This window comes from Pseudomonas fluorescens (assembly GCF_902497625.1).
In the GTDB taxonomy this organism is placed as follows: Bacteria; Pseudomonadota; Gammaproteobacteria; order Pseudomonadales; family Pseudomonadaceae; genus Aquipseudomonas; species Aquipseudomonas fluorescens_BQ.
In genome coordinates this window covers 56,423-111,293 of sequence record NZ_CABVGX010000009.1, presented here as the reverse complement: position 1 = coordinate 111,293, position 54,871 = coordinate 56,423, and the positions used below count along the sequence as shown (strand labels likewise).

At 59.2% G+C, this 54,871-nt stretch carries 55 protein-coding genes and 1 pseudogene (1 of these 56 only partly in view); 24 read left to right on the top strand and 32 right to left on the bottom strand.

All coding sequences use genetic code 11. The annotated features are described in order from the left end of the window. Nucleotides 1–273: the 3' portion of a 5-formyltetrahydrofolate cyclo-ligase gene (locus F8N12_RS08250; protein ID WP_150580012.1), read on the top strand. The gene continues 333 nt to the left of window position 1, outside the view; only the last 273 of its 606 coding nucleotides appear in the window; its start codon lies off the left edge, out of view; it ends in the stop codon at nt 271–273. Between the two features lie 34 nt (nt 274–307). On the opposite strand, the gene F8N12_RS08245 is transcribed toward F8N12_RS08250, so the two are convergent. Further along, nucleotides 308–460, bottom strand: a complete 153-nt coding sequence (locus F8N12_RS08245; RefSeq protein WP_150580011.1) for a hypothetical protein — start codon at nt 458–460, stop codon at nt 308–310. Between the two features lie 195 nt (nt 461–655). On the opposite strand from F8N12_RS08245, the gene F8N12_RS08240 reads away from it, so the two are divergent. Beyond that, nucleotides 656–1,108: an EVE domain-containing protein gene (locus F8N12_RS08240; RefSeq protein ID WP_150580010.1), complete on the top strand. Its 453-nt coding sequence runs from the start codon at nt 656–658 to the stop codon at nt 1,106–1,108. Between the two features lie 145 nt (nt 1,109–1,253). On the opposite strand, the gene F8N12_RS08235 is transcribed toward F8N12_RS08240, so the two are convergent. Next, on the bottom strand, nt 1,254–1,661 hold the full coding sequence (locus F8N12_RS08235) for a flagellar basal body-associated protein FliL (protein ID WP_150580009.1): 408 nt from the start codon (nt 1,659–1,661) through the stop codon (nt 1,254–1,256). A gap of 150 nt (nt 1,662–1,811) precedes the next feature. On the opposite strand from F8N12_RS08235, the gene F8N12_RS08230 reads away from it, so the two are divergent. After that, on the top strand, nt 1,812–2,789 hold the full coding sequence (locus F8N12_RS08230; RefSeq protein ID WP_150580008.1) for an NADPH:quinone oxidoreductase family protein: 978 nt from the start codon (nt 1,812–1,814) through the stop codon (nt 2,787–2,789). 377 nt (nt 2,790–3,166) lie between these two features. Then, nucleotides 3,167–4,516: a glycerol-3-phosphate transporter gene (gene glpT / locus F8N12_RS08225; protein ID WP_150580007.1), complete on the top strand. Its 1,350-nt coding sequence runs from the start codon at nt 3,167–3,169 to the stop codon at nt 4,514–4,516. Here the strand turns inward: glpT and F8N12_RS08220 are convergent. From F8N12_RS08220 to trxA, 6 genes are all read right to left on the bottom strand, one after another. Continuing rightward, nucleotides 4,492–5,160, bottom strand: a complete 669-nt coding sequence (locus tag F8N12_RS08220; protein WP_150580006.1) for a gamma-glutamylcyclotransferase — start codon at nt 5,158–5,160, stop codon at nt 4,492–4,494. The genes glpT and F8N12_RS08220 overlap by 25 nt on opposite strands. Before the next feature lie 332 nt (nt 5,161–5,492). Then, complete coding sequence (locus tag F8N12_RS08215) at nt 5,493–6,461, bottom strand: CDP-6-deoxy-delta-3,4-glucoseen reductase (RefSeq protein WP_150580005.1); 969 nt, start codon at nt 6,459–6,461, stop codon at nt 5,493–5,495. Continuing rightward, a complete protein-coding gene (gene ubiD, locus F8N12_RS08210; RefSeq protein ID WP_150580004.1) occupies nt 6,461–7,927 on the bottom strand; it encodes a 4-hydroxy-3-polyprenylbenzoate decarboxylase in 1,467 nt (488 codons plus the stop codon). Before ubiD ends, F8N12_RS08215 begins: the two co-directional genes overlap by 1 nt. 80 nt (nt 7,928–8,007) lie before the next feature. Next, the gene (locus F8N12_RS08205) at nt 8,008–9,963 is read right to left on the bottom strand and encodes an acyltransferase family protein (protein WP_150580003.1); all 1,956 of its coding nucleotides are present in this window, start codon (nt 9,961–9,963) and stop codon (nt 8,008–8,010) included. 204 nt (nt 9,964–10,167) lie between these two features. Continuing rightward, nucleotides 10,168–11,427 (bottom strand): transcription termination factor Rho, encoded by a 1,260-nt coding sequence (gene rho / locus F8N12_RS08200; protein ID WP_007942421.1) that lies wholly within the window; start codon nt 11,425–11,427, stop codon nt 10,168–10,170. 248 nt (nt 11,428–11,675) lie between these two features. Then, nucleotides 11,676–12,005 (bottom strand): thioredoxin TrxA, encoded by a 330-nt coding sequence (trxA, locus tag F8N12_RS08195; protein WP_003206727.1) that lies wholly within the window; start codon nt 12,003–12,005, stop codon nt 11,676–11,678. A 309-nt stretch (nt 12,006–12,314) separates the two neighbouring features. Between trxA and F8N12_RS08190 the strand changes: the two genes are divergently transcribed. The 5 genes from F8N12_RS08190 (at nt 12,315) to ppx (ending at nt 16,897) form a co-directional block, all read left to right on the top strand. Beyond that, nucleotides 12,315–13,100: a transporter substrate-binding domain-containing protein gene (locus tag F8N12_RS08190; protein ID WP_150580002.1), complete on the top strand. Its 786-nt coding sequence runs from the start codon at nt 12,315–12,317 to the stop codon at nt 13,098–13,100. A 21-nt stretch (nt 13,101–13,121) separates the two neighbouring features. Further along, a complete protein-coding gene (locus F8N12_RS08185; RefSeq protein WP_150580001.1) occupies nt 13,122–13,790 on the top strand; it encodes an amino acid ABC transporter permease in 669 nt (222 codons plus the stop codon). Further along, the gene (locus F8N12_RS08180) at nt 13,787–14,437 is read left to right on the top strand and encodes an amino acid ABC transporter permease (protein ID WP_150580000.1); all 651 of its coding nucleotides are present in this window, start codon (nt 13,787–13,789) and stop codon (nt 14,435–14,437) included. Before F8N12_RS08185 ends, F8N12_RS08180 begins: the two co-directional genes overlap by 4 nt. Continuing rightward, nucleotides 14,424–15,161, top strand: a complete 738-nt coding sequence (locus tag F8N12_RS08175) for an amino acid ABC transporter ATP-binding protein (RefSeq protein ID WP_150579999.1) — start codon at nt 14,424–14,426, stop codon at nt 15,159–15,161. The genes F8N12_RS08180 and F8N12_RS08175 overlap by 14 nt, the downstream gene beginning before the upstream one ends. 233 nt (nt 15,162–15,394) lie before the next feature. After that, nucleotides 15,395–16,897 (top strand): exopolyphosphatase, encoded by a 1,503-nt coding sequence (gene ppx, locus F8N12_RS08165; protein ID WP_150579998.1) that lies wholly within the window; start codon nt 15,395–15,397, stop codon nt 16,895–16,897. 257 nt (nt 16,898–17,154) lie between these two features. On the opposite strand, the gene ppk1 is transcribed toward ppx, so the two are convergent. Together ppk1 and hemB are read right to left on the bottom strand one after the other, a co-directional pair. Further along, nucleotides 17,155–19,374, bottom strand: coding sequence for a polyphosphate kinase 1 (gene ppk1 / locus F8N12_RS08155; RefSeq protein ID WP_150579997.1), 2,220 nt, complete (start codon nt 19,372–19,374; stop codon nt 17,155–17,157). A gap of 18 nt (nt 19,375–19,392) precedes the next feature. Beyond that, the gene (gene hemB / locus F8N12_RS08150) at nt 19,393–20,406 is read right to left on the bottom strand and encodes a porphobilinogen synthase (RefSeq protein WP_150579996.1); all 1,014 of its coding nucleotides are present in this window, start codon (nt 20,404–20,406) and stop codon (nt 19,393–19,395) included. A gap of 208 nt (nt 20,407–20,614) precedes the next feature. Here hemB and F8N12_RS08145 point away from each other — a divergent pair, with 208 nt between their 5' ends. Next, nucleotides 20,615–21,247, top strand: a complete 633-nt coding sequence (locus F8N12_RS08145; RefSeq protein WP_150579995.1) for a DedA family protein — start codon at nt 20,615–20,617, stop codon at nt 21,245–21,247. On the opposite strand, the gene F8N12_RS08140 is transcribed toward F8N12_RS08145, so the two are convergent. After that, complete coding sequence (locus tag F8N12_RS08140; protein ID WP_150579994.1) at nt 21,228–22,463, bottom strand: sterol desaturase family protein; 1,236 nt, start codon at nt 22,461–22,463, stop codon at nt 21,228–21,230. The two genes, F8N12_RS08145 and F8N12_RS08140, sit on opposite strands and share 20 nt — an antisense overlap. Before the next feature lie 115 nt (nt 22,464–22,578). Here F8N12_RS08140 and elbB point away from each other — a divergent pair, with 115 nt between their 5' ends. Beyond that, nucleotides 22,579–23,247: an isoprenoid biosynthesis glyoxalase ElbB gene (elbB, locus tag F8N12_RS08135; protein WP_150579993.1), complete on the top strand. Its 669-nt coding sequence runs from the start codon at nt 22,579–22,581 to the stop codon at nt 23,245–23,247. A 112-nt stretch (nt 23,248–23,359) separates the two neighbouring features. Here the strand turns inward: elbB and F8N12_RS08130 are convergent, their stop codons facing one another. The 5 genes from F8N12_RS08130 to F8N12_RS08110 form a co-directional block, all read right to left on the bottom strand. Next, complete coding sequence (locus F8N12_RS08130; RefSeq protein WP_150579992.1) at nt 23,360–23,815, bottom strand: YaiI/YqxD family protein; 456 nt, start codon at nt 23,813–23,815, stop codon at nt 23,360–23,362. Nucleotides 23,816–23,918: 103 nt separating this feature from the next. Continuing rightward, nucleotides 23,919–25,817 carry an FTR1 family protein gene (locus tag F8N12_RS08125; protein ID WP_150579991.1) on the bottom strand — a complete coding sequence of 633 codons (1,899 nt, stop codon included), beginning with the start codon at nt 25,815–25,817 and terminating at the stop codon, nt 23,919–23,921. Nucleotides 25,818–26,044: 227 nt separating this feature from the next. Further along, on the bottom strand, nt 26,045–26,677 hold the full coding sequence (locus F8N12_RS08120) for a LysE family transporter (RefSeq protein WP_150579990.1): 633 nt from the start codon (nt 26,675–26,677) through the stop codon (nt 26,045–26,047). Nucleotides 26,678–26,854: 177 nt separating this feature from the next. Next, nucleotides 26,855–27,415, bottom strand: a complete 561-nt coding sequence (locus F8N12_RS08115) for a mechanosensitive ion channel family protein (RefSeq protein WP_150580050.1) — start codon at nt 27,413–27,415, stop codon at nt 26,855–26,857. Between the two features lie 23 nt (nt 27,416–27,438). Beyond that, nucleotides 27,439–29,349, bottom strand: coding sequence for an ATP-binding cassette domain-containing protein (locus F8N12_RS08110; RefSeq protein ID WP_150579989.1), 1,911 nt, complete (start codon nt 29,347–29,349; stop codon nt 27,439–27,441). A gap of 50 nt (nt 29,350–29,399) precedes the next feature. On the opposite strand from F8N12_RS08110, the gene F8N12_RS08105 reads away from it, so the two are divergent. Then, the gene (locus F8N12_RS08105; protein WP_150579988.1) at nt 29,400–29,864 is read left to right on the top strand and encodes a TIGR02444 family protein; all 465 of its coding nucleotides are present in this window, start codon (nt 29,400–29,402) and stop codon (nt 29,862–29,864) included. Here F8N12_RS08105 and F8N12_RS08100 read toward each other — a convergent pair. Beyond that, on the bottom strand, nt 29,861–30,973 hold the full coding sequence (locus tag F8N12_RS08100) for an AlgP family protein (RefSeq protein ID WP_150579987.1): 1,113 nt from the start codon (nt 30,971–30,973) through the stop codon (nt 29,861–29,863). The two genes, F8N12_RS08105 and F8N12_RS08100, sit on opposite strands and share 4 nt — an antisense overlap. A 192-nt stretch (nt 30,974–31,165) precedes the next feature. On the opposite strand from F8N12_RS08100, the gene F8N12_RS08095 reads away from it, so the two are divergent. Continuing rightward, nucleotides 31,166–31,831 (top strand): FKBP-type peptidyl-prolyl cis-trans isomerase, encoded by a 666-nt coding sequence (locus F8N12_RS08095; protein WP_150579986.1) that lies wholly within the window; start codon nt 31,166–31,168, stop codon nt 31,829–31,831. A 60-nt stretch (nt 31,832–31,891) separates the two neighbouring features. On the opposite strand, the gene rsd is transcribed toward F8N12_RS08095, so the two are convergent. From rsd to F8N12_RS08065, 7 genes and pseudogenes are all read right to left on the bottom strand, one after another. Then, nucleotides 31,892–32,350, bottom strand: a complete 459-nt coding sequence (rsd, locus tag F8N12_RS08090) for a sigma D regulator (protein WP_150579985.1) — start codon at nt 32,348–32,350, stop codon at nt 31,892–31,894. A 177-nt stretch (nt 32,351–32,527) separates the two neighbouring features. Continuing rightward, nucleotides 32,528–33,079 (bottom strand): disulfide bond formation protein B, encoded by a 552-nt coding sequence (locus F8N12_RS08085; RefSeq protein ID WP_150579984.1) that lies wholly within the window; start codon nt 33,077–33,079, stop codon nt 32,528–32,530. 265 nt (nt 33,080–33,344) lie between these two features. Then, entirely contained in the window at nt 33,345–34,583 is a 1,239-nt protein-coding gene (locus F8N12_RS08080; RefSeq protein ID WP_150579983.1) for a heme biosynthesis protein HemY, read from the bottom strand. Further along, nucleotides 34,580–35,734 (bottom strand): uroporphyrinogen-III C-methyltransferase, encoded by a 1,155-nt coding sequence (locus F8N12_RS27790; RefSeq protein ID WP_224787681.1) that lies wholly within the window; start codon nt 35,732–35,734, stop codon nt 34,580–34,582. Before F8N12_RS27790 ends, F8N12_RS08080 begins: the two co-directional genes overlap by 4 nt. Nucleotides 35,735–35,770: 36 nt before the next feature. Beyond that, nucleotides 35,771–36,517, bottom strand: a pseudogene (locus F8N12_RS27785) (uroporphyrinogen-III synthase); the annotation flags it as partial. Then, nucleotides 36,514–37,455, bottom strand: coding sequence for a hydroxymethylbilane synthase (hemC, locus tag F8N12_RS08070; protein WP_150579981.1), 942 nt, complete (start codon nt 37,453–37,455; stop codon nt 36,514–36,516). The pseudogene F8N12_RS27785 and the gene hemC, both read right to left, overlap by 4 nt. Nucleotides 37,456–37,593: 138 nt before the next feature. Beyond that, nucleotides 37,594–38,340 (bottom strand): LytR/AlgR family response regulator transcription factor, encoded by a 747-nt coding sequence (locus F8N12_RS08065; protein ID WP_008024350.1) that lies wholly within the window; start codon nt 38,338–38,340, stop codon nt 37,594–37,596. A gap of 457 nt (nt 38,341–38,797) precedes the next feature. Between F8N12_RS08065 and argH the strand changes: the two genes are divergently transcribed. Next, nucleotides 38,798–40,192 (top strand): argininosuccinate lyase, encoded by a 1,395-nt coding sequence (gene argH, locus F8N12_RS08060; RefSeq protein WP_150579980.1) that lies wholly within the window; start codon nt 38,798–38,800, stop codon nt 40,190–40,192. Nucleotides 40,193–40,312: 120 nt separating this feature from the next. Here argH and F8N12_RS08055 read toward each other — a convergent pair whose 3' ends face one another. Beyond that, nucleotides 40,313–40,972, bottom strand: coding sequence for a glutathione S-transferase family protein (locus F8N12_RS08055; protein WP_150579979.1), 660 nt, complete (start codon nt 40,970–40,972; stop codon nt 40,313–40,315). Between the two features lie 124 nt (nt 40,973–41,096). Here F8N12_RS08055 and F8N12_RS08050 point away from each other — a divergent pair, with 124 nt between their 5' ends. The 3 genes from F8N12_RS08050 (at nt 41,097) to F8N12_RS08040 (ending at nt 44,885) form a co-directional block, all read left to right on the top strand. Continuing rightward, complete coding sequence (locus F8N12_RS08050) at nt 41,097–41,381, top strand: hypothetical protein (RefSeq protein WP_150579978.1); 285 nt, start codon at nt 41,097–41,099, stop codon at nt 41,379–41,381. 220 nt (nt 41,382–41,601) lie between these two features. After that, the gene (locus F8N12_RS08045; RefSeq protein ID WP_150579977.1) at nt 41,602–41,847 is read left to right on the top strand and encodes a TIGR02647 family protein; all 246 of its coding nucleotides are present in this window, start codon (nt 41,602–41,604) and stop codon (nt 41,845–41,847) included. Nucleotides 41,848–42,041: 194 nt separating this feature from the next. Continuing rightward, nucleotides 42,042–44,885 (top strand): class I adenylate cyclase, encoded by a 2,844-nt coding sequence (locus F8N12_RS08040; RefSeq protein WP_150579976.1) that lies wholly within the window; start codon nt 42,042–42,044, stop codon nt 44,883–44,885. A gap of 5 nt (nt 44,886–44,890) precedes the next feature. On the opposite strand, the gene rnk is transcribed toward F8N12_RS08040, so the two are convergent. From rnk to cyaY, 3 genes are all read right to left on the bottom strand, one after another. After that, entirely contained in the window at nt 44,891–45,301 is a 411-nt protein-coding gene (gene rnk / locus F8N12_RS08035; RefSeq protein ID WP_150579975.1) for a nucleoside diphosphate kinase regulator, read from the bottom strand. A gap of 262 nt (nt 45,302–45,563) precedes the next feature. Then, nucleotides 45,564–45,782 carry a DUF1289 domain-containing protein gene (locus F8N12_RS08025; RefSeq protein ID WP_150580049.1) on the bottom strand — a complete coding sequence of 73 codons (219 nt, stop codon included), beginning with the start codon at nt 45,780–45,782 and terminating at the stop codon, nt 45,564–45,566. Between the two features lie 8 nt (nt 45,783–45,790). Next, on the bottom strand, nt 45,791–46,123 hold the full coding sequence (gene cyaY, locus F8N12_RS08020) for an iron donor protein CyaY (RefSeq protein WP_150579973.1): 333 nt from the start codon (nt 46,121–46,123) through the stop codon (nt 45,791–45,793). A gap of 321 nt (nt 46,124–46,444) precedes the next feature. On the opposite strand from cyaY, the gene lptM reads away from it, so the two are divergent. Genes lptM through F8N12_RS07990 form a run of 6 tightly spaced genes read left to right on the top strand, consistent with a single transcriptional unit; the run spans nt 46,445 to nt 51,052 of the window. Further along, on the top strand, nt 46,445–46,618 hold the full coding sequence (gene lptM, locus F8N12_RS08015; protein WP_033050391.1) for an LPS translocon maturation chaperone LptM: 174 nt from the start codon (nt 46,445–46,447) through the stop codon (nt 46,616–46,618). 9 nt (nt 46,619–46,627) lie between these two features. Then, entirely contained in the window at nt 46,628–47,875 is a 1,248-nt protein-coding gene (gene lysA, locus F8N12_RS08010) for a diaminopimelate decarboxylase (RefSeq protein ID WP_150579972.1), read from the top strand. Nucleotides 47,876–47,879: 4 nt separating this feature from the next. Then, entirely contained in the window at nt 47,880–48,710 is an 831-nt protein-coding gene (gene dapF, locus F8N12_RS08005) for a diaminopimelate epimerase (RefSeq protein WP_150579971.1), read from the top strand. A gap of 13 nt (nt 48,711–48,723) precedes the next feature. Further along, the gene (locus F8N12_RS08000; RefSeq protein ID WP_150579970.1) at nt 48,724–49,449 is read left to right on the top strand and encodes a DUF484 family protein; all 726 of its coding nucleotides are present in this window, start codon (nt 48,724–48,726) and stop codon (nt 49,447–49,449) included. Between the two features lie 2 nt (nt 49,450–49,451). Further along, nucleotides 49,452–50,348 (top strand): tyrosine recombinase XerC, encoded by an 897-nt coding sequence (gene xerC, locus F8N12_RS07995; RefSeq protein WP_150579969.1) that lies wholly within the window; start codon nt 49,452–49,454, stop codon nt 50,346–50,348. Next, nucleotides 50,348–51,052, top strand: coding sequence for an HAD family hydrolase (locus F8N12_RS07990; protein ID WP_150579968.1), 705 nt, complete (start codon nt 50,348–50,350; stop codon nt 51,050–51,052). Before xerC ends, F8N12_RS07990 begins: the two co-directional genes overlap by 1 nt. 198 nt (nt 51,053–51,250) lie before the next feature. On the opposite strand, the gene sutA is transcribed toward F8N12_RS07990, so the two are convergent. From sutA to glnK, 4 genes are all read right to left on the bottom strand, one after another. Next, entirely contained in the window at nt 51,251–51,571 is a 321-nt protein-coding gene (gene sutA, locus F8N12_RS07985; protein ID WP_150579967.1) for a transcriptional regulator SutA, read from the bottom strand. A gap of 102 nt (nt 51,572–51,673) precedes the next feature. Beyond that, complete coding sequence (locus F8N12_RS07980; protein ID WP_150579966.1) at nt 51,674–52,099, bottom strand: secondary thiamine-phosphate synthase enzyme YjbQ; 426 nt, start codon at nt 52,097–52,099, stop codon at nt 51,674–51,676. Between the two features lie 213 nt (nt 52,100–52,312). Next, nucleotides 52,313–53,650, bottom strand: coding sequence for an ammonium transporter (locus tag F8N12_RS07975; RefSeq protein ID WP_150579965.1), 1,338 nt, complete (start codon nt 53,648–53,650; stop codon nt 52,313–52,315). A gap of 36 nt (nt 53,651–53,686) precedes the next feature. Beyond that, nucleotides 53,687–54,025 (bottom strand): P-II family nitrogen regulator, encoded by a 339-nt coding sequence (gene glnK / locus F8N12_RS07970; protein WP_002555808.1) that lies wholly within the window; start codon nt 54,023–54,025, stop codon nt 53,687–53,689. A gap of 419 nt (nt 54,026–54,444) precedes the next feature. Here glnK and F8N12_RS07965 point away from each other — a divergent pair, with 419 nt between their 5' ends. After that, a complete protein-coding gene (locus tag F8N12_RS07965) occupies nt 54,445–54,705 on the top strand; it encodes an accessory factor UbiK family protein (RefSeq protein WP_150579964.1) in 261 nt (86 codons plus the stop codon). Nucleotides 54,706–54,871: the final 166 nt, after the last annotated feature.

Genomic DNA, 54,871 nt, shown 5'->3' with positions numbered 1-54,871 from the left:
CGGCACAACCTGGCCCGCCAACGTAAAGTCTGGACGCTGGATCTGGTGCTGTTGCCGCTGGTAGGGTTTGACGATGTCGGCGGACGTCTGGGCATGGGCGGTGGCTTCTATGATCGAAGCCTGGCCTACCTGGCGCGAAGAAAAAACTGGCGCAAGCCGACGCTGCTGGGGCTGGCCCATGAATGTCAGAAGGTCGAACGATTGGCTCAAGCGAGCTGGGACGTGCCGTTGCAAGGTACGGTGACAGACAAGGCGTGGTATTTCGCTGGGTAGACGCCGCTGGAATCAGCGGCGCCGAAGGATGATCTCAGCGTTTGAGCGCCGAAGACTGTTGCTGCTGGGCGATTTCAAGCGGTGCGTCGGTCTGGCTGGACCATAAGCTTTGGGCATAACCGGTAGTCACGACGCCGAGACCAAACAAAATAACCAATATCCATAGTAAATCCGGTTTGCGTTTCATCGATTGCCCCCCAAAGGCATATCAACACGATGACAGCAGCGGTTTCCGTTGTAGGCCGTGCAGCAGCGTCAAGCTTAGAAGGCCGGCATTCTGCGGCAACGTGAACCGACACGCAAACTCTGGCGTCAACCGACTGTCGGTTTGTCATGAAATTGCCCGACAACTTGCCCACCTGACACGCAGGGAGTAGAAAACATGGCTTATTGGCTGATGAAATCAGAGCCGGACGAGTTCTCGATCGCCGATCTGGAGAAGCTTGGCAAAGCGCGCTGGGATGGCGTCCGCAACTACCAGGCGCGCAATTTCCTGCGGTCGATGGCGGTGGGTGACGAGTTTTTTTTCTATCACTCCAGTTGCCCGGAGCCGGGGATCGCAGGTATCGGCAAAATTGCGAAGACGGCTTATTCAGACCCGACGGCGTTGGAGCCGGAGAGTCATTATTACGACCCGAAAGCCACCGCAGACAAAAACGCCTGGAGCGCAATTGATGTCGCTCATGTGAAGACGTTTCCCAAGGTGCTGAAGCTGGACTACTTGAAGCAGCAGACAGCGCTGGTGGAGATGCCGCTGGTGCAGAAGGGTTCGAGATTGTCGGTGATGCCGGTAACCGATGAGCAGTGGGCGGCGGTGATTGCGCTGCGGGCTTGAGCACTGCAGAAACCGAAAGAATGCTGTCGCGAGCAGGCTCACTCCCCCAGGGTTCTGGGTTTGGATGCAGAAATTGCATTCACCGAAGATCCCCTGTGGGAGTGAGCCTGCAGGCGATGAGGCCTGCCGGGACGGCGAATGACCTCTACTGAATGATCAGGTTGTTGAACAACAAATCCTCAACCACAGGCTTGCCGGTCTCGTCATTCATGATCTGCTGAGTCTGCTTCAATGCTTCCTGACGCAGCTTTTCTTTGGCCTCAACATTATTCATCGCCTCAGTAGTCTGCTGTGCGAACAACGCCACCAGCTGATTGCGAATCAACGGCTCATTGGCCTTGACCAGCTTGGCCGATTCTTCCCCAGTGACCCGCAACGCCACATCAGCCTTGTAGACCTTGAGCTTCGGCGAGCCGTCCAATCCGTAATTGCCTACGAACGGAGGGCTCAAGGTGATGTAATTCACCTTCGGCGCCTCACCTTCCTTGGCTTCCTCAGCCACGGCTGCCACAGGCAGAGACAGGGCCAGCAACAACATGATCCACGCTTTCACAATTCGCTCCTTATCCGGTTTTCGGCCTAGCATAACCACCCGACACGCCAGCACAAGCTTATGGCTGACTATCAGGGCGAGGCATGCTCGTTGACCCGTTGACTCACACACCTACACTTATCGGCCATCACTCCCAAAGGAATAGTCCTGATGAAAGCCGTGCTGTGCAAAGCCTTCGGCCCTGCCGAATCGCTGGTGCTGGAAGACGTCGCCAGTCCTGTTGCGAAGAAGAACGAAATCCTGCTGGACGTGCACGCCGCCGGGGTGAATTTCCCCGACACGCTGATCATTGAGGGCAAATACCAGTTCAAGCCGCCCTTCCCGTTTTCCCCGGGTGGAGAAGCGGCCGGCGTGGTCAGCGCCGTGGGTGAAAAAGTCAGCCATCTGAAGGCCGGCGACCGGGTCATGGCCCTCACCGGCTGGGGCAGCTTTGCCGAGCAGGTCGCCGTGCCCGGTTACAACGTGCTGCCAATTCCGCCCTCGATGGACTTCAACACGGCTGCCGCTTTCAGCATGACTTACGGCACCTCGATGCACGCGCTCAAGCAACGCGGCAATCTGCAACCGGGCGAGACCCTGCTGGTGCTCGGCGCATCCGGCGGTGTGGGTCTGGCTGCGGTAGAAATCGGCAAAGCCATGGGCGCTCGCGTCATAGCCGCCGCCAGCAGCGGCGAAAAACTCGCCGTGGCCAAGACAGCCGGCGCCGATGAACTGATCAACTACAGCGAAACCAGCCTCAAGGACGAAATCAAACGCCTGACCGATGGTCAGGGTGCTGACGTGATTTACGACCCGGTCGGCGGCGACCTCTTTGACCAGGCCATCCGCGCCATCGCCTGGAACGGCCGCTTGCTGGTGGTCGGCTTCGCCAGCGGGCGCATCCCGGAACTGCCGGTGAACCTCGCATTACTCAAAGGCGCAGCGGTAGTCGGCGTGTTCTGGGGTTCGTTCGCCCAGCGCCAGCCACAGGACAACGCGGCAAATTTCCAGCAACTGTTCGGCTGGTTTGCCGAAGGAAAGTTGAAACCGCTGGTGTCACAGGTGTATCCGCTGGGTGAAGCGGCGCAGGCGATCAATGATCTCGGGCATCGCAAGGCTGTCGGGAAGGTTGTTGTGCAGGTCAGATAGACAGTCCAATACATCACCTGTAGCAGCAGGCGCAGCCTGCGTCAGGTTGCGTCAGGTTGCGTCAGGTTGCGTCAGGTTGCGTCAGGTTGCGTCAGGTTGCGTCAGGTTGCGTCAGGTTGCGAGGCTGGCCTGAAAGCGGGTCGCTTCGCAACCCGACGCAACCCGACGCAGGCTGCGCCAGCTGCTAAATCGTTATGAGCGGCCATAGGGGAGGTTTCCCCACAACGTCTTTCACTTATACCTGAGCGACATGTTCTTAAACGAACATGCAATCTCCAAAATTTCCGCTGTTTGGTCGACGCGAACCAGTGCTATTTTCGGTAATGAAACTGTAACATTCGCATCCGCAGCCATAACAAGAAATCTGGAGCTTCTGAATGTTTGCTTTCTTTCGACCTGCCGCACATCAGGCTCCTCTGCCTGAAGAAAAAATAGACAACACATACCGACGCCTGCGCTGGCAGATCTTCGCCGGGATATTCATCGGTTACGCCGGCTATTATCTGCTGCGCAAAAACTTCTCGCTGGCCATGCCGTACTTGATTGAGGAGGGATACACCCGCGGCGAGCTGGGCCTGGCGCTGTCGGCTATCGCGATTGCCTACGGCTTGTCCAAATTCCTGATGGGCATCGTTTCCGACCGTTCCAATCCGCGGTTCTTCCTGCCCTTCGGTTTGCTGGTCTCCGCCGGTGTGATGTTCATATTCGGCTTCGCGCCTTGGGCGACGTCCAGCGTGACCATCATGTTCATCCTGCTGTTTATCAACGGCTGGGCGCAGGGCATGGGCTGGCCGCCGAGCGGGCGGACCATGGTTCACTGGTGGTCGCAGAAGGAACGCGGCGGCGTGGTGTCATTGTGGAACGTGGCGCATAACGTTGGTGGCGGTTTGATCGGGCCGTTGTTCCTGCTCGGCATGGGCCTGTTCAACGACTGGCACGCGGCGTTCTATGTGCCAGCGGCCGTGGCGATGGTGGTGGCGGTTTTTGCCTTCGTGACCATGCGCGACACGCCACAATCGGTTGGCCTGCCGCCGATCGAGAAGTACAAGAACGATTACCCGGAAGGCTACGACGCCAGTCACGAAGAAGAATTCAGCGCCAAGGAAATCTTCGTCAAATACGTACTGCGCAACAAAATGCTCTGGTACATCGCCCTCGCCAACGTCTTCGTCTATCTGCTGCGCTACGGCGTGCTGGACTGGGCACCTACCTACCTCAAGGAAGCCAAGGGCTTCACCGTCGACAAAACCTCGTGGGCGTACTTTTTCTATGAGTGGGCGGGTATTCCGGGGACGCTGCTGTGCGGCTGGATGTCGGACAAGATCTTCCGTGGCAACCGTGGCCTGACCGGCATGGTGTTCATGGCGCTGGTGACCGTGGCAACGCTGGTCTACTGGCTTAACCCGGCCGGCAACCCGACGATCGACATGATCGCACTGGTCTCGATCGGCTTCCTGATCTACGGCCCGGTGATGCTGATCGGTTTGCAGGCACTGGAGCTGGCGCCGAAGAAAGCCGCCGGCACTGCTGCGGGTTTCACGGGCCTGTTCGGTTATCTGGGCGGATCGGTCGCGGCCAGTGCGGCCATGGGCTACACCGTGGATCACTTTGGCTGGGACGGCGGTTTCGTGCTGCTGATCGGCGCGTGCTTGCTCGCGATGGCGTTTCTTGCGCCAACCCTGTGGCACAAGCAAGTTGCCAGTCAGAGCCGTGAAGCGGTTGCCTGATCGACCTGTGATTGACAGCGTTTGAGTCGCGCCTCCAGATTCCGGTCTGGCATGGCGTGGCTACGCAGGGCGTTGGCGGTCTGCTCGACATAATCGCGAGTAGTGCCGTAACGCCCGCAAGCGTTTTCGAAAACGTGACTCAGCACGTGATCCGGCAAGTTGCCGGCATAGCTGGGCAGATGCCGTTCCAATACAAATCCCAACGCCTGAACCTGGCTGCCATCCTCGAGACGGCAGTTGAGCCAGTGTGGGCGATAGGACGGAAACGGCATTTCGCGCTGCCAGAGTGCGTAGAGCGATGCGTCGAGTTGTTCTTCAGGCAGGCGATAAGCGAAGCCGCTGCAGGAGCCGCCGCGATCCAGGCCAAAGACCAGGCCCGGCACTTCCGGCGTGCCGCGATGTTCATGGGACCACAGGTACAAACCGCGATGGTAGCCATGCACCCGACCGCGCATCCGCTCCACCGCCGCGCACTCAGGACGCCAGATCAGCGAGCCGTAAGCGAACAGCCAGACCGGTCCGCCTTTATGACGCGCCATGGTCGACTGCATGGAACCGAGCAATTGCTCGTGCGTAAGCTGCGGCCCCAGATCGAGCTGCGGAGGGTAAGCGAGATTCAATAGAGATGATTCAATAGCGCTCATGGCGATTAGCGTTCTGCTCCCCGCGAATAATGAATTACTTAATAGAACGCACCGCTGAAACAATAAGGCACATATATGTTCAGGCAATTTAAGTGCCATGGCACAGTTATTTAATTGATGCCTGAGAGAGATATAACCTACCGGTATTTATAATATTCTATAAATACCGATCGGCTATATGCAGAGTTATATGCCTGTGGGAGCAAGCTTGCTCGCGATGATCGTTAACGATTACGCGGGAAGTCAGGATTACTGCGTCGCTCTTGAGTCCATCGCGAGCAGGCTCGCTCCCACAGGGAGCGGGGATCAAGAGCGAGGCTCAAGAGCGAGGCTCAAGAGCGAGGCGCGTATGCGAAAACATCTGCGCGCATCTGATGGGCGTCCATCCCCGCTTCGACCAGCGCGTCCAGCGTGCCATAGACCATCGCCGGGGAACCGCTGGCGTAGACATGCAGCGCTTTCAGGTCAGGGAAGTCTTCGCACACTGCCTGGTGCAACATCCCGCAGCGACCTTGCCAGCCGCACTGGTCACTGACGACTTTGTGCAGGAACAGGTTGGGCAACTTCAACCACTCGTCCCAATGTTCGATTTCGTAAAAATCCTCAGGTCGGCGCACGCCCCAGTACAGATGCACCGGGTGCTTGAAGCCTGCAGCGCGGCAATGTTCAATCAGGCCGTGGACCTGCCCCATGCCGGTTCCTGCTGCAATCAGCACCAGAGGGCCATCCGGCAGTTCTGCCAGATGCGTATCGCCGAACGGCATCTCGATGCGCACCAGTGGGTTGCGCTGGAGCTGCTCGATGAGGCTCAGCGCACTGCTTTCGCGCGCCAGCACATGGATTTCCAGGTCGCGCCCCGCGTGCGGTGCGGAGGCCAGTGAGAAAGCGGATTTTTCGCCACTCTCACGCTCGATCATCAGGTACTGACCGGCGTGATAACGCGGCGGCTTGCCGGCCGGGGCTCGCAGATGCACACGGAACGTGTCGCCGCCAACGTCTTTGCACTCAATGACCTGACACGACATGCCGCGCACCGGCAATTCTCCCAGCGCGAGCACGCCATCCCACAGCACGATGCAGTCTTCCAGCGGCTCCGCTATGCAAGTGTAGAACTCGCCATGATCGCGCACAGTGCCGGACTGTTCGACCCGCCCTTCCACCAGCAGCGCCGCGCACACGTGGCAATTACCGTTGCGGCAGCTTTGCGGGCAGTCGTAGCCCAGACGCCGAGCGCCATCGAGAATCCGCTCGCCCGGTTCGATTTCAAGCACTGCACCGGAGGGCTGCAAAGTTACGCGCATCAATCTATTCCTAACTGATTCCAGATGTCATCGATCCGTCGGGTAACGGCTTCATCCTTGACGATGACCCGACCCCATTCGCGCGTGGTTTCACCCGGCCATTTATGCGTGGCATCCAGGCCCATTTTCGAACCCAGCCCAGAGACCGGTGAAGCGAAGTCGAGGTAGTCGATGGGCGTGTTGTCGATCATCACCGTGTCGCGCTTGGGGTCCATGCGCGTGGTTATGGCCCAGACCACGTCGTTCCAGTCCCGTGCGTTGATATCGTCATCCGTGACGATAACGAACTTGGTGTACATGAATTGTCGCAAAAACGACCAGACACCGAGCATTACCCGCTTGGCATGACCCGGATACGACTTCTTCATGGTCACGATGGCCATGCGGTACGAGCAGCCCTCGGGCGGCAGGTAGAAGTCAGTGATCTCCGGGAACTGCTTCTGCAGGATCGGCACGAACACTTCGTTCAGCGCCACGCCGAGAATCGCCGGCTCATCCGGCGGACGACCGGTGTAGGTGCTGTGGTAGATCGGTTTGATCCGGTGGGTGATGCGCTCGACCGTGAACACCGGGAAGCTGTCGACTTCGTTGTAATAGCCGGTGTGGTCGCCGTAAGGACCTTCATCGGCCATCTCGCCCGGATGGATCACACCTTCAAGGATGATCTCGGCAGTGGCCGGCACTTGCAGATCGTTGCCGCGGCACTTCACCAGTTCGGTGCGATTGCCGCGCAGCAGACCGGCGAAAGCGTATTCAGAGAGGCTGTCTGGAACCGGGGTGACGGCGCCGAGGATGGTGGCCGGGTCTGCGCCAAGCGCGACTGAGACCGGAAATGGCTGGCCCGGGTGTTTTTCGCACCACTCACGAAAATCCAGCGCGCCGCCACGATGGCTCAACCAACGCATGATCACCTTGTTGCGGCCGATCACTTGCTGGCGATAAATGCCCAGGTTCTGTCGATCCTTGTTCGGGCCTTTGGTGACCGTGAGCCCCCAGGTGATCAGCGGACCGACGTCGCCGGGCCAGCAGGTCTGCACCGGCAGCATCGCCAGATCAACGTCGTCGCCTTCGATGACCACTTCCTGGCAGACCGCGTCTTTGACGACTTTCGGTGCCATGGCGATGATCTTGCGAAAGATCGGCAGCTTCGACCAGGCATCCTTCAGGCCCTTCGGCGGCTCGGGTTCCTTGAGGAACGCCAGCAGCTTGCCGATTTCGCGCAGTTCGCTGACCGCTTCGGCGCCCATGCCCATGGCGACCCTTTCCGGTGTACCGAACAGGTTGCCGAGCACTGGAATGTCATAGCCGACCGGGTTTTCGAACAACAACGCCGGGCCTTTGGCCCGCAGCGTGCGATCACAGACTTCCGTCATCTCCAGCACGGGAGAGACGGGAATCTGGATGCGTTTCAACTCTCCGCGCTGCTCAAGCTGCTGCACGAAATCCCGAAGATCCTTGAATTTCATTGAAGATGCCACCCCGAAAATAGGCGTACATCCTACCTGCTCTGACGGCCAAACAGCAGCCTGTCAGAGCGCAGCAGTGATCAATTGTGATTTGTCCCCAGCAGCACCGGGGCAAACAACGGACTCAATCGGGCGCTGCCGGTGTCCGAGAGATGATCCTCGTCCTTGTACTGCGAATGGCCGTTAACCTCGATACTGCAGACCTGATCGGCACACATCAGCGGGGTCGGGTCGATCACATGCACGCCGGGATCCGCCGCGCTCAGCGAGTCAAAGAGGTTGCTGAGAAACCGCTGACGCGCCAGATGCTCTTCGAGCGGACGGCCCAGCCCTTCAGCTGAACGGCCAACCCTTGCCAGACTGGTCAGGCGGCTGATGGCACCTTTGCGCTGCAGTGGCACTTCTTTGAACAGCCAGACCTGGGCACCGGTTTCCCTGATCGCCACGACGCGAGCCTTGAGCGCAGCCGCCATGCGCGCCTCGGCCTGGGCGGTATCGTCATGCTGATTGAGCAGGACCTTTTTGTCGCCGTCCTCGCGCCCGTAAACGTAGAGGCTCCAGTTGGAAGCGAGCACCACATCCTTGATCTGCAGGCTGCGAACCCGTTCCATGGTCTGCTCGTTGAAGTCCTTGCAGCGCTGACGCGGATCATCACTCAGGATTGGCGGGCAGGCGCTCATGCTGTACAGCCACACCGGGCGACCTTCCTGACGGGCGCCTTTTTCGATCGCGGGCAGCAGCGCCGCGGCGTGACTGTCGCCCCAGAACAGTTGCGTCGCCGGAACCTCTTGATTGCCGCCGACCAGACAAGCCTTGTCGAGCTTCTTGTCCTTGGTCACCAACATGCATTTCATCTGCCCGGCCCGCCACTCGCGAGCCTGTGCATATTCCAGCGCTTTACCGGTCAGTCGCTGAGGGAAGCCGTCCGCCGAGCGCACGACCGAACCGATCACCGCCAGGGAGACCACGGCAACCAGACCGCCCACCAACACAGGCTTGCGCCCGGCAAGCAGGCGTTTTTCACGGAACGGCAGCTCGACGAAACGCAGGCTCAACCACGCCAGGCCCAAGGCCAACAGCATCCAGCCCACCGCCTCGAAGGCCTGAATACCGTCGATGGAGATGGCGTTGGCGTACACGTACACCGGCCAATGCCACAGGTACAGCGAATAGGAAAGCAGACCGACCCACACCATCGGCCGCAAGCTCAATGCCCTGCCCACCCAAGTCGAGCCTTGTGCGCCCGACCAGATTAGCGCCGTTGTCCCCAGCACCGGCAGCAGAGCCGCCCACCCCGGGAAAACCGTGGTCTTGTCAAATGTGAAGACCGCCAGCAGCACCGCCGCCAGCCCCGCCAACCCGACCAGTTGATAAACCCAAGGCCGTATGGCTTTTTTCGGCGCAGGCGTTACCGCCAGCATTGCGCCACAGAGCAATTCCCAGGCACGGGTCGGTAACGAGAAAAAGGTAAAATCGGGTCTGCTGTCGATGTAAGCGATATTCAGCCCGAACGACACCAGCAGTATGGCGAACAGCATCCAGCGCCACTGCCGGAGGTAGCGCATCAGCACCACCATCAGTAACGGGAAGAAGATGTAGTACTGCTCTTCAACCGCCAGCGACCAGGTATGCAGCAACGGTTTCAGGTCCGATGCCGGCTGGAAATAGCCGTCTTCGCGCATGAACAGAATATTGGAGATAAACAGCGACTGATAACGGACCGTTCTGCCCAGCTCGGAGAAATCTTTCGCGGTTAGCAGCAACCAGCCCAACGCCAGGGTCGCCAGCAGTACCACGCTCAAGGCCGGAATAATCCGTCGTGCACGGCGCGCCCAGAAATCGACGAAGCTGAAACGCTGAGCACTGATTTCACGGAACAGAATGCTGGTGATCAGAAACCCGGAAATGACGAAAAATACGTCAACACCGACGAATCCGCCGCTGAACGTGTTGAAGCCGAAGTGGAACAGGACAACCGGAATGACGGCCAGAGCCCGCAGTCCGTCGATGTCTCGGCGGTTGCCAAAAGTGTGCATGACGCTCCTTGTCGTATTCTGAGACAGGGCCGAAAGTAACGAACTCACTTGTCGCGCATGCGATAGTCGACGCAGCGGACAATGGGGTCCAGGAAATGGGCGCCAGTTTACAGGACAGAAACGTTCGTTCCAGATGCAAATGTATGGCGCAAAAAAATAGCGCCCCTGTTCAGGGCGCCATTTTTTGTTGAAGCGTTCTGCGTATTACTTGCGCTTCATCGACAAGAAGAACTCGTCGTTGGTCTTGGTCGTCTTCAGTTTGTCGACCAGGAACTCGATGGCGGCGATTTCATCCATCGGGTGCAGCAGCTTGCGCAGGATCCACATACGCTGCAACTCGTCGTCGGCGGTCAGTAACTCTTCGCGGCGGGTGCCGGAGCGGTTGATGTTGATGGCCGGGAAGACGCGCTTTTCAGCAATACGGCGATCCAGAGGCAGCTCCATGTTGCCGGTGCCTTTGAATTCCTCGTAGATCACTTCGTCCATCTTCGAGCCGGTTTCAACCAGCGCGGTGGCGATGATGGTCAGCGAGCCGCCTTCTTCGATGTTCCGCGCAGCACCGAAGAAACGTTTCGGTTTCTCCAGGGCGTGGGCATCGACACCACCGGTGAGTACTTTGCCGGAGCTGGGGATCACGGTGTTGTAGGCGCGAGCCAGACGGGTGATGGAATCGAGCAGGATCACCACGTCCTTCTTGTGTTCGACCAGGCGTTTGGCCTTCTCGATCACCATTTCGGCAACCTGCACGTGGCGGGTTGGCGGCTCATCGAACGTCGAGGCAACCACTTCGCCGCGCACGGTGCGCTGCATTTCGGTCACTTCTTCCGGACGCTCATCGATCAACAGGACGATCAGGTGAACTTCAGGATTGTTACGGGCGATGTTTGCAGCGATGTTCTGCAGCATGATCGTCTTGCCCGCTTTCGGCGGTGCAACGATCAGACCGCGCTGGCCTTTGCCAATAGGTGCGCACAGGTCGATGACACGACCGGTCAGGTCTTCTGTGGAACCGTTGCCGGCTTCCATCTTCATGCGCACAGTCGGGAACAGCGGGGTCAGGTTCTCGAAGAGAATCTTGTTTTTCGCGTTCTCGGGACGATCGTAGTTGATCGTGTCGACCTTAAGCAGCGCGAAATAACGCTCGCCTTCCTTGGGAGGGCGGATCTTGCCAACGATGGTGTCACCGGTACGCAAGTTGAAGCGACGGATCTGGCTCGGCGAGACATAGATGTCATCGGGGCCGGCCAGATAGGAAGCGTCAGCGGAGCGAAGGAAGCCGAAGCCGTCCTGGAGAATCTCCAGCACGCCATCACCGGAGATTTCCTCGCCGCTTTTCGCGTGCTTCTTGAGCAGGGAGAAAATCACGTCCTGCTTGCGCGAACGGGCCATATTTTCTATGCCCATCTGTTCGGCCAATTCGAGCAGTTCGGTAATCGGCTTTTGCTTGAGTTCAGTCAGATTCATATAGGAATGACGTAATCATTTATGGAGGGGGGAAATTAAGCTTTTGGCTTAATGAGGCCGCGCCGCAGAGAAGGCGACAGGATCGCGTACTAATTCGAAAAGGAGTGCGTCGGCGACGGCTAGCAGGGGGCATTGGAGAAACCAGTGCGGGGCCGAATGTACCACCTGTGTTTCGGAGCGTCTAGCCCTCAATAACGAAAAAGCCCCGCAATATGCGGGGCCTTTTTTCGAACACTTTATGACAACGCTTAAATGTTGGCGTCGAGGAAAGCCGCCAGTTGCGACTTCGACAGTGCGCCGACCTTGGTCGCTTCAACGTTGCCGTTCTTGAACAGCATCAGCGTCGGGATACCACGCACGCCGTGCTTGGCCGGGGTTTCCTGGTTTTCGTCGATGTTCAGCTTGGCGACGGTCAGCTTGCCTTTGTAAGTCTCGGCAATTTCGTCCAGGACAGGAGCGATCATTTTGCATGGGCCGCACCATTCAGCCCAGTAGTCGACCAGTACAGCGCCTTCGGCCTTCAGTACATCGGCCTCGAAGCTAGCGTCGCTAACGTGTTTGATAAGATCGCTGCTCATGGAAGTCTCCAGGTTGTAAGCAAAAAAACGTGGCCCATCATAGCTGCCCTTCCCCGGTTCAGGAAGCCGCAGATGATTGAGTCTCGCTATGGTCAAGGACGAGTTTGGGTATAGCTCATTTCGAACCTAGCTGGAACGGCATTCAGGACGACGCACTATCGCGGTGCAGTCCACTCTTCGGTTTTTGTGCAAACCGTTTGCACGCAAGCCCGGTAAAACCGTGGCTCAGAGCATGCAAAAGTCGCTGTTGGCACAGCCCGTGCTCTACCGAATCGCAGATAACACTTTCATCCGATTCGGAGTTTCGCCATGACCAAGCGCTACAGTGCCCTCCTCGCCACCCTGTTCGCCAGCCTGATGCTCATCCAGGCGCCCGCCCACGCCGACGGCCTGGAGGATGTGGTCAAGCGCGGCGTGCTCAAGGTCGCGGTGCCGCAGGACTTCCCGCCATTCGGCTCGGTCGGCCCGGACATGAAGCCACGCGGACTCGACATCGATACTGCCAGGCTGCTGGCGGACCAACTCAAGGTCAAACTCGAACTGACTCCGGTCAACAGCACCAACCGCATTCCGTTCCTGACCACCGGCAAGGTTGATCTGGTGATTTCCAGCCTGGGCAAAAATGCCGAGCGCGAGAAAGTCATCGACTTCTCCAGCGCTTACGCCCCGTTCTACCTCGCGATATTCGGTCCGCCGGACGCCAACATCAAAAGCCTCGATGACCTCAACGGCAAGACCATCAGCGTGACCCGTGGCGCCATCGAAGACATCGAGCTGAGCAAGGTCGCACCCGAAGGAGTGACCATCAAGCGCTTTGAAGACAACAACTCGACCATCGCCGCCTACCTCGCTGGCCAGGTCGACCTGATTGCCAGCGGCAACGTGGTGATGGTGGCGATCACCGAGAAAAATCCGAAGCGCGTGCCGTCCCTGAAAGTGAAGCTCAAGGATTCACCGGTGTATGTCGGCGTGAATAAAAACGAGCCGGCGCTGCTGGGCAAGGTCAACCAGATCCTCGCCACCGCCAAGACCGACGGCGCACTCGAGAAGAACTCGCAAACCTGGCTGAAAGAGCCGCTGCCGGCCGATTTGTGATCGCCGGGAGGGAGAGGGTTCATGGCTTATCAGTTCGATTTTCTACCGGTGGTGCAGAACACCGATCTACTCTTGCGCGGCGCGCTGTTCACTCTTGAACTGACGGCCATTGGCGCAGTGTTCGGCGTGAGCCTGGGCATTGTCGGAGCGCTGGTGCGGTCGTGGAACATTCGCCCGTTTGCGGCTCTATTCGGGGTTTATGTCGAGCTGATTCGGAACACGCCATTTTTGGTGCAGCTGTTTTTTATTTTTTTCGGTTTGCCATCACTGGGCGTCCAGATTTCCGAGTGGCAAGCAGCGGTGCTGGCGATGGTGATCAACCTCGGGGCGTACTCGACCGAAATTATTCGCGCCGGCATTCAAGCGATCCCGCGCAGCCAGCTCGAAGCCGCAGCGGCGTTGGCAATGACTCGCTTTGAAGCCTTCCGCCATGTGGTGCTGTTACCGGCGCTGGGCAAAGTATGGCCGGCCTTGAGCAGCCAGATCATCATCGTCATGCTCGGCTCGGCAGTCTGCTCGCAGATAGCCACGGAGGAACTGAGCTTCGCAGCCAACTTCATTCAATCTCGCAACTTTCGCGCGTTTGAGACCTACGCACTGACCACGCTGGTCTACCTGTGCATGGCGCTGATGATCCGCCAATTGCTGAACTGGATCGGCCGTCGCTACATCGCCCGGAGCAGCCAATGAGCGATTTCACCTTCTGGGATGTCCTGCGCAACCTGCTCACGGGTCTGCAGTGGACGCTGGCATTGTCGCTAGTGGCGTTCATCGGCGGCGGGCTGATCGGCTTGCTGATCATGGTCATGCGTATTTCGCAAAAGGCCTTGCCGCGCAACGTCGCCCGCACCTACATCGAACTGTTCCAGGGCACGCCGTTGCTGATGCAACTGTTTCTGGTGTTTTTCGGCGTGGCGTTGGCCGGGGTGGAGATTTCGCCGTGGATGGCGGCGGCGGTTGCCCTGACGCTGTTTACCAGCGCCTATCTGGCGGAGATCTGGCGCGGCTGCGTCGAGTCGATCCCGCACGGCCAGTGGGAAGCGTCGTCGAGCCTGGCGCTCAATCCGCTGGAGCAACTGCGCTACGTGATCCTCCCGCAAGCCTTGCGCATCGCCGTGGCACCAACCGTGGGCTTCTCGGTGCAAGTGGTCAAAGGCACTGCCGTCACCTCAATCATCGGTTTCACCGAGCTGACCAAGACCGGCAGCATGCTCGCCAACGCGACGTTCGAACCGTTCATGGTCTACGGCCTCGTCGCCCTCGGGTACTTCCTGCTTTGCTACCCCTTGTCGCTCAGTGCGCGCTACCTGGAAAGGAGACTGCATGCCCCTGCTTAGAATTTCCGCCCTGCATAAGTATTACGGCGATCACCATGTGCTCAAAGGCATCGACCTGAGTGTCGAGCAAGGCCAGGTGGTAGCGATCATCGGCCGCAGCGGCTCGGGCAAATCCACCTTGTTGCGCACACTCAACGGACTGGAATCGATCAACGACGGCGTGATTGAAGTCGATGGCGAATACCTCGACGCCGCCCGTGCCGACCTGCGCTCCTTGCGCCAGAAAGTCGGGATGGTGTTCCAGCAGTTCAATCTGTTCCCCCACCTGACCGTGGGCGAAAACGTGATGCTCGCGCCGCAAGTGGTGCAGAAGGTGCCCAAGGCGCGGGCCGTAGAACTGGCGCGGGAGATGCTCGAACGGGTAGGACTGGGAGAAAAGTTTGATGCTTTTCCGGATCGGTTGTCCGGCGGCCAGCAACAACGCGTGGCGATTGCCCGCGCACTGGCCATGTCACCAAAAGTGTTGCTGTGCGATGAAATCACCTCGGCGCTGGACCCGGAGCTGGTCAATGAAGTGTTGAGCGTAGTGCGCAAACTGGCCAAGGAGGGCATGACATTGATCATGGTCACCCACGAAATGCGCTTTGCGCGGGAGGTTGGCGACAAGTTGGTGTTCATGCATCAGGGCAAGGTGCACGAGGTTGGGGATCCAAAGGTGCTGTTCGCGCGGCCGCAGACGGCGGAGCTGGCGAATTTTATTGGGACGGTCGAAGCCGGCGCTTAACCCTGTGGCGAGGGGGCTTGTCGGACCGCCGCATCGCCCCGTTGGGCTGCGCAGCAGTCGTAAACCCTGAAGAAACGGTTACCCTGGAAGAATGCACAGGGCGCGCTGCGCGACCCAACGGGGGTAAACCCCCTCGCCACAGGGGTGTTGAGTCATAGCTTTGAAGGATGCGCGTTGGCGCCAGCGTTTGATCGTGGCACGATGTCGAGGTTATCGACCGAGACCACCTGACCATGCCGCAATCCCAAGCCAAGAATCTGTCCCTGATCGCCGCAATCGACCTGGGCTCCAACAGCTTTCACATGGTCGTGGCCAAGGCCCAGAACGGCGAAATCCGCATCCTCGAACGTCTCGGGGAGAAGGTTCAACTGGCCGCCGGCATCAACGATGAACGCCAGCTCAACGAAGAATCCATGCAACGGGGGCTCGATTGCCTCAAGCGTTTTGCCCAACTGATCAACGGTATGCCGCTCGGCGCCGTACGGATCGTTGGCACCAACGCCCTGCGTGAAGCGCGCAACCGCAACGAATTCATCCGCCGCGCCGAAGAAATCCTCGGGCATACGGTGGAAGTCATCTCCGGCCGTGAAGAAGCGCGCCTGATCTATCTCGGCGTCTCGCACACCCTCGCTGACACGCCGGGCAAGCGCCTGGTGGCCGACATCGGCGGCGGCAGCACCGAGTTCATCATTGGCCAGCGCTTCGAGCCGTTGCTGCGCGAAAGCCTGCAAATGGGCTGCGTCAGCTTTACGCAGCGCTACTTCAAGGACGGCAAAGTCACTCCGGCCCGCTACGCCCAGGCTTACACGGCGGCGCGGCTGGAGATCATGAGCATCGAACACGCCCTGCATCGTCTGACCTGGGATGAAGCCATCGGCTCCTCGGGCACTATCCGCGCCATTGGCCTGGCGTTGAAGGCCGGCGGGCATGGGACCGGTGAGGTCAATGCCGAAGGGTTGGCGTGGCTCAAGCGCAAGCTGTTCAAGCTCGGTGACGTCGAGAAAATCGACTTCGAGGGCATCAAACCTGACCGCCGGGCAATCTTCCCTGCCGGCCTGGCCATTCTCGAAGCCATTTTCGATGCGCTCGAACTGCAACGCATGGATCACTGCGAGGGCGCGCTGCGTGAAGGCGTGCTTTATGATCTGTTGGGTCGTCATCACCACGAAGACGTTCGTGAACGCACGCTCAGCTCGTTGATGGAGCGTTACCACGTCGATCTGGAACAGGCCGCGCGCGTCGAGCGCAAAGCACTGCACGCCTTCGATCAAGTGGCGCAGGACTGGGAGCTGGACGACGGTGTCTGGCGCGAGTTGCTCGGCTGGGCGGCCAAGGTTCATGAAGTCGGCCTCGATATCGCTCATTACCACTACCACAAGCATGGCGCTTACCTGATCGAGCACTCGGACCTCGCCGGTTTTTCCCGCGAAGACCAACAAATGCTCGCGCTGCTGGTGCGTGGTCACCGCCGCAATATTCCCCGGGACAAGTTTGCCGACTTCGGCGATGACGGTATCAAGCTGATCCGCCTGTGCGTGCTGCTGCGCTTTGCGATCCTGTTCCATCACATCCGCGGCACCCAACAGATGCCGCAAGTCATTCTGCGCGCCAGTGGCGACAGCCTGGATGTGTTGTTCCCCGAGAACTGGCTGGATGAAAACCAGCTGACCCAGGCCGATTTTGCACTGGAAGCCGAATGGCTGACGCGGGTGGGCTTTACCCTTAACGTCCGGTAGCTTCGCATTTGCCCCGGTAGGCGCTGCCGCAGGCTGTGATCGTTTGATCTTTATTTTTTCTTGGCGCGTGGATAGAGATCAAGGATCGCAGCCTCGTTTCACTCGACAGCTCCTACGGGAGTGGGGGTGGGAGTGGGTGCGGGTGCGGGTGCGGGTGCGGGTGCGGGCAGGAGCATCGGAATTGGTTTGGCAGGACTATCCGGCACAAACGAAAATGGCGATCCGAAGGGATCGCCATTTTTTATGCCCTGTAAGGGTTAACGCACCGCCAGAATCGGGCTGCCCAGGCGCTCGAGTAGCGTCGCCTGCGCACTGCGCGGGTTCTGGTTGCCGGTTGGCGTGTTGCGGATGTAGCGACCGTCCGACTGCAGGCTCCAACTGTGGGTGTTGTCAGTCAGGTACAGCTCCAGCTCCTTCTTGACCCGCATGATCAGCTTCTTGCCCTCCACCGGGAAGCAAGTCTCGACGCGCTTGTCGAGGTTGCGCTCCATCCAGTCGGCGCTGGAGAGGAACATCTGTTCCTCTCCGCCATTGAGGAAGTAGAACACCCGCGTGTGCTCGAGGAAGCGGCCGATGATCGAGCGCACGTGAATGTTGTGCGAAACCCCGGCAATCCCCGGACGCAGGCAGCACATGCCGCGCACCACCAGATCGATACGCACGCCGGACTGGCTGGCCTTGTACAACGCGCGGATGACTTTCGGGTCAGTCAGAGAGTTGAACTTGGCAATGATGTGCGCCGGTTTGCCGTCGAGGGCGAACTGGGTTTCGCGGGCAATCATGTCGAGCATGCCCTTCTTCAGCGTGAACGGCGCGTGCAGCAATTTCTTCATGCGCAGCGTCTTGCCCATGCCGATCAACTGGCTGAACAACTTGCCGACGTCTTCGCACAAAGCGTCGTCGGATGTCAGCAGGCTGTAGTCGGTGTACAAACGGGCGTTGGCCGCGTGGTAGTTGCCGGTACCCAAGTGTGCGTAACGGACTATTTCGCCGGCCTCGCGGCGCAGGATCAGCATCATTTTGGCGTGAGTCTTGAAACCGACGACGCCGTAGATCACCACCGCGCCCGCTGCCTGCAAACGGCTGGCGAGTTGCAGGTTGGACTCCTCGTCGAACCGCGCACGCAACTCGATCACCGCCGTGACTTCCTTGCCGTTACGCGCGGCATCCACCAGCGCATCGACAATTTCCGAGTTGGCGCCGGAACGGTACAGGGTTTGACGAACCGCTAATACATGCGGATCTTTTGCGGCCTGGCGCAGCAGATCGACTACCGGCGTGAACGACTCGAACGGGTGCAGCAGCAGAATGTCCTGCTTGCTGATCACGCTGAAGATGTTCTCGCTGTTTTGCAGCAGTTTCGGGATCTGCGGGGTGAACGGCAGGTATTGCAGTTCGCGCTGGCTATCAAGGCCAGTGATGCTGAACAGGCGAGTCAGGTTTACCGGGCCGTTGACTTGGTAGAGCTCGGACTCGTGCAGGTTGAACTGCTTGAGCAAGTAGTCGGACAGGTGTTTCGGGCACGTGTCGGCCACTTCCAGACGCACAGCGTCGCCGTAGCGGCGGGAGAACAGTTCACCGCGCAAAGCGCGGGCCAGGTCTTCGACGTCCTCGGAATCCAGCGCCAGGTCGGCGTTTCGGGTCAGACGGAACTGGTAGCAGCCCTTGACCTTCATGCCTTGGAACAGGTCATCGGCATGCGCATGGATCATCGACGACAGGAACACGTAGTTGTCGCCCGACCCACCGACTTCTTCCGGAACCTTGATGACACGAGGCAGCAGGCGCGGTGCCGGAATGATCGCCAGACCGGAATCGCGACCGAAGGCGTCGATACCCTCCAGCTCGACGATGAAGTTCAGGCTCTTGTTCACCAGCAACGGGAACGGGTGCGTCGGATCGAGACCGATCGGGGTGATGATCGGCGCGATCTCGTCGCGAAAATAGCGGCGCACCCAGGTTTTGATCTTGGTGGTCCAGTGCCGCCGACGGATGAAGCGGACCTGATGCTTTTCCAGCTCGGGCAACAGAATGTCATTGAGGATCGCATATTGACGGTCGACGTGGCCGTGCACCAGTTCGCTGATGCGTGCCAGCGCCTGATGCGGTTGCAGGCCATCGGCACCGGCCTGTTCACGGGCGAAGGTGATCTGCTTCTTGAGGCCGGCGACACGAATTTCGAAGAACTCGTCGAGGTTGCTGGAAAAAATCAGCAGGAACTTCAGCCGCTCCAGCAATGGATAGGACTCATCAAGCGCCTGTTCCAGTACGCGGATGTTGAACTGCAGTTGCGAAAGCTCGCGATGGATGTACAGGCTGCTGTCATCCAGGCCGGGAATGGCAATCGCTGGCGCCGCCGTCGTTTCGGCCACGATCGCGGGCGGAGCAGGCTCCAGTTCCGGCGGGGTTTCGACGACTTGCTCGACCACCGGCAGAGCTTCTTTTACGGCAACTTCAGTGAGGCCTTCGGTATTCATGGAATGTTCCTGGGAGGGCTATTGTTGCTCTCGTAACAGTTGAGCAGCACGGGCGGCAAAGTAAGTCAGGATGCCGTCAGCGCCTGCACGTTTAAAAGCGGTCAGGGATTCAAGGATAACCCCTTCGCTCAACCAGCCATTCTGGATTGCCGCCATGTGCATGGCGTATTCGCCGCTGACTTGATACACAAAAGTCGGGACTTTGAATTCTTCCTTGACCCGGTAAAGGATGTCCAGATAAGGCATGCCTGGTTTGACCATGACCATGTCCGCGCCTTCTGACAAGTCGGCCGCCACCTCATGCAGCGCTTCGTTGCTGTTGGCCGGGTCCATCTGGTACGAAGCCTTGTTGGCTTTGCCCAGATTCGACGCCGACCCCACCGCATCGCGAAACGGCCCGTAATAGGCACTCGCGTATTTCGCCGAGTAGGCCATGATGCGCACGTTGACGTGATCAGCCAGTTCGAGCGCTTCACGGATCGCCTGAATCCGGCCGTCCATCATGTCCGAGGGCGCGACGACCTGGGCGCCGGCTTCGGCATGGGACAGCGCCTGCCGAACCAGTGCATCGACGGTAATGTCGTTCTGCACGTAGCCTTCTTCGTCAAGGATCCCGTCCTGGCCGTGGGTAGTGAACGGGTCGAGGGCGACGTCGGTGATCACACCCAGCTCGGGGAAGCGCGCACGCAAGGCGCGAGTGGCGCGTTGAGCAATGCCGTCCGGGTTCCAGGCTTCGGCCGCATCCAGCGACTTGAGCTCTGGCGGGGTTACCGGGAACAGTGCAAGCGCCGGAATCCCCAGTTCGACCCACTTGGCTGCTTCTTCAAGCAGCAGGTCGATGGTCAACCGCTCGACGCCCGGCATCGAAGTCACTGCTTCGCGACGATTTTCGCCATCCAGAACGAACACCGGCAAGATCAGGTCATCGACGGTCAGAACGTTCTCACGAACCAGTCGACGCGAGAAATCATCACGCCGGTTGCGGCGCAATCGGGTGGCGGGGAACAGACGGTTGGCGGGGGTAAAACTCACGGCAGACTCCTGAGCCCGCGCTGACGGGCGAGCGTGACAGTTATAAGCGGCCATTATGACGGTGGTATTACAGTTATGTGCACCCCCGTGACAGGTAAGCGCTTTCCATTGTCCGTGTAGGAAATGTTCACGTCGAGACACATTTGGACACTTTCATCAATGTGCCTGAAGGGTTAGGCTGCGCGTTCACTTCGCCAGCACCCAGACAATGCTCCAGCAATTTCTTCAGGAATTCGGGTATTTCGCCCTGTTTCTCGGCACCTTCTTCGAAGGCGAAACCATCCTGGTGCTCGCAGGCTTCCTTGCGTTCCGCGGTTACATGGACATCAAGATCGTCGCGATCGTCGCGTTCTGCGGCAGTTATGCCGGTGACCAACTGTGGTATTTCCTGGGACGCAAGCACGGCCGCAAACTTCTGGCGCGTAAGCCGCGCTGGCAATTGATGGGTGACCGGGCGCTGGAACATATCCGCAGGCACCCGGACATCTGGGTGCTGAGCTTCCGCTTCGTTTATGGCTTGCGCACCGTCATGCCGGTGGCGATTGGCTTGTCGGGTTATCCACCAGCACGTTACCTGTTGCTCAACGGCATTGGCGCAGCGATCTGGGCCTGCGCGCTGGCCGCTGCCGCCTATCATTTCGGCGCGGTGCTGGAAGGCATGCTCGGCAGCGTGAAGAAATACGAATTGTGGGTGCTCGGCGCGCTGCTCGTGCTGGGCGTGGGGCTGTGGGTGCGTCGGCGTTTCAAGAACGCCCGTCTGGCAAAGAAGATCTACGCCGACGAGCAAGCGTTGAAAGCCGAGCAGGTCAAGTCCACCGGGCCTACGACGCCCATCGAGTAAGACGGTTTCTGCAGCAGTACAGACCGATTGCGCTGAGCAGGCTGTAACTGAGCAGCGCAACCCAACTGATCGCACTGGCTGGCCACAGCCCGGCCAGCGGTGCGAGCCACACTAACGGCAGGTTCGACGCCAGCCGCAACAACTCAAGCTTCCACGCCCACGGGCGATTCTCCAGCGCCACGCCCAACACGAACAGCCCCAACGCGACCGCGCTCCAGCCAAGCACTAACGCCTGGATCGACAGCTGCTGCTCGAAGTTCATCAAATAGCTGCCCAGCGCGATGTAAACGCAGAACTGCAGCAGCACATAAATCTGCTGACGCGCATCGATCGGCACCTCGTATTTGTGGAACTGGCTCAGATCCGGCTTGCTCATCGGGTATTTGGCCGCAACATCTGCCGGACGCCATCCCGTGCGCATGAACCAGATCCGCAACTTGTCCCACTTGCTCTGCGCCCGTCGCGCGTCGTCCCACAGTTGCGCATAAAACTGCACGTTGGCCCACAGCGGATTCCAGCTCGCCAATGGCGTGGTCACGCCGAAAATCACCGGCTCGTCATCGTCTTCTTCCTGGAACGAGCCAAATAGGCGGTCCCAAATAATGAACACCCCGCCGTAGTTGCGATCCATGTAGAGAGCGTTCTGTGCATGGTGAGCCCGATGATTGGATGGCGTAACGAAGAACCACTCGAACCGGCCCAGTTTCGGGATGTGCCGCGTGTGCACCCAGAATTGATACAGCAGGTTCAGCGCCGCAACGCTGATGAACACCAGAAGGGGCACACCGAGCATCGCCATTGGCAGGTAGAAAATCCAGCTCAGCAGGAACCCGGTGCTGGTCTGGCGCAACGCGGTGGAGAGGTTGTAATCCTCACTCTGGTGATGCACGGAATGTGCGGCCCAGAGGATGTTGCGTTCATGGCCCATGCGATGCAGCCAGTAATAACAAAAGTCGTAGAGGACGAATGCGAAAATCCAGACCCAGACGCTGTCGGCCGCAAGCTCGAACAACGCCAGGTGCTTGAGGGCAAACGCGTAGGTGACCAGGCCGACACCTTTAGTCAGCAGGCCCGTAGTGGTCGACAGCACGCCGGTGCTGATGCTGTTGATGGCGTCGGCCAGCCGATAATTGCTGACCCCGCGCCAGCGGTCGGCCAACAGCTCGGCAGCGATCAGCACGAAGAAAAACGGCACCGCATACAGAATGAAGTCCATGACGCGCCCTGATCAGAATCCTGAGGACAGATCCTAGGTGTAGCCGTGAATTGAGCCTATGGCAACGAGTGACAAATTAGTGGACATTTAACGCCATAAACAAGGAGAAAAGACCATGAGCAAAAAAGTCGCAGTGATCCTTTCCGGCTGTGGCGTCTACGACGGCGCCGAGATCCACGAAAGCGTGATCACCCTGCTCCGCCTGGACCAGCGTGGCGCCCAGGTGCAGTGCTTTGCACCCAATATCGCCCAGTTGCATGTGATCAATCACCTCAACGGCGAAGAGATGCCGGAGTCGCGCAACGTGTTGGTGGAATCGGCGCGGATCGCCCGAGGCAACATCAAGGATCTGCGTGAAGCGAGCGTCGAGGACTTCGATGCGTTGATTGTTCCCGGCGGCTTCGGCTCGGCCAAGAATCTGTCGAATTTTGCCATCGAGGGCGCGGGTTGCACGGTGCAACCGCAAGTGCTGGCGTTAACCGAAGCGTTTGCCGAGGCAGGCAAACCGGTTGGACTGATCTGCATTTCACCGGCCCTTGCGGCGAAAATCTATGGCCCGGGCGTGACCTGCACCATCGGTAACGACGCCGATACGGCCGCCGCGATGAACAAAATGGGCGCTACGCACACCGAGTGCACGGTGACCGACATTGTGGAAGACAAGGCGCGCAAACTGGTGAGCACGCCGGCATACATGCTGGCGCAGTCGATCAGCGAGGCGGCGTCTGGAATCAACAAACTGGTGGACCGGGTCCTTGAGCTGACCCACGAAAACGACGAGTAACGCAGGTCACTGCAGGAACTGCTTGCCAGCGACGGGTCGCACATTCAACGAGTAGCTTGTTGGCGGTTAGATTGCTGTCGCTGGCAGGCCAGCTCGGAGATTGGAGGCAGGCTCAGGATGTGCGCGAAAGCCGCGTCAATATCCGGTCCAGCGCATTGGCAAACGCCTGCTTCTCACGCTCGCCAAACGGCGCAGGCCCGCCGCTCATTTGCCCCTGCTCACGCAAATCCGTGAACAGATTGCGCACTGCTAGCCGATCACCCATGTTTTGCGCATCGAACTCCTTGCCGCGCGGGTCGAGCGCTGACACGCCCTTCTTCACCAAACGGTCAGCCAGCGGCACGTCGCTGCAGATCACCAGCTCACCGGGCACAGCGTGTTCCACCAGATAATCGTCAGCCGCATCAGGGCCGCTCGGCACCACGATCAATTTCACCAGCGAAAGGCCCGGCTTGAGCTGCGGCTGGCCCGCCACCAGCACCACTTCGAACTGGCGCTTGAGAGCGAACTTCACCACCAGATCCTTGGCCGCCCTTGGGCAGGCGTCGGCATCGATCCATACGCGCATTGTGTTTTACCTCTAAAAAAAAATCGCGAGCAGGCTCGCTCCCACAGGTTACACGCGATCCTGTGGGAGCGAGCCTGCTCGCGATGAGAGCGCAGCGAATGCTTCAGGAAACCTGCACCCGACGCTTCTCGGCGATCCAGCTGCGACCGTACAGCACGACAATCGCAACAATCGCCACGGCCTGCGCCCCCAGCGAATACGCATCGGCATGTATGCCCAGCCAATCGAAGTCAAAGAACGCCACCGGCCGCGTGCCGAAGATTCCGGCTTCCTGCAATGCCTTCACGCCATGCCCGGCGAACACCACTGACAAGGCACAGAGCAAAGCGGCGTTGATGCCGAAGAACAACGACAGCGGCAACTTAGCCGAACCGCGCAAGATCACCCACGCCAGACCGACCAGCAACACCAGAGCCGTGGCGCCGCCGGCCAATACTGCGTTATGCCCGGCCGGGCCCGCCTGCAACCACAGGGTTTCGTAGAACAGGATCACCTCGAACAACTCGCGATACACCGAGAAAAACACCAGCGTAGCAAAACCAAAACGCCCGCCGCCGCCCACCAGGCTGTTTTTGATGTAGTCCTGCCAGGCTGCAGCGTGCCGGCGATCGTGCATCCACACGCCGAGCCACAGCACCATGACGCTGGCAAACAACGCCGTTGCGCCCTCCAGCAACTCTCGCTGCGAACCGCTGACATCAATCGCGTACGCCGCCAGCGCCCAAGTCGCCCCGCCAGCCACCAGCGCCAAGCCCCAGCCTACGTTAACGCTGCGCACGGCCGATTGCTGGCCGGTGTTACGCAGAAACGCGAGTATCGCCGCCAGCACCAGAATTGCTTCAAGGCCTTCGCGCAGCAGAATCAACAGACCGGAGATGTAACTCAGCGACCAGCTCAAGCCATCACCGCCCAACAAACCGGCCGATTCTTTCAGGTTGGCTTTGGCAACGTCCAGACGCTGTTGCACCTCGGCCACGGACAAGCCGTCCTGCAATGACTGACGGTAAGCCATCAGCGATTTTTCAGTGTCCTTGCGTACGTTGGCGTCGACGTTATCGAGGGAGCTTTCGACCAGCTCGAACCCTTCCAGATACGCCGCCACCGATAAGTCATACGCCTGATCGTGATCGCCCCCACGATAGGCTGCGATACTTTTGTCCAGCGTCGTTGCAGTGTAATCGAGCAATTGCCCCGGGCCACGTTTGACCTGCGGCGGCTGCGCTCGCTGGGCACGGAACGTAGCCGCTGCTTGCGGGCCTTCGCCAGCCAGCACTTCGGCCGGCGTTTGACGGGCGAGATCGGCGATGTTGAAAATCTTTTCGGATTTGGCAGCCGCCGGATCGGCGCTGAAACTGGCGATATAGCTTGCCAGGTCCCAACGCTGACGATCGTCCAGTTGGTCGGCGAAGGACGGCATGTCAGTGCCTTCGACGCCCATTCCCACCGTGTTGTAAATTGCATACAGGCTGAGGCGATCCAGCCGCGCGACGTCGCGCAGGTTGGCCGGTGGCGGCGTCATGTCCACGCCGGCGGGGCCGTCACCGGCGCCGGTGTCGCCATGACATACCGAACATTGCTGGAGGTAGAGCGCCTCGCCGCGCGTAGGGTCGGGCGTGATGACGGGCGCCTGGCTGACTTCATACGCCACGGCGAGTTTCGCCCCCAGTTGCCGTGCCTGGTGTGCGACGTCGGCACCATCGTGCTTGCTCGCGATTGCAGAGCGCAAACTGCCCACGCCTTGCTCGAGTTCGGCCCGCTCAGGCTTTGCCGGCAACTCGAGAATCAAGCCCTGCAGCACACCGAGAAATTCCTGTTGCTCGCGGTATTCGGACTCATCAATGACCTTCCCGGCCTCGACCGTGGCCGGGTAATCTGCACCGATGTAGTCGAGCAGGTGCAGAGCCCTGGGCGCTCCTTCGGCGGTCTCAGCCAATGCATTGCTGCTGCAAAACGCGATGACAGGCACCGCCAGCCAGGCTAGAAAACGGGAGGAGACAATCATGAATGGATCTCAGCTGGAAATACGAAGTAACACATTGTTCACTCCCATTGCGTTTCTCTCAAGCTTTGTTACGGTTTGGGAACGGGAACAGGGACTTTGTATACCCACACCGAAGCTGGCTGGCGCGGCTCCGTGGTAGATGATCATTCCCACGCTTTGAGTAGCAGTAATCATCCGACGAAAAAAAGGCGCCCTCGCAAGGTCGCCTTTTTACTGCCTTAGCAGTTTTACACCGAAGCTTTGCGCAACGTCGCCATGAACGCGGCTGCACCGATAAACAGTCCGCCAAACGTGCGGTTCATGCGCTTTTGCTGTGTCGGCGTGCGCCACAGACGCAGCACTTTCGACGCCAGCCCGGTGTAACCCGCCATTACGATCAAATCGACACAGACCATGGTCGCGCCAATGATCAGGTACTGCGCCAACAGCGGTGCATGCGGATTGATGAATTGCGGCAATACCGCGAGCATGAACACCAAGGCCTTGGGATTGCTCATATTGACCACAAAGCCACGGAATATCAGCACCAACGGCTTGCCGATCGGGCGCACGGCCGCGTCATCGCTCATGTCGCTGGGTAATGCTCGCCATTGCTTGATCCCCAGATAAACCAGGTAAGCGACGCCGAACCATTTAATGGCATAAAAGCTTGTAGCGGAAGCCGCGAGAATTGCTCCGACACCGGCACCCACAATCGCGATTTGCAAAGCCAGGCCCAATTGTAGCCCGAGCGCATTCCAGTAGCCGCGCCAGAAACCGTACTGCAAACCACTGGACATTGACGCGATAGCGCCGGCACCAGGCGTAAAACTGATCAACCAGCAAGCGGCAAAGAATGCCAGCCATGTTTCGAGCTCCATCGCACACCTCACCCCAGACCCGTGACAGACATCTAAGCTAAAGCGGCTTTGGGCGGTTGACTACTGGTTTTTTGTGACGTGTCGAAACGCCCGGCGCAGGTTTACAGCAAGAAAGGAACTGTCTGACAGACTGTTCGGCCGCGAAGCTGTTCGCGCTCCGGGGCCAAGCGAAGGCGCCTACTTCTCAAAACCACTCGATGGAAACACGTCGGTTCCACGCCAGCGCCGAACCGAACGCTGGAAGAACAGGCTGTTCGGCACCTGCACCATGGCACTGCCAGTTCCCAATTCTTCAGCCTCAACCAAAGTGGTGTAGAGCAGATTGATTGCCACCACCCGGCCTTTGACGCCAGGTTTGTCGGTGGTATCGACCAGCTCGACCACATCGCCAATGCGGAAGGGGCCGACGGTGAAAATCAGGATGGCGCACAGCAGATTGGACAGCACGCTCCACATGGCGAAGAACGCCACCGCCGCGACCGCCACGAATCCGGACAAGGCCGTCCACAGTACCGTCGCTGATACGCCCAGACGCTCCAGCACGAAGATCAGCGCGCTGCCCATGATCAGCCAGCGCAGCACGCCACGCAGAGGCATCAGCAATTGCGGCGGGAACGCATAACGCTCACCCAGACGCGTCAGGCACCGGGCCACAAACCGTTGCGCCAGATACCCTGCCAGCAGAATCAGGACGATCTGCAAGGTGAACCAGATCGGCTCGATCCAGACAGGCGACATCTTTGCCAGTGTGAAGCCTTGCATCAGGACAACGCCTCCAGCTCCGCCTGCATGCTTTCAAGCAATTCCAGGGCTTCCATCCACGCCTCTTCAAGCTCGGCTTCGCGCACTTTCAGCTTGGCCTGCTCGGCCAGCAGATCGCGTAGATCGTTTTTGCGCGCCGGTTCGTAGATGTCGCTGTCGCCAAGGCTGGCATCGATTTTCGCCAGCTTTTCGTGCAGCTTGCCCAGCTCGACTTCGAGCTTGTCGGCTTCACGCTTGTGCGGCGCCAGTTGCTGACGCAATGCGGCGGCGGCCTGGCGCTGCGCTTTCTTGTCGGTCTTGTCCGGATTCACCGGGGTATTGCTGACCGGTGCGTTGCGCTGACGATATTCCACCAGCCAGCGGGTGTAGTCCTCAAGGTCGCCGTCGAACTCTTCGACCTTGCCGTCTGCGACCAGATAGAAATTGTCGGTAGTGCTCTTGAGCAAGTGCCGATCGTGAGAAACCACCAATACCGCGCCCGTGAATTCCTGCAGGGCCATGGTCAGGGCCAGGCGCATTTCCAGGTCGAGGTGGTTGGTCGGTTCATCGAGCAGCAACAGGTTAGGCCGGCCCCAGGCGATCAACGCCAGCGCCAGACGAGCCTTTTCACCGCCGGAAAAGTTCAGCACCGGCTCATCAATCCGCGCGCCGCGAAAGTCGAAGCCACCGAGGAAATCGCGCAAGGTCTGCTCGCGCTCGGTCGGCGCCAGGCGCTGCATGTGCAGCAATGGGCTGGCTTTGGAATCGAGGGAGTCGAGTTGATGCTGGGCGAAATAACCGACGACGGTGTTTTCGCCACGGGTCAGGCGCCCGGCCAACGGCTCGAGTTCGCCAGAGAGGTTTTTGATCAGGGTCGACTTACCCGCCCCGTTCGGGCCGAGCAGACCGATGCGTGCGCCAGGGGTCAGTTGCAGCCTGACCTTCTCCAGCACGGTTTTGTCGCCGTAGCCCAGGCGCGCGTCCGACAGATCGATCAGCGGACTGGAAATCTTGGTCGACTCGCGGAAAACGAAGTCGAAGGGTGAATCAACGTGGGCGGCGGACAACTCTTCCATCCGCTCGAGCGCCTTGATCCGGCTCTGCGCCTGACGAGCCTTGGTGGCCTGGGCCTTGAAGCGGGCGATGTAGCTTTCCATGTGCGCACGTTGCGCCTGTTGCTTCTCGTAGGCTTGCTGCTGCTGGGCCAGACGTTCGGCGCGGGCGCGTTCGAAAGCGGTATAACCGCCTCGATACAAGGTGATCCTGCGTTGATCGACATGTGCGACGTGATCGACCACGGCGTCGAGAAAGTCCCGGTCATGGGAGATCAGCATCAGGGTGCCGGGATAACTCTTGAGCCACTCTTCCAGCCAGATAATGGCGTCCAGGTCCAGGTGGTTGGTCGGTTCGTCCAGCAGCAGCAAGTCCGAGGGACACATCAAGGCCTGCGCCAGATTCAGACGCATCCTCCAGCCACCCGAGAAATCTCCTACCTGGCGGTCCATCTGGTCATTGGTAAAACCGAGGCCGGCGAGCAACTTGCGGGCACGAGGATCGGCGGTGTAACCGTCGGCGCTGTCGAGCTCCGCGTGCAGGCGGGCCTGAGCGGCACCGTCATGCGCCGCTTCGGCGGCAGCCAGGTCGCGTTGCACCTCGCGCAGACGCAAGTCGCCATCGAGCACGTAGTCGACCGCAATGCGATCGAGGGTGTCGATCTCCTGGCGCATGTGGGCGATGCGCCAGTCGGCCGGCAGGAAGCAGTCCCCCGAGTCTGGGTGCAGGTCCCCCAGAAGCAATGCGAACAGGCTCGATTTGCCGGCGCCGTTGGCACCGATGAGGCCGGCTTTGTGGCCGGCGTGCAGGGTCAGCTCGGCATCTTCTAGCAGACGCTGCGGGCCACGCTGTAAAGTCAGGTTCTGAAGTCGAATCATAATGGCGGCGGAGTCTACCAGCTTCGCTCGCAACTGGCGCGAGTAGCACTATGTCCTCTGACCTGTGGAGCTTTTCCCTTGGCACTTATGCCCGCCCCGGCGCAGAAGCGGCGTGCCTGACATTGCAGTCCGCAGGGGTGAATGTGTGCCTGCTGCTGTGTGGCCTGTGGCTGGCAGAGCGTGGCGTCCGCTGCAACCAACAACGAGTTGAAGTATTGCGAACCATGACGGAACCGTGGGACGCGGACGTGGTGCGGCCGCTGCGATCATTGCGTGAGCAATGGAAAGCTGCCGCTGGCGACGATGTCGGCCTGCGCGATCTGCGTGAACAAGTGAAGGCATTGGAGCTGGAAGCCGAGCGGCATCTGCTATTGCGTCTGGAACGAGCCGCGATCGATTGGCCGCAGAGCGAAGCGACAGATTACTCGGCGTGGCTGGACGGTGTGGCGGCAGGTGCCGCCAACCTGGACCGCAACGCGCTGCATCAACTGCGCGTTGCGGTGACCGGCACTTAGGAAGCGCTGGTTGGGGTGTTGCTGGTGCTCGACGCGCCAGCAGGTGTTGGCGATGCTGTGGAGGTCGTCGAGGAATTGGCTGCTGGCGCAGACCCAGTCGAAGCAGACGGCGCTGGACTGGCTGGTTTTGCAGCAGTTGCTGCAGCTGGTTTGGCAGCAGCGGCCGGTTTTTTCACCGCCGCTTTGGCCGCAGGCTTGGTGGCCGGTTTTGCTGCTGCTGGTTTCGCTGTTGCCGTTTTGGCCGCAGCGGGTTTGGCTGCCGGCTTTGCCGATGCAGTTTTGGCTGCAGAGGCAGGCTTTGCAGCAGCAGTGTTGGCTGCCGGTTTAGCGGCAGCTTTGGTCGCAGGTTTAGCAGCCGGTTTAGCCGCGATTTTAGTCACGGCTGGTTTGGCGGCTGGCTTGGCTGCAGACCTTGAGGCGGCAGTTTTAGCGGCTGGTTTCGCAGCAGGCTTGGCGGCCGGTTTTGCGACAGCGGTTTTGGTTGCGGCAGGTTTCGCGGCGGCAGTTTTCGCAGCTGTCGTTCTGGCGGCGGCTGGTTTGGTAGCAGTCGTTTTAGCAGCTGGTTTTGCAGTGCTGGCAGCCACCGGTTTTCTTGTCGCTGGCTTGGCAGCCGCTTTTACCGGAGCTTTGGCGGCAGGTGTTGGCGAAGCTTTTGCAGCGACCGACCTGGCTGCGGATTTCTTCGCAGGAACTGCTGCAGACTTGGCCGAACGCGATGACAACGCTTTGCCGACTGCTTCCTGCACTCGACCGATACCTTGGGCCAGTTTCAGGCTTTCCTGAGCGTCGCGCTTGAGCTGAACGATGTAGTTGCGTGTTTCGGACTGACGATCCTTGAGGGCATCGAGCAGGTCTTCGAGTTCTTTGACGCCACCCTTGGCTTTGGCCTGTGCCTTGGCTTTGCCGGCGGACGCTGCGTCCTGCAATTTGGTGCGGGATTTATGCAGTTTTTCCTGCGCTTTACCGCGCTGTTTTTCCAGTTTGGCGAGCAGTTTTTCAGCATCAGCCAAGGCTTGCGAACAAGCGGTTTCCAAATGCTCGAGCAAGCTGCCCGAAAGCTGTTGGAGTAAGTGCAACGGAGTATTTACAGGCTTCTTGGTGGCCGACATGGTTTACCTCCTGGCTGACGTGGGTGCGGCTCATACTAGACCTCTGCTGATACCGCCGCTAGGGCATGTTGACAGTATCGAAACCGCTGCGTTGCAACTGAAGGAAAATCTTCCGCGCCCGGCATAATCCAGTTCACCGTTCAACCCATCCACACTGGCATAATCCGCCGCATCTCAGATCGGAGAGTGCCCATGTCGCGCTACCTGTTTTTATTGCCGTGCGTATTTTTTTCGATGGCTCATGCTGCGCAACAATCCACCGCAAAGGAGGCTCACGATCTTGCCTACAGTCTTGGCGCAAGCCTTGGCGAACGCTTGCGCCAAGAGGTTCCAGACTTGCAGCTTCAGGCCTTGGTGGAGGGCTTGCAGCAAGCCTACAAAGATCAACCGCTAGCGCTTGACGATGCACGTATCGAACATATTCTGAGTGAGCACGAAGCCCAGACTGCGCTCAAACACGGCACGCCACGGAACGAAGTTGCCCTCGAAAAAGAACAGCGTTTCCTTGCCGAGGAAAAATCCAGAGCGGGCGTGCGGACACTTGCCGATGGCATCCTCATGACAGAACTGACTCCCGGTTCGGGTGCAAAAGCAGGTCCGAGTGGCAGAGTGCAGGTGCTTTATGTCGGGCGGCTCCCGGACGGCAGCGTGTTCGATCAGAACAGTCAGCCGCAATGGTTCAGCCTCGACAGCGTTATCAGCGGCTGGCGTAGCGCACTGCAAGACATGCCGGTGGGGGCAAAATGGCGACTGATAATTCCATCCTCGCAGGCTTATGGCGCGGAGGGCGCGGGGGACTTGATCGAGCCTTTCACGCCGCTGATTTTCGACGTGGAGTTGCGCGGCGCTACTCAGTGAATTGCGCAAACGAAAACGGCGCGCAGAGCGCACCGTTTTGAAGGTCTTGCAGGAAGCGATTCAAGCCTGAACCGGATCTTCTTCCTTATGAGCCGTGTGCAGTACTTCAATCAGGCAGTCCTCCAGTTCGAAGCGCTCGTGCAATAGGCCACCCAGCTCCTTGAACTTCTCCGCGACGCATTTGCCTTCATCGCACAGGTCGTTGAAAGCAAGCAGTTTCTCGGTGATGACATCGATGCGTGGGTAGATCGTTTCGGCGAGTTCCAGACCACGTTTGTCGTTGAAGGCTTTGGCCTCGCCTGTCAGCTGTTCGTAGATTTCGAAATGACCGGCGGAAACGTAATCAACCAGCACACCGCAGAACTCCTGCAAATGTTTGCGGTTCTCGCTCAACGCCTCAGGCTTTTCGCCGAGGTCATCATAAGCCCGAACCAGTTCGTGACGCTCCTGCAACCAGCGATCGATCAGCAGATGCACTCCACCCCAGCGTTCCTGAGCATTCTGACAACTTTCGAGCATGGTGATCTCTCTTCCCTTGTGGGTCATGCTGCCCTACACCAACCGCCTTCCCGGAATCGGAAATCGCGCTGGCGGAGCGTCATTCGAGCAACATTATTCCAATGACACGTGCCGGCCAGATTATGCCCGCACGCCAATGGCATCAAGGTACGCAGGTGATAAAGTTCATACAAGTGTTTAATCGCCCGCCAGCGCCGGGGGTGATGACTCGCCGCTGAGCGGTCGCTGAAAGGCTGTCCAAACCTGTTGCAGCATTTGGCAGACCACAAGGATCGTCATTGCAAGAAAGAACAGCAGGCTCCATTCCGGGATACTCAGGTCGAACAAAGTCCATGTTATGCGGCCGCAATCCGCAGTACCTGCGAACAGTTGTTGCATCATATGCGTCCAGGGTGTGATCGCGAACACGTCCGATAAATTGGCCGAGCACGTGGCGAATTGCTTGGCTGGATCACTCTGCAACAATACCTGTCGCCACGCTGTCACCGTGCCTGCCAGCGCAGCCATCAATCCAAGCAACCAATACAGCAATGCTCCGAGCCGCCCTGGCCCATGCACGGACGCCATCAGACAGACACCCGTCAGCATTGCCAGGCTTATGCGTTGTAACAAACACAACCCGCAAGGCTGGAGACCTACGGCATATTCCAGGTAATAGGAGACGCCCAACGCCAGTGAACCAGCCAGGAAAACCATGAAAAAAAAGGAGCGTGAGCAGGCGAGGGACATGGCTTTTGCATACCAGTAGAGACAAGTGGTTACGGTAGAGGAAAGCGCGCCCGCGTTTCAACACTAACTACCCGCGACACTTCAGCAGTTGTGTAGGGAAATCCCGACAGCTATGAGAGGACAAGATGTAGTCCTCTGTAGGATTTTGCCTAAGACAGAAGCTGCGAGTAGGAAAGGGCAGTTCCACTTGTGCAAAAAGTCCGGTCCGATCGCGATGTGCAGCGGCAGCTGACGCAGGCTGCGCCAGCTGCTACGAAATACAATTTCATGCGTGAGTCAGCGAAGGCAGCGGCGCCGCCAACAGGCGCTCGTCCAGCAAGCCGAGGCCCTCCTGAAAAAGCTGATTGCTGCGTTCGGTATCGCCCAGTTGCGCGAGTAAACGAGCCAGCTCGGCACAAGCTTCAGGATTTCGCTGCAAGCGCAGACTGCTTTCAAGATAGTCGCGCGCCTTGCCCCACAGACTGTTCTGCAGGCACAGACGACCCAGCGTCAGCAGAAGACCAGGATCGGCGGGATGCTCCTTGAGCCAACCCTCGGCCACTTGCAACTGACGAACCGGATCACTGCCGCGTACCAGTCCGTAGAGACGGGCCAAATGGCTGTCGTACTGGCGCTTGAGAGCCGAACGCAAAATGTCTTCAGCCTCGACCTGAGCACCCAACTGCCGCAACTGCTCGGCATACGCCAATACCAGTTGCGGTTCCTGGCGCTGCGCCGACGTCAGCTGCTGCCAGGCGCGGTTGAGTGATTGCAGACCTACCGTCCCGTCCTCTTCCAGATGCGCCGCCAGTGACAGGTTGTTACCCCACGCCCGACGTTCCAGCTCGGCCAGCTCGGCCGGCGGCAAAACCTTGTCTTTACGCAATTCCGGCAGCAGGCGAATCACTGCCGACCAATCGCCGCGCTGTTGATGCAGCCGCTGCAACTGCCGCAGCGTCTGAACGTTGTGTGGATGGCGTTCGTGCATGGCTTGCAAGGTGACCAGCGCGCCGTCGGTATCGCCCCGGTCGGTTTGCAGCTGTGCATGACTGAGGGCAATCGCCAACTCCGCCTGCGGCTGACGCTCGAGTGCACGCTCCAGCAACTTGTCACTTTCTTCATAGTGACCCTGCTCGTTGGCGGCACGAGCGGCACCGAGGTAATACAGCAACGGCTGACGTTCGGCTTCGGCAGCGCGATGCAGATGACGTTGCGCACTCGCCCAGCGCCCCTCAGCGAGGTCGAGCTGACCGTGTTCGATCGCCACCTGCACGCGACGGCTGCGATTTCGCCGCGACCAGGGATTAACCACGCCGCTGGACGTCATGACCAATTCGATCAGCACCCTGATGCCCCACACCAGCAACCAGAGAACGGCCACCACAGCAAGCGTCGCCCACAGGCTCGACTCATAGCGAAAGCTTTTGTAAGCCACCAGCACATAGCCGGAATGCTCGGCGATCGCCAGCCCCAACGCAGCTGCGGCGGCGATCACCAGAAACACGATCACATAGAGGCGTTTCATGGCATGGCCTCCGGCGTTGTGCTTGCGGCCGGTTTTTCCATCGGCTTGACCGATTCGACGGCGTTGACATTTCGACGTTCGAGATATCCCTGAACCGCGCTCAAGGTGCCGGCCAGATCCGGAGTGACCACCGTGACGGGCTCCTTGCTCAACTCGCCAACCTGCTCAAGCATGACTTTACTTTGGGGATTGTCTGGATTGAAATTGCCCGTCAGCACATCCCGTGCTTCCGCCAAGGACTGCGTATAAACCGCAGCTTGACCGTTCAGCGCTGCCCACTGCGCCTGCTCCAGCGCGAGACTCAAGGCAAGACGCACCTGACTCAGACCCTGACCCGCCAGAAGCGGCCGGACATTTTTGTCAGCATTGAAATCGATACGGATGTAGCGCGAGATCTTGTCCCACCACTGCGCCCAACGACTGGTGCCGTCACCATCGGCAGTCAAACCCAGCAGCGATTCGCCGCGGTCCTTGTACTCAGGCGCGAGCTCGGTGAGGTTGATGACCTGATCGCGCAAAGCACCGAGGCGCAGAAACAGACCGGTGCGGTCTGGTTGTTCGGTGCTGCGTAGCGCAACCAGGGTTTTGGCGACTTGTTCTCTGGCGGCGAATGAACCCGGATCGTTCTGCTCGCGGAGGATTTCATCGGCACCCTGCACCAGTGCCTGGGCGCTGCTGATGTCCTGCAAGGCCGACAGACGCAGGCTGGCCAGGCGCAACAGGTGTTCAGCCTCGGCCAGACGCCAGTCCTTGCGGCTGGCACCGAGTACGGTTTCCAGACGCTGGTTCAGGCGCTGCTGGTCGCCCTGAAGTTGCGCCACCAGACGACTGCGGGCTTCAAGCTCGTCAGCGGCAGGCAGTTGCGCGAGCCGAGCCGTCAGGCGCTGCTCATTGAGCTTCAGGCTTTGCGCCTGATCGTTCAACGCCTGCACCTGAGTTAGCTGTTGCTGGTTATTGGCTTGCAGGTGACGCACCTGCCAGACCGCCCAACCGCCTACGGCAACACCGGCGGCACCCAACAGCAACGCAACGATCGCCAGGCCACTACCCCGGCGCCGGTCCGCAGCAGGTGGCGGGGCATCAACCGGGGCATCAACCGGCGCATCAAACACGGGCCGGACGTCATCTTTTGGCAAGGTTGTTTCGCTCACGTATCCATCCTTTGCATTAGAGAACGGGTTCGGGTGTTCCCGTAACGCCGTCAGCAAAGCCGCGGCACTGGCGCCACGACAATCCACAACTGTTTGAGCCCCGGCGGCCCGTGCCAGCTCGGCGACCCGTGGGCTTGGAACCAACAACGGCAACTGCGCCAAAAGCGGCCAGGCATCGCCAGCCAATTGATGCAAGTGCTCGAAACCCTGTCCACTGCTGACCACCAGCCCGTTCAAGCGTTCCGCTTCGATCCTCTTGGGCAGGATCCCTGGTGGATACTGCGGCAACTCGCGACGGTACAACTCCAGATAATCGACAGCGGCATCCAGCTCGCGCAGTCGATCGGCAAGCATCTCGCGCCCGCCTTCCCCGCGGATGATCAATACCTGCGAACCTGGTTTCGCCACTGCTTCGCGCAGCTCGCTCATTTCGAGCAAGGCCTCGCTGTCATCTCCCGCTGGCGGAAAAAAGACTTTCAGACCTTGCATTTCGAGGATCTGCGCGGTAGCCGCACCCACACTGAACCACTTCAGGTCCGGCAAATGAATACTGTGTTCTGCAACATGCGCCAAGGCAATTCTGGCGGCCGGCTTGCTGACCACAATGACCGCGCAGTAACGATCCAGATGCTGGAGGATCTCTCTCATCGTGGCAGAGACAGGCCGGGGGTGGATCTGCAGAAGTGGCAGACTGCTGCTGAAAATCCCCGCTTTGGCAAGCGTGCTGCTCAACGCCGCAGACTCCTCTGCAGGACGGGTGAGCAGCAGGCGCCAGCCAGTCACTCGTGACCTGCCTCGCCGTATACCGCTCTGAGAATGTCATCGGCGCCTTGACTTAAAAGGTCTTCGGCGACTCTGACACCCAGCGCTTCTGCATCCCCACGCGGCGCCCGGCCTTCAGCACTCAATAGCAGCCCACCACTCGGATCACCCACCAGGCCACGCAACCAGACCTGCTCATTTTCCAGCACGGCATAACAGGCGATCGGCACCTGGCAACCGCCGTTAAGATGCTTGTTGAGGGCGCGCTCGGCGAACACACGGGTGGCGGTGTCATCGTGATGCAAAGGTGTCAACAAGGCGTGGACTTCACTGTCCGCGCTACGGCATTCGATGCCCACCGCACCCTGTCCGCCGGCCGGCAGGCTATCGTCAACGCTGATCGCCGAAGTGATGCGATCCTCGAAGCCTAGACGAATCAGGCCAGCCGCCGCCAGGATGATCGCGTCGTACTCGCCCGCATCCAGTTTGGCCAGGCGAGTATTGACGTTGCCACGCAGGAAACGGATTTCCAGGTCCGGACGACGGGTCAGCAACTGCGCCTGACGACGCAGGCTGGAGGTGCCGACGATGCTGCCTTGCGGCAACTCATCCAGGCTGGCGTAGGTATTGGAGACGAACGCATCGCGTGGATCTTCGCGCTCGCATATACAGAACAGACCGAGGCCTTCGGGGAAGTCCATCGGCACGTCTTTCATGGAGTGCACGGCAATATCAGCGTCGTTTTCAAGCAGCGCGGTCTCCAGTTCCTTGACGAACAAACCCTTGCCGCCGATCTTCGACAGTGGCGAATCGAGCAACTTGTCGCCGCGACTTACCATGGGAACCAGCGTCACGAGCAAGCCTGGATGAGCTTCTTCAAGCCGCGCTTTGACATATTCGGCCTGCCACAGGGCGAGAGCACTTTTGCGGGTGGCGATGCGGATTTCGCGAGAGGACATGGATCAATCCGTACTGAATAGATACGGCGGATAATAACAGCTCAGCCAAATCCACTTTGACTTGTATCAGGTAATACCTGGCCTCCCTGGCCTCGAACGTCCGGCAATCGGGTGTGGTACTCGCCTGGGAGCGGCGAATTAAAGCTGTTGCATCATTTTCCGCACGCCAGCCACGTGACGACGACTGACAATCAAGGCGTCGCCGTTCAGACCTTTGAGAAACAATTGAAAATGTCCCAATGGCGTGCGCTGCAGACGTTCGATGCGTTCCCGTGCGACCAGCGCGTTACGATGGATACGCACGAAACGATCGCCAAATTCATCCTCAAGGGCCTTGAGCGGTTCGTCCAGCAATACTTCGCCGCCTTCGTGGCGCAAGGTCACGTATTTGTGATCCGCTATGAAATAGACCACCTGACCCAGTGGAATCAATTCGATCCCTTTACGGGTTCGGGCGCTGATGTGACTGCGTGGGCCGCTGCCCGTTTCGGCGGCAGGCCGGGTCAAGGCTGCGAGCTGCACACGATTGGGCCGCTCGGCTTTCTTCAGGGCGTCATGCAATTGTTCGGTACGCACAGGTTTCACCAGATAGCCTACGGCGCTTGCCTGTAAGGCTTCCACGGCAAATTCATCGGGCCCTGTGCAAAACACCACGGCTGGCGGGGTTTCGCGTTCGCACAATCGGGCAGCTACCTGCAGGCCATCAAGGCCTGGCATACGGATATCGAGCAAAACTATATCCGGCTTGTGGCTGTCGATCAGTGCCAACGCCTCTTCGCCATTCGTGGCGCTGGGCTCCAGGACACTGTATCCCTCGAGTTCGCCAACCATTCGGCTCAGGCGCTCGCGGGCCAAGGGTTCGTCATCAACGATCAGGACATTCATATTGCGCTGGATTCCTGCGTGAGTCTCGCACAAGGATAGCGTAGACAAGTGAAGTGACGTCCGTCACCGCGATCCACGCTAAGACTGGCGCGAAGGCCAAAAAGTGCCGCTCGACCGACGGCTAAATTTTTATCTGTCATGAATTTGGCAGCCCGGTCCCGCGTTGACGAGGCATCGCCGTAGGGTTTGCTTATCAACAATCTGAACACCCCCTCTTCTTATAGTCGCTAAAGCGCCAGGACGTGCGCTGAGCCTACTGTCCAACTGTAGACGGTTGCCGGAGCGATATTGCTCAATCGAAAAATATCGTTGCGCAATTGGGCTACAGCCTCCGCTATCCGGCGGCGGCTGACGGGACGGAAATCGTGTCGACCAGTGTCAACGCCTGGCTTGGCAACCCTGTTATTATCCGTACAGTTTTCAACGTCATATTTCTTCAGCAGACACGAGCGAATTCATGAGCACTGACAAGACCAATCAGTCCTGGGGCGGCCGCTTCAGTGAACCCGTCGACGCTTTCGTCGCCCGCTTCACCGCCTCCGTCACCTTCGATCAGCGCCTGTATCGCCACGACATTATGGGCTCGATTGCCCACGCTACCATGCTGGCCAAGGTCGGTGTGTTGACCGATGCAGAGCGCGACAGCATCGCCGATGGCCTGAAAACCATTCAGGGCGAAATCGAGGCCGGCCAGTTCGACTGGCGCATCGACCTCGAAGACGTGCACATGAACATTGAGGCGCGCCTAACCGATCGCATCGGCGTAACCGGCAAGAAGCTGCACACCGGACGCAGCCGTAACGATCAGGTCGCTACCGATATTCGTCTGTGGCTGCGCGACGAAATCGATCTGATCCTGGCTGAAATCACCCGTCTGCAAAAAGGTTTGCTGGAGCAGGCGGAGCGGGAAGCCGCGAGCATCATGCCCGGCTTTACTCACCTGCAAACCGCTCAGCCGGTGACCTTCGGGCATCACATGCTGGCCTGGTTCGAGATGCTCAGCCGCGATTACGAACGTCTTGTCGACTGCCGCAAGCGCACCAACCGCATGCCGCTGGGCAGCGCCGCACTGGCGGGCACCACTTACCCGATCGACCGCGAATACACCGCGCAGCTGCTAGGCTTCGACGCAGTCGGCGGCAACTCGCTGGACAACGTTTCCGATCGTGACTTCGCCATCGAATTCTGCTCGGCCGCGAGCATTGCGATGATGCACCTGTCGCGCTTCTCCGAAGAGCTGGTGCTGTGGACCAGTGCGCAATTCCAGTTCATCGATTTGCCAGACCGTTTCTGCACCGGCAGCTCGATCATGCCGCAAAAGAAAAACCCCGACGTACCGGAATTGGTGCGCGGCAAAACCGGCCGCGTGTTTGGCGCATTGATGGGTCTGCTGACCCTGATGAAAGGCCAGCCATTGGCCTACAACAAGGACAATCAGGAAGACAAGGAGCCGCTGTTCGACGCTGCCGACACGTTGCGCGATTCGTTGCGTGCGTTCGCCGACATGATCCCGGCAATAAAACCGAAACACGCCGTAATGCGCGAAGCAGCGTTGCGTGGCTTCTCCACCGCCACCGACCTCGCCGACTACCTGGTACGTCGTGGGCTGCCCTTCCGTGACTGTCATGAAATCGTCGGCCACGCCGTGAAGTACGGCGTGGAAAGCGGCAAGGACCTGGCGGAAATGAGCCTGGAAGAGCTGCGTAAATTCAGTGATCAGATCGATCAGGACGTGTTCGCCGTGCTGACTCTGGAAGGCTCGGTAAACGCCCGTGACCACATTGGCGGAACAGCGCCGGCGCAGGTCAGGCAAGCGGTGGCGCGCGGCCAGGAACTACTCGCCAACCGCTAGCGCGAAAAAAACATCGCGAGCAGGCTCGCTCCCACACTGGACATGTGTTGGACACATGACTGTGCATACCCGCGTGGGAGTGAGCCTGATCCCGATGACTCACTTCAGAACACTGCAAATCTACCTTTTGGCCGCAATCATCGCCATGAACGCCGGCATCGCCGCTTCCCGATCTGCAGCAATTCGCTGCACGTTGGGGTTTTGCTCAAGCCGTTCAAGCAAGGCTTTGGCCGCCGGCATTTGCACCAGCAAATCCAGATCAAACAGCTTCTTCGCTACGCCACAGGCCAGCGGCACGCTGTAGAGGAAGTACAGGTCCGCAATGCTCAGGCTGTCGCCCGCGACATAAGGCGAGAACTTGCCGTGGCGTTCAAGCGAGGCAAATCCCAACAGCAGCTCGGCTTTGCTCTTTTCCTTGATCGCCTCGTGCACGGGCATGCCGAAGAATGCCTCGGCATAACAGGCGCGACCCGGCAGCTCGATGTACAGTTCGATTTCCTTGGCCAGCGCCAGAACCTGTGCGCGTTCGTATGGGTCACTTGGCAGTAGCGCCGTTGCCTGAGAACTCTGTTCGATAAACTCCAGGATGACTGCGGTTTCGTTGATGAAACCTTGCTCGACACCGAGCACGGGCACCTTGCCGCGCGGGCTGATGGCCAGCGCCTCGGGAGTCTGACCGGCATAAAACGGCACTTCCTCGAACGGCAGGCCTTTCTCCAGCAATGCCAGTTTCACCATGTTGTAATAGTTGCTGACGGAAAATCCATAAAGCTTGAACATTGCAAAGCCTCCAGGCCGTGCGAATTGGCAGTGCTGTTTTATAGAACGCCGGAGCCTGTCTTGCCAACAGCATCACCGTACTGAATGCAGGTAAACTGGCCGCCTTAACTTTTAGGAGCCTGCCATGAGCGAGCCAACAGATTTCGAGATGGACGAAGAAGCGTTCGCCGAAACCACCCTGATTGAAGCGATTCAGAATCAGATCGACAGCGACAACCCGCCAGCGGCCAAGGCCACCTTCAACAAGTTGACGCTGGTGGGTTATGAGCGTGAAGAAATCCTGCACCTGATGGCCCACGTACTGGCGGTTGAAATCGATGCAATTCTGGAAGAAGACCGCGCGTTCGATACCCAATGGTACGAAGCAGCCCTTCGCGCGCTGCCCGAGTTGCCTCCGGAAAAGAAATAAAACCGTAAAAGGGACGTTTCGGCGGTCCGACTTGCCCGCGATTGGTGAGCAGCAGCGTGTCGAACGACCGCGGCGACATTCATCGCGAGCAAGCTTCGCTCCCACGCCATACGGGAATGCACGCGGGCAAAAAAACCCTGTAGCGAACACTGGACATGCCGCACAAGCGGGTTCACCTTAGGAGCGCTGTCGTCCAATTCCTAGAAAGTCTGGAGTCCTTATGTCGCTTACCCCTGAGTTGGTTGCCGAACTGGAAATCCTTGCACTCTTCAACCTGGACAGTTCCCAGGAAGGTTTGAAAATCCATCAGACCGCTGCCCCGAAAGCCATTGCTGCCGCTCAACGCCTGTACGAAAAAGACCTGATAGATCAGCCCGATGGCGGATACCTGACCAGCCTGGGTCGTGACGCCGCGCAAAACGTTCAAACCCTGCTGACCATTTTGAGCGTTCAGGAAACAGCCTGAGCATTGGCGTATCGCCCGCGGAAAACCCTGTTACGGATTTTCCGCGGGCGCACTCACCCGCCTGTTCGGCCTGTGCAGCAGAAATCCGACGGGAAATAACAAATTCAGCTTAAATGTCCGCAGGACGAGGCGCTAAACTGCCGGTTCTACTGAGGCCTTTGACGTCCGCGCCCTGCAAGCCGGTTTGAGCTGACATGACCCGCACCCATGAAATCCGCCCCGATCTGGACGAAGGAATCGACCGCAAGGTTCTCAGTCAGCTACGCGCCCGTTTTCTCAAACTGAACGAAGGTCGCTTGGCTCGCGCCATGGAAGGGTTGTCGACGCGCCAGCAGAGCGTATTGAACCTGTTGCCGCTGTTTTTTCACGTCAATCATCCGCTATTGCCGGGCTATGTTTCGGGCAGTACGCCGGCGGGATTGTCCAGCTTCGAGCCCGACGCCAATGCGCTCGCCGAGGCCCAGCGCCTGACTCGCTCGTTTTCCTACAAACCACGTCACGGCAGCAATCCGCCGCGACCGATTCACGGTTTGTTCCTGATGGGCAGCCTCGGCACTTTGGCGCAGGCAGATCACAGCGATATGGACGTGTGGGTCTGTCACGCGCCAGACCTGGACGAGAGCGAACTCGCTGAACTGCGCAGGAAATGCCAGTTGCTGGAAATCTGGGCCGCCAGCCAGGGCGCCGAAGCGCACTTCTTCCTGATCGACCCGGCCCGCTTCGTGCTCGGCGAGCGCGATGCGCAATTGAGTTCCGAGGACTGCGGCACTACTCAGCACTATCTATTGCTGGACGAATTCTACCGCACGGCAATCTGGCTCGGGGGTCGCACGCCGATCTGGTGGATGGTGCCGGTGTATGAAGAGCCCGCCTACGACCGCTACACTCACACGCTGCTGTCCAAGCGATTTATCCGCGCCGATGAAAGCCTGGATCTTGGGCATATGGCTTTTATTCCGCCGGGTGAATTCATTGGTGCGGGACTCTGGCAGTTGTTCAAGGGTATCGAATCGCCTTACAAATCGGTCCTCAAGCTGCTGCTGATCGAGGTTTATGCCAGCGAGCACCCCAGAGTCCACTGCCTGAGCCTGCGCTTCAAGCAAGCGGTCTTTGCCAATCAGCTCGACCTCGACGAGCTGGACCCCTACATCGTCGTCTATCGGCGCATCGAGGAATACCTCATTGCCCGCCGCGAGCCCGAGCGTCTGGAACTGGTGCGACGCGCACTGTATTTGAAGGTCAACCGTAAACTTACCGGCCACAGCCGCACCCAGAGCTGGCAACGTTCGCTGCTGGAGCGACTGGCCCAGGAATGGAACTGGGACGACCGCCACCTGGCCTTGCTCGATAGCCGCAGCCAGTGGAAAGTCCGTCAGGTGGGCGCCGAGCGGCGCGCCGTGGTCAACGTGCTGAATTACAGCTATCGCTTTCTCCTCGCGTTTGCCCGCAGCGAACAGACTGTCAGTCTGATCAACAAGCGCGATCTGAACGTGCTGGGCAGACGTCTGTATGCGGCGTTCGAGCGCAAGGCCAACAAAGTCGAGTTCATCAACCCGGGCATCGCCCCGGACCTGGCCGAAGACACCCTGACGCTGGTGCATGCGCCAAACAAGAAAGAGCCGGGGCAGACTCAGTGGGGCCTGTACAACGGCAGCCTGACCGCGCTCGAATGGGAGAACTTTGCACCGCTCAAGCGCAGCCGGCATTTGCTGGAATTGCTGACCTGGTGCCATCGCAACGGCGTGATCGACAGCAGCACTCGTCTGGCCCTGCATCCGGGCGCCAGTGATTTGAGCGAGTTCGAACTGTTCAACCTGCTCGGCAGCCTGCAACAGACGGTGGCCCTGCCCTTGCCCACACTCGCCGAAGAGCCGTTACTGCGCGCCAGTGTCCCCAGCGAAGTGCTGATGCTGGTGAACGTCGGCGTGGACCCGCTCAAGCATCATCGTGACTTGAACATCCTGATGACCACCGAGCGCACCGACTCCCTGAGTTATGCCGGGGTTCGCGAAAACCTGGTGCTGACCCTGGATCAGGTTACGCTAAACAGCTGGAATGAGGTCCTGGTCAGCCGGTTCGATGGCCCCCACGCCTTGCTCGATTGCGTGCGCGATTACCTCAACAACCTGCCCAAGGGACTGCAGCAGCCCAGGCTGCGCGTCAGGTGTTTCTGCCATAACCGCGCGCAGTTCATCGCCCGACGCGTAGAAGAGATCGTAGACACGGCGCAGACCCTGCTGCTGAGCAGGCTCAATCATCGTTATGTGATTCAGGTACAGCAGCACTACCACGTGCTGGAACTGGTGCCGGGCCAGGTCCAGCACGTCGCTGTCGCCACACTGCCAGCGCTGTTCGATTACCTGGGCGAAGAACTCGCGACCTACAGCCCGCTGCACCTGGACCCGATGGCACTGGAAGACCACGACCTGGCGTTGATTTTGCCCATGGGTCAGCCCGAAAGCCTGCAGGTATTTTACCGGATCCACGACGATCAGGCCGATCTGTATGTGCTGGATGAATTCAACGCGCTCTGGCAACAGCGTTTGCCTTATCACGACGAGCAAAGCCTGTTAGTGCCGTTGCAGCGCTTTGTGCAGTCGATGCAATACCGGCGTGATGCCTTGCTGCCGATGGACGCGTCACAGCCACAGCATCTGGAGATCCTGTATTACCAGCTGCAGCCTTCCGGACCTGCGCGAGCGCGGCGTGTGGACGCACGACCCGCACCGCAAACCCCGGTCAACCAGCCGTTCTATGACGTGCAGGCTATCATCGGCAAAGCCCCTGCAGATCAAGTGCAGGTGACGCTTTACTGCAATCAAAGGGAGTTTTCAGAGCTGGAGCATGGCGACCAACTGTTCAGTGTAGTCGCCCGGGAGATCGTCGAACAGCGCCGCGAGATTGAACGCTACCGCTGCTATATCACCGACCTCGACCTGTCGGGCCTGCTCGGTGATGGCCAGAGCTCAAGCAATTTGTATCTGCGTTACAAAGCCGATCTGGAGCGCGCGCTGAATGACGCGCTGGAGCAGATCTGACGCGTTTACTCTGGAAAATGGCCGCCCTCGGCAGGCTGCGATTCCACTTCCAGCAGGGTCAGTTTGAGCGTCTTGCCGCCAGGTGCTGGCCAGTCGATGTGCTGGCCGACTTTCAAACCGAGTAGCGCACTGCCGACTGGGGCGAGAATGGAAATCTTGCCTTCATCGGCATTGGCATCCTTGGGATAAACCAATGTCAGGTGATAATCCTTGCCACTGCTTTCTTCACGGCAATGCACTGTTGAATTCATGGTCACGACATCGGCGGGCACGTCTTCGTGACCGACCACGGTATCGGCGCGATCCAGTTCGGTTTGCAGCGCGATAACGCCCGGCAGCGTGTCGTCCAGGCTGTCGATCAGGCGCTCCAGACGTTGTACGTCCAGACGGGTAAGGGTAATTGAAGGTACGGTCATGATCAGGGCAGACTCCTTTCTTCTGCACGAAAAAAGCAAAACCCCGCCAGAAAAAGGCGGGGTTTTCACGAACCTCGATGAGTTGAGGCGTACCCGGACACTATCACAGCTCAATAAATATACAAGCCGGGGGGAAAACCGCTTCGGACGAGGGAAGGCACGCTGTGGCGAGGGGACTTGCCCCCGCTCGGCTGCGAAGCAGTCGTAAACTTTTGGGTCGCTCCGCGACCAACGGGGGCGAGCCCCCTCGCCACAAAAGCGATCAGGCCAGGGCCTTGCGACTGGCAGCCTGGGCGCAGATTACCCGCCGGCGCTCGTCATCCGCCGAGCGCCATTCGCGGATGTCTTCGACGTGACGAAAACAGCCGAGGCAGACTTTCTGCTCATCCAGCCGACATACGCCGCTGCACGGCGACGGCACCGCCGGGCTGATATTGCTGTAAAGCGGCTTGGGCGCACGAACGGGTGCCGGCTCGGTCACGATTTTTTTCACAGGCCTTCGAAGTCGAGTTCGACACCGGCTTGCTGCTGGACGATGCGCTCGAGCATCTCGCCCAGTTGCTCTTCGCTCTTGTCGCACATCCAGCGCTCACTTTCTGCGTCATAGTCGAAGTGAAAACCGCCGGACACAGCCGCCAGCCAAAGCTGCCGCAACGGCTCCTGTCGACTGAAGATCAACTGGCTGCCATTTTCGAACTTGACGGTGAGCACACCGGCAGAGCTCTCCAGATCGATATCCAGGTCACTCTCATCGAAAATATCCTCCAGCGATTGCTGGGTGGCATCGACCAGATCGTGGAAACGGGCTTCGGTCAAACTCATTGCGGCAACCTCTAAAAGTGTCTGATCACGCTCAAGCGCCGCAAGATACGGGCGAGCCCCGGTGATTGCAAAGGATAACGACCGAATGCCGCGTCGACAGAGCAATCCTGTGGTAGCGAGCCTGCTCGCGAAGAGGCCATCATATTCAACATCAATGTCGGCTGACACTACGCCTTCGCGAGCAGGCCCGCTCCCACAGGCACTGCCTCTGGCTGAGTGGCAGCAAGCCCAGCCCCGCCGGACGGGAGCCCTGCCGCATAGGCAAGCTGCCGGGTGGCCGGTATACTCCGGCGCAATTAAAGTATTTTCAAGGATTTCGCCATGAAGCGCCTGATCTCTTCCCTTGCTGCGCTCCTCGCGGTTGCCTGCCTCGTTTCGGCCTGTGGTCAAAAAGGTCCATTGTACCTGCCTGACGAAAATCAGGACCCTGTCGAGCAGGCCAAGTCGTCGCAACAACAGCCTGCCTCCAAGGCGCACAAGCACGACGTCTACTAAGGGAACGCCATGGACGCTTTTAACTACCGTGACGGCGAGCTGTGCGCGGAAGGGGTTTCCCTGTCCGCCATCGCCGAACGCTTTGGCACACCAACTTACGTTTATTCCCGCGCCCACATCGAAGCCCAGTATCTGGCATACGCCGATGCGCTGGCCGGCATGCCGCATCTGGTGTGCTTTGCGGTCAAGGCCAACTCCAACCTGGGCGTGTTGAATGTTCTGGCGCGTATCGGCGCCGGTTTCGACATCGTCTCACGGGGCGAACTGGAACGTGTCCTGGCCGCCGGCGGCAGCGCCGACAAGATCGTCTTTTCCGGTGTCGGCAAGACCCGTGACGACATGCGCCGCGCGCTTGAAGTTGGCGTGCATTGCTTCAACGTCGAATCCACCGATGAGCTGGAACGCCTGCAAGTGGTCGCCGCCGAGCTGGGCGTGCGCGCACCGATCTCGCTGCGCGTGAATCCGGACGTCGATGCCGGCACGCATCCGTACATTTCTACCGGTCTCAAAGAGAACAAGTTCGGCATCGCCATCGCCGACGCTGAAGACGTGTACATCCGCGCCGCGCAGCTGCCGAACCTGGAAGTTGTTGGCGTCGATTGCCACATCGGCTCGCAACTGACCACCCTGCCGCCCTTCATCGACGCCCTCGACCGCCTGCTGGGCCTGGTCGACCGCCTCGGCGATTGCGGCATCTACCTGCGCCACATCGATCTCGGTGGCGGTTTGGGCGTGCGTTACCGCGATGAAGAGCCGCCGCTGGCGGCCGAGTACATCAAAGCCGTGCGCGAGCGTCTCGACGGTCGCGACCTGGCGCTGGTATTCGAGCCGGGCCGCTTCATCGTCGCCAACGCCGGCGTGCTGCTGACCCAGGTCGAGTACCTCAAGCACACCGAACACAAAGACTTCGCCATCGTCGATGCGGCCATGAACGACCTGATCCGTCCGGCGCTGTACCAGGCCTGGATGGACGTGACCGCCGTGCGCCCGCGTGACAGCGCTGCGCGCGTTTATGACATCGTCGGACCGATCTGCGAAACCGGCGACTTCCTGGCCAAAGAGCGTGAACTTGCCCTGGAAGAAGGCGATCTGCTGGCCGTGCATTCAGCTGGTGCTTACGGGTTTGTCATGAGTTCCAACTACAACACCCGCGGACGTGCCGCTGAAGTGTTGGTGGATGGTGATCAGGCATTCGAAGTGCGTCGCCGCGAGACGGTAGCCGAGTTGTTCGCTGGCGAAAGCCTGCTGCCGGAGTAAAACCATGCTGCTGCGTTTTACCAAAATGCACGGCCTGGGCAACGACTTCATGGTCCTCGACCTGGTCAGCCAGCATGCGCATATTCTGCCCAAACACGCCAAGCAATGGGGCGATCGGCATACCGGTATAGGCTTTGATCAATTGCTGATCGTCGAAGCGCCAAGTAACCCGGACGTGGATTTCCGTTATCGGATCTTCAATTCCGACGGTTCTGAAGTTGAACAGTGCGGCAATGGTGCACGCTGTTTTGCCCGTTTCGTGCTCGACAAGCGCCTGACCGCCAAGCGGCAGATTCGCGTCGAGACCAAAAGCGGCATCATCGAACTGGATATCCGCAGTGACGGCCAGATCGGTGTCAACATGGGTGCTCCGCGCCTGGTGCCCGCCGATATTCCTTTCGATGCGCCGGAACAGGCCGTGAGTTATCGGATTGACGTCGACGGTACTCCGGTCGATCTGGCGGCAGTGTCCATGGGCAACCCGCATGCGGTGCTGCGCGTCAGTGATATCAATAATGCACCGGTGCATGAGCTGGGACCGAAAATCGAACACCACCCGCGCTTCCCGGCACGGGTCAATGTCGGTTTTCTCCAGGTCATCGACCGCAACCGCGCCCAGCTGCGCGTTTGGGAACGCGGTGTCGGGGAAACCCAGGCCTGCGGTACCGGCGCGTGTGCTGCTGCGGTGGCCGCAATCAGCCAGGGGTGGATGGATTCGCCGCTATTGATCGACTTGCCCGGCGGGCGTCTGTCCCTTGAATGGGCAGGCCCCGGCCAACCGGTTTTGATGACCGGCCCGGCGGTGCGAGTTTACGAAGGACAAGTGCGTCTTTGAGTGAGTCAAACCCATGACCGACAAGCCCCAGGTACCCGTCCTGCAGCCCGACGAATCCCCTTCCGAAAGCCTCAATGCGGCAGCGATTGCCGCGTACCTGGAGGCTCATCCGGACTTCTTCGTCGAACACGAGGAATTGCTCGCGACCTTGCGCATCCCGCATCAACGTGGCGATACCATTTCCCTCGTCGAACGGCAGATGACCATCCTGCGCGATCGCAACATTGAGCTGCGTCATCGTCTCTCGCATTTAATGGACGTGGCCCGCGACAACGACCGTTTGTTCGACAAGACCCGCCGCCTGATTCTCGCGCTGATGGACGCCACCAGCCTGGAAGACGTGGTAATCAGCGTCGAAGACAGTTTGCGCCAGGATTTTCAGGTGCCTTTTGTCAGCCTGATCCTGCTGGGTGACAACCCGATGCCGGTCGGCCGCTGGGTGACCCATGCCGATGCGCAGACCGCCATAGGCGGTTTGCTGTCAGAGGACAAAAGCGTCAGTGGCAGCTTGCGTGAACACGAACTGGACTTTCTGTTCGGCGAAGAACAGCGCAAGCAGATCGGCTCCACTGCCGTCGTTGCCATCAGCTATCAAGGTATCCACGGCATCCTGGCCATTGCCAGCCGAGATCCGCAGCACTACAAAAGCTCGGTGGGCACGCTGTTCCTCAGTTATATCGCCGAAGTAATGGGCCGCGTACTGCCACGGGTCAACAACCCACTGCGCTCGGTACGCTGATCATGGAACGGCACCTGGACGCCTACTGCGAACACCTGCGCAGTGAGCGGCAGGTGTCGCCTCATACCCTGTATGCGTACCGCCGCGACCTCGACAAGGTGTTGGGCTGGTGCCTCAAACAAAACATCGGCAGCTGGGCCGCGCTGGATATCCAGCGACTGCGCAGCCTGATTGCGCGCCTGCACTCGCAAGGCCAGTCGTCACGCAGCCTTGCGCGGCTGCTCTCGGCGGTGCGCGGGCTCTACCATTATCTGAACCGCGAAGGCCTGTGCGATCACGATCCGGCAAATGGCCTGGCGCCACCGAAAGGCGAAAGGCGCCTGCCGAAAACGCTCGACACCGATCGCGCGCTGCAGCTGCTTGAAGGTGCGGTCGATGACGATTTTCTGGCCCGTCGCGATCAGGCGATTATGGAACTGTTCTACTCTTCGGGTTTGCGACTTTCGGAACTCACCGGGCTCAACCTTGATCAGCTTGATCTCGCAGACGGCATGGTTCAGGTGCTCGGCAAAGGCAGCAAGACTCGGCTGTTGCCGGTGGGTACAAAGGCTCGCGAAGCGTTGGAATTGTGGCTGCCGTTGCGTGCTTTGACCAATCCTGCAGACGACGCTGTGTTCGTCAGTCAGCAAGGGCGACGCCTGGGGCCGCGAGCCATTCAGGTCCGGGTCAAGGCTGCCGGCGAACGGGAGCTGGGACAGAACCTGCATCCGCACATGCTGCGGCACTCATTTGCCAGCCATTTGCTGGAGTCATCCCAAGACCTGCGCGCCGTGCAGGAACTGCTCGGCCACGCTGACATCAAGACCACCCAGATTTACACCCATCTGGACTTCCAGCACCTGGCAACGGTCTACGACAGTGCCCATCCAAGGGCCAAACGTATTAAGGGCGATGATTGATGACTATCCAACTGATCACTTTCGACCTCGACGATACCCTGTGGGACACCGCTCCGGTGATCGTCAGTGCCGAAGCTGTGTTGCGTGAATGGCTGACCGCGCACGCACCGAATCTGGGGGCAGTGCCGGTAGAGCATTTGTGGTCAATTCGAGAGCGCGTGCTGGGCCAGGAGCCGAGCCTGAAACACCGCATCAGCGCGTTGCGCAGGCGCGTCCTGTTCCATGCCCTGGAGGATGCAGGCTACGCACATGCCGACGCTTCAAACCTGGCCGACCAAGGGTTCGAAGTGTTTTTGCATGCACGGCATCAGCTGGAAATCTTCCCCGACGTGCAACCGACTCTGGAAATTCTCGCCAACCATTACGCCTTGGGCGTAGTCACCAATGGCAACGCCGATGTGCGTCGGCTTGGGCTGGCGGATTTTTTCAAATTTGCGCTGTGCGCTGAAGACATCGGCATCGCCAAGCCGGATGCACGCCTGTTTCATGAGGCGTTGCAGCGTGGCGGGGCAACGGCAGAGACGGCCGTGCACATTGGAGATCATCCAGGCGATGACATCGCCGGCGCCCAGCAGGCGGGGCTGCGGGCGATCTGGTTCAATCCAACGGGCAAAGCGTGGGAGGCAGAGAAAGCCCCGGATGCGGAGATTCGCAGCTTGACCGAGTTGCCTGCGTTGTTGGCCGTCTGGAGCGCCCAACACTGAATTTGAGTTAACACCGTACCTGTGGGAGCGAGCCTGCTCGCGAAAGCGAGAGACCAGCCGACATCAACTTTGAATGTGACTGACTCGTCGCGAGCAGGCTCGCTCCCACAGTGATCAGCGCAGATTTTGCATTTTTGTACACGCCCATGAAAAAGCCCGCAGCGACGGCGGGCTTCTTCAGCAAGCAAGGGCAATCGCCTAGATAGGCCGGCTGCCGTACTTGTTGTCAGGCTTCTTGGGTGGATCGGCGACCACGTTGGCCTCCACTTCCTGCACCTTGCCGCCTTTGGCCAGGAACTCTTCCATGGCCCTTGCCAAGGCATCGCGTTCCTTGTTCTTGGCTTCGACACTCGGCAACTCATCAATCGACACCGCAGCCTTGGCTTTGCCTTTGGCTGCCGGAGCGGGCGCTTCACCGCCGTCGTCTTCGGCGACGTCTTCCGCTGCCGCTTCAAGACCTTCCTCGGTTTCGTCGTCGCCTACTTCGAGTTCGTCGTTTTCCAGATCATCGTCGCTCATGTTCTACCTCATGACTTGCGAAAAGCAGATTAGTTATAGCCCAGCTTCGCCGTCCGTCGACGGCTGCCGGAGAAAATTCTACAACCGCTGGTAACCAGCGGCTTATGCCCCTTCACCGTGCAAGGTGGCGAGGACTTTACGGGCACCGCCATGATCACGATGCTCGCCCAGATAAACGCCTTGCCAGGTTCCCAGCGCCAGTCGGCCTGCCGCAATCGGCAAACTGAGTTGACAGCCAAGCACGCTGGCCTTGAAGTGCGCCGGGAGGTCGTCCAGGCCTTCGTCGTTATGCTCATACCCGGCTGTTCCTTGTGGGATCAGCCGATTGAAAAATCGTTCGAAGTCGCGACGTACCGCCGGATCGGCGTTCTCGTTGATGGTCAACGACGCCGAGGTATGCTGCAGCCACAAATGCAACAGACCGATCCGGCATGCCTTGAGTTCAGGCAAGCCGGCGAGTAACTCGTCCGTTACCAGATGAAAGCCCCGGGGCCTTGCCCGCAGAGTAATCAGAGTCTGTTGCCACATACAGTTCTCCGCACGTTCGGGGCGCATTCTAGCGCGCTCTGGGAAAAAACAAAGGCCCTAATAATCCTTCAATCATGTAAGCCTTTGCCCGTACAAAAACCATTGTCGTAAACGCTGCTCAACGTATCCGAAAAAACCTTTCAGCTATGACTTCACAGACAAATCCCGGACAAAAAAATGCCCGGCAAGCCGGGCAGATTTTTTAGCCGTGTGTCACAGGTTGTAGCCGCGTTCGTTGTGCAGGGACAGATCGATGCCGACTGCTTCTTCTTCTTCGGTAACACGCAGACCCATGACGGCGTCCAGTACCTTGAGAATAATGTAGGTCACAATACCGGTATAGACGACCGTGAAGCCTACGCCTTTGCACTGAATCCAGACTTGAGCGGCGATATCGGTCACGGTGCCGAAGCCACCCAGCGACGGTGCTGCGAAAACACCGGTGAGGATTGCACCGAGAATACCGCCGATACCGTGCACACCGAAGGCGTCCAGCGAATCGTCGTAGCCGAGTTTGCGCTTCAAGGTGGTGGCGCAGAAGAAGCACACGACGCCCGCTGCCAGACCGATCACCAGCGCGCCCATCGGGCCCACGGTGCCGGCGGCCGGCGTGATTGCAACCAGACCGGCGACCACGCCCGAGGCAATACCCAGTGCACTTGGTTTGCCGTGAGTGACCCACTCGGCAAACATCCAGCCCAAAGCAGCAGCAGCAGTTGCGATCTGCGTAACCAGCATCGCCATACCGGCCGTGCCGTTGGCGGCTGCGGCGGAACCGGCATTGAAGCCGAACCAGCCGACCCACAGCATGGCCGCGCCCATCAGGGTGTAACCGAGGTTATGCGGTGCCATCGGCGTAGTCGGGAAGCCCTTACGCTTGCCGAGCACGATGCACGCCACCAGACCCGCAATACCGGCGTTGATGTGCACTACGGTGCCGCCAGCAAAATCGAGCACACCCCAATCCCACATCAGGCCGCCATTACCGGACCAGACCATGTGCGCAATCGGCGCGTAAACCAGGGTGAACCAGATGGTCATGAAGATCAGCATTGCGGAGAATTTCATCCGCTCGGCGAAGGCGCCGACGATCAGTGCCGGGGTGATAATGGCGAAGGTCATCTGGAAGGTGATGAACACCGCCTCAGGGAACAGCGCCGCAGGACCGGTCACGCTCGATGGCGTGACACCGGCGAGGAACGCCTTGCCCATGCCGCCGAAGAACGAGTTGAAGTTGACGACGCCCTGCTCCATGCCGGTCGTGTCGAACGCGATGCTGTAGCCATAAATGACCCACAGAATGCTGATCAGACCGGTAATGGCGAAGCACTGCATCATCACGGAAAGAATGTTTTTGGAGCGCACCATGCCGCCGTAGAACAGCGCGAGGCCGGGGATGGTCATGAACAGCACGAGGGCTGTCGAGGTCAGCATCCAGGCAGTATCGCCGGAATTGAGGACTGGGGCCGCCACTTCGTCTGCCGCCATAGCCAGGCTGGGCATTACGAGGGACAACAGGGCTCCTAGCCCTGCGAATTTACGCAGAGTCATATTGTTTTCTCCTGGGGCGTTGGGGTTTGTGGCGGCTTAGATCGCGTCGGTATCGGTTTCGCCGGTACGGATGCGAATCGCCTGTTCCAGATTGACCACGAAGATCTTGCCGTCACCGATCTTGCCGGTATTGGCCGCCTTGGTTATCGCCTCGATAACCCGGTCAAGATCCTTGTCGTCAATGGCGACATCAATCTTCACCTTCGGCAGGAAATCGACTACGTACTCCGCGCCGCGATACAGCTCGGTGTGACCCTTCTGCCGCCCGAAGCCTTTGACTTCAGTGACGGTAATGCCCTGCACGCCGATCTCGGACAGCGACTCGCGCACGTCGTCCAACTTGAACGGCTTGATGATGGCAGTGACTAGCTTCATGAAAACTCTCTCCCGAATTGGTGGACTTGCCCCAGGAAAACAAACCCGGCTCAAGTCTAAGCGCAGTGCCTGGCTTTGTAACGCATCGTCGGCCTGCATCGCCCGTCCGACGCCAGCTAACCGCTCCGCACGAAACACTTCCCCCGTTTCGCTTGGCGCACTGCATTCGTCACATCGACTGCATCAGTGCATGGGCTACAGTCGACTAAGCAGAAAGCTTGCCATCTCGCATAAACTCGCTGAATTCAATGCGTTGGCTGAATTTAGTCGCTCTCTACCGGGAGCCCCCATGCACTAACGCACGATAACAGTGCGGCTCCATCCGTCCGCATGCGCGAAAAGCGTGCATGATCTGCGTTCAAAATTGACTATAGGCACTGCGTGATACAATGCCCGCCATTGTTTCCAGGACATCAGCCATGCTCGCGCCCAAAGACTTCCTCGACGCCCTCACCGGCACCGCATCCCGCCTGTTCAGCGGCGACACTCCACTGCCGAAAAGCGAAATTGAAAGTCAGTTCAAGGCGCTTTTGCAAAGTGGTTTCAGCAAACTGGATCTGGTGAGCCGTGAAGAGTTTGATAGTCAGATGGTTGTACTGGCGCGGACCCGGGCGCGACTGGAGAGTCTGGAAGCCAAGGTGGCTGAGCTGGAAGCGCGGTTGACTCCGCCGAGCGAGTAAGACCAACCTCTGGCGGGTGAGCCATCTCAAAAATTTCCGGCAGGAGCTGCCGCAGGCTGGGATCTTTTGATGTACGCGGCGTGCGCGCTAGCAACATCCTGCGAAAGTTTGCTGACTGCGCAGCCGCGCCAAACCCTCAACTTCCATCTACTCTTGAAAAAACCGC

What these genes read in the sequence shown, in the direction of transcription:
- F8N12_RS08185 (WP_150580001.1), top strand. Translation starts at nt 13,122, where the DNA reads ATGGCTTATCAGTTCGATTTTCTACCGGTGGTGCAGAACACCGATCTA.
- ubiD (WP_150580004.1), bottom strand. Translation starts at nt 7,927, where the DNA reads ATGAAATTCAAGGATCTTCGGGATTTCGTGCAGCAGCTTGAGCAGCGC.
- F8N12_RS08215 (WP_150580005.1), bottom strand. Translation starts at nt 6,461, where the DNA reads ATGCGCGTAACTTTGCAGCCCTCCGGTGCAGTGCTTGAAATCGAACCG.
- rsd (WP_150579985.1), bottom strand. Translation starts at nt 32,350, where the DNA reads ATGCTCGAAAGTTGTCAGAATGCTCAGGAACGCTGGGGTGGAGTGCAT.
- F8N12_RS08245 (WP_150580011.1), bottom strand. Translation starts at nt 460, where the DNA reads ATGAAACGCAAACCGGATTTACTATGGATATTGGTTATTTTGTTTGGT.
- F8N12_RS08125 (WP_150579991.1), bottom strand. Translation starts at nt 25,817, where the DNA reads ATGATTGTCTCCTCCCGTTTTCTAGCCTGGCTGGCGGTGCCTGTCATC.
- F8N12_RS08080 (WP_150579983.1), bottom strand. Translation starts at nt 34,583, where the DNA reads ATGAAACGCCTCTATGTGATCGTGTTTCTGGTGATCGCCGCCGCAGCT.
- xerC (WP_150579969.1), top strand. Translation starts at nt 49,452, where the DNA reads ATGGAACGGCACCTGGACGCCTACTGCGAACACCTGCGCAGTGAGCGG.
- F8N12_RS08240 (WP_150580010.1), top strand. Translation starts at nt 656, where the DNA reads ATGGCTTATTGGCTGATGAAATCAGAGCCGGACGAGTTCTCGATCGCC.
- F8N12_RS08050 (WP_150579978.1), top strand. Translation starts at nt 41,097, where the DNA reads ATGAGCGAGCCAACAGATTTCGAGATGGACGAAGAAGCGTTCGCCGAA.
- F8N12_RS08100 (WP_150579987.1), bottom strand. Translation starts at nt 30,973, where the DNA reads ATGTCGGCCACCAAGAAGCCTGTAAATACTCCGTTGCACTTACTCCAA.
- F8N12_RS08230 (WP_150580008.1), top strand. Translation starts at nt 1,812, where the DNA reads ATGAAAGCCGTGCTGTGCAAAGCCTTCGGCCCTGCCGAATCGCTGGTG.
- F8N12_RS08055 (WP_150579979.1), bottom strand. Translation starts at nt 40,972, where the DNA reads ATGTTCAAGCTTTATGGATTTTCCGTCAGCAACTATTACAACATGGTG.
- F8N12_RS08115 (WP_150580050.1), bottom strand. Translation starts at nt 27,415, where the DNA reads ATGTCGCCTGTCTGGATCGAGCCGATCTGGTTCACCTTGCAGATCGTC.
- F8N12_RS08045 (WP_150579977.1), top strand. Translation starts at nt 41,602, where the DNA reads ATGTCGCTTACCCCTGAGTTGGTTGCCGAACTGGAAATCCTTGCACTC.
- argH (WP_150579980.1), top strand. Translation starts at nt 38,798, where the DNA reads ATGAGCACTGACAAGACCAATCAGTCCTGGGGCGGCCGCTTCAGTGAA.
- F8N12_RS08065 (WP_008024350.1), bottom strand. Translation starts at nt 38,340, where the DNA reads ATGAATGTCCTGATCGTTGATGACGAACCCTTGGCCCGCGAGCGCCTG.
- glpT (WP_150580007.1), top strand. Translation starts at nt 3,167, where the DNA reads ATGTTTGCTTTCTTTCGACCTGCCGCACATCAGGCTCCTCTGCCTGAA.
- hemC (WP_150579981.1), bottom strand. Translation starts at nt 37,455, where the DNA reads ATGTCCTCTCGCGAAATCCGCATCGCCACCCGCAAAAGTGCTCTCGCC.
- F8N12_RS08130 (WP_150579992.1), bottom strand. Translation starts at nt 23,815, where the DNA reads ATGCGCGTATGGATCGATGCCGACGCCTGCCCAAGGGCGGCCAAGGAT.
- rho (WP_007942421.1), bottom strand. Translation starts at nt 11,427, where the DNA reads ATGAATCTGACTGAACTCAAGCAAAAGCCGATTACCGAACTGCTCGAA.
- glnK (WP_002555808.1), bottom strand. Translation starts at nt 54,025, where the DNA reads ATGAAGCTAGTCACTGCCATCATCAAGCCGTTCAAGTTGGACGACGTG.
- F8N12_RS08205 (WP_150580003.1), bottom strand. Translation starts at nt 9,963, where the DNA reads ATGCACACTTTTGGCAACCGCCGAGACATCGACGGACTGCGGGCTCTG.
- lptM (WP_033050391.1), top strand. Translation starts at nt 46,445, where the DNA reads ATGAAGCGCCTGATCTCTTCCCTTGCTGCGCTCCTCGCGGTTGCCTGC.
- sutA (WP_150579967.1), bottom strand. Translation starts at nt 51,571, where the DNA reads ATGAGCGACGATGATCTGGAAAACGACGAACTCGAAGTAGGCGACGAC.
- trxA (WP_003206727.1), bottom strand. Translation starts at nt 12,005, where the DNA reads ATGAGCAGCGATCTTATCAAACACGTTAGCGACGCTAGCTTCGAGGCC.
- F8N12_RS08180 (WP_150580000.1), top strand. Translation starts at nt 13,787, where the DNA reads ATGAGCGATTTCACCTTCTGGGATGTCCTGCGCAACCTGCTCACGGGT.
- F8N12_RS08190 (WP_150580002.1), top strand. Translation starts at nt 12,315, where the DNA reads ATGACCAAGCGCTACAGTGCCCTCCTCGCCACCCTGTTCGCCAGCCTG.
- F8N12_RS08095 (WP_150579986.1), top strand. Translation starts at nt 31,166, where the DNA reads ATGTCGCGCTACCTGTTTTTATTGCCGTGCGTATTTTTTTCGATGGCT.
- cyaY (WP_150579973.1), bottom strand. Translation starts at nt 46,123, where the DNA reads ATGAGTTTGACCGAAGCCCGTTTCCACGATCTGGTCGATGCCACCCAG.
- rnk (WP_150579975.1), bottom strand. Translation starts at nt 45,301, where the DNA reads ATGACCGTACCTTCAATTACCCTTACCCGTCTGGACGTACAACGTCTG.
- ppk1 (WP_150579997.1), bottom strand. Translation starts at nt 19,374, where the DNA reads ATGAATACCGAAGGCCTCACTGAAGTTGCCGTAAAAGAAGCTCTGCCG.
- F8N12_RS08145 (WP_150579995.1), top strand. Translation starts at nt 20,615, where the DNA reads ATGCTCCAGCAATTTCTTCAGGAATTCGGGTATTTCGCCCTGTTTCTC.
- F8N12_RS08105 (WP_150579988.1), top strand. Translation starts at nt 29,400, where the DNA reads ATGTCCTCTGACCTGTGGAGCTTTTCCCTTGGCACTTATGCCCGCCCC.
- lysA (WP_150579972.1), top strand. Translation starts at nt 46,628, where the DNA reads ATGGACGCTTTTAACTACCGTGACGGCGAGCTGTGCGCGGAAGGGGTT.
- F8N12_RS08000 (WP_150579970.1), top strand. Translation starts at nt 48,724, where the DNA reads ATGACCGACAAGCCCCAGGTACCCGTCCTGCAGCCCGACGAATCCCCT.
- F8N12_RS08085 (WP_150579984.1), bottom strand. Translation starts at nt 33,079, where the DNA reads ATGTCCCTCGCCTGCTCACGCTCCTTTTTTTTCATGGTTTTCCTGGCT.
- ppx (WP_150579998.1), top strand. Translation starts at nt 15,395, where the DNA reads ATGCCGCAATCCCAAGCCAAGAATCTGTCCCTGATCGCCGCAATCGAC.
- F8N12_RS08175 (WP_150579999.1), top strand. Translation starts at nt 14,424, where the DNA reads ATGCCCCTGCTTAGAATTTCCGCCCTGCATAAGTATTACGGCGATCAC.
- elbB (WP_150579993.1), top strand. Translation starts at nt 22,579, where the DNA reads ATGAGCAAAAAAGTCGCAGTGATCCTTTCCGGCTGTGGCGTCTACGAC.
- F8N12_RS07990 (WP_150579968.1), top strand. Translation starts at nt 50,348, where the DNA reads ATGACTATCCAACTGATCACTTTCGACCTCGACGATACCCTGTGGGAC.
- F8N12_RS07965 (WP_150579964.1), top strand. Translation starts at nt 54,445, where the DNA reads ATGCTCGCGCCCAAAGACTTCCTCGACGCCCTCACCGGCACCGCATCC.
- F8N12_RS08040 (WP_150579976.1), top strand. Translation starts at nt 42,042, where the DNA reads ATGACCCGCACCCATGAAATCCGCCCCGATCTGGACGAAGGAATCGAC.
- F8N12_RS07975 (WP_150579965.1), bottom strand. Translation starts at nt 53,650, where the DNA reads ATGACTCTGCGTAAATTCGCAGGGCTAGGAGCCCTGTTGTCCCTCGTA.
- F8N12_RS08120 (WP_150579990.1), bottom strand. Translation starts at nt 26,677, where the DNA reads ATGGAGCTCGAAACATGGCTGGCATTCTTTGCCGCTTGCTGGTTGATC.
- F8N12_RS08140 (WP_150579994.1), bottom strand. Translation starts at nt 22,463, where the DNA reads ATGGACTTCATTCTGTATGCGGTGCCGTTTTTCTTCGTGCTGATCGCT.
- F8N12_RS07980 (WP_150579966.1), bottom strand. Translation starts at nt 52,099, where the DNA reads ATGTGGCAACAGACTCTGATTACTCTGCGGGCAAGGCCCCGGGGCTTT.
- F8N12_RS08220 (WP_150580006.1), bottom strand. Translation starts at nt 5,160, where the DNA reads ATGAGCGCTATTGAATCATCTCTATTGAATCTCGCTTACCCTCCGCAG.
- dapF (WP_150579971.1), top strand. Translation starts at nt 47,880, where the DNA reads ATGCTGCTGCGTTTTACCAAAATGCACGGCCTGGGCAACGACTTCATG.
- F8N12_RS08110 (WP_150579989.1), bottom strand. Translation starts at nt 29,349, where the DNA reads ATGATTCGACTTCAGAACCTGACTTTACAGCGTGGCCCGCAGCGTCTG.